Raw genomic sequence first — 57,671 nt, forward strand, 5'->3', positions numbered from 1 at the left:
ACTATGCCCCGGGCACGGTGCAGGTGGTCGAGCAGCATGACGGCAGCAAGATCGCGCTGCGCAAGATCGACGCCGATTACGATCCGCACGACCGGTTGGGCGCCCAGACGTTCCTGGCGCGGCACGCCGCCAAGGGGCAGATCGTCACCGGGCTGCTCTACGTCGATCCCGATGCCGAAGACCTGCACGAGCATCTCAACACCGTCGAGACCCCGCTCAACACGCTGGAATCGGACACGCTGTGTCCAGGCTCGGCGGTGCTCGACAAGCTCAACGCCAGCCTGCGGTGACGGCCGGCGGTTGAACGCATCGCATCTCGAGCGCGACTAAGCTGCAACGGCCCTGCTCCGTTGCGGCGGGGCCCTCCGTCGCTCATCCCGTTCGAGGCGGTCATGAAACTCGCTCTTGCCTGTGGTCTCGTGCTTTTCGCCCTGGCCGGCGTCGCCCATGCCGACGAGGCTGACACGGTCCGCGAGACCACCGCTGCCGAAGCCGATGCCTTCAATGCGCGCATCTATGCGGGCACGCCCGGCAAGACCGCCTATGCCTGCTTCGTCCGCCATTACGATGCCGAGCACCTGGCGCGACACCCCAAGCAACGGGTCGCCGCGATGAAGCTGCTGGTCTCGGCGGAGACCTTTGAAGCTGACATGCAGCTCCACAACTCTTTCCGGCTCGGCTTCCGTTATCGCGACCGCAAAGGTGATTTCGACTCCAGCGGCTCGTGCCGCCACACGGTCTTCACCAGGGAGGGCACCGAGGTTCGCCTCGGCTGCGGCGTCGACTGCGAGGGCGGCGGCATCGGCATTGCGCTGTCGAGGGACGACAAGTCGGTCATCGTACGGCTCCAAAGCATCAGGGTCTGGCTGCACAACAAGCCTGATGACGAGGCCGAAAGATCGCTGGTCGCGGGCAGCGACGACGGGATCTTCCGGCTCGACCGGACCGACAACAGCGAATGCGCTGCACTCGTGACCGATCGCAAGGAACTCGCCGCACTGCGCCACAAATGATATGCCTTCGGCAAGTTGGAGGAGATCATCATGAACCGCCGCAACATCCTGTGGAGCACCGTCTCGGCGCTCGGCGCAGCGTTGGCCGCCTCGCGCGCCAAGGCGGCGGCCGAGCCGACCAAGTCGGACAAGCTCAAGGTCGTCTACCATCTCAGCGACGCCGACAAAGTCAATTTCGTGCTCGGCAACATCCAGAATCACATCGACGGCGTCGGCGGTCCTGATCACGTCACGATCGCGCTGGTGATCCACGGACCGGCGCTGAAGGCGTTCCACTTGGGACAGGCCAACCCCGACATCAGCAAGCGCGTCGGCGAATTCTCCAAGGACGGCGTCGAGCTCGCCGCTTGCGGCAACACGATGAAGGCGCAGAACGTCACGCTGAAGGAGTTGCTGCCGGGCTTCGTCAGCGCGGAAAAGGGCGGCGTGGTTCGTTTGGCTGAGCTGCAGTCGCAAGGGTATTTGTATCTGCGGCCTTAGCGTCTGCACTTGAGGCACCACCGTCTCCTTCGTCATTGCGAGCGCAGCGAAGCGGTCCAGAATCCGTCCGTTGAAGGCGGTCCGGATTGCTTCGTCGCAAGGGCTGCTCGCAATGACAGCGGCGAAGGTGCGCCAGCGGTGACATCCTCCCCTTCCATCCTGGCGCTTGACTTATCTATAACTCCAGGGTTATGAGTTAATCCATAACTTCCTAGTTATGGATCTTCCATGTCCCCCGCCCCCGATCTTCTGTTCCGGACGCTGGCCGACCCCACAAGGCGGGCGATCTTCGAGCGGCTGTGCCGCGAGGGCGAGCAAACCGTCGGGGCACTGACGGCGCGCTCCGGCGTTTCCCAGCCGGCGGTCTCGAAACATCTCGGCGCGTTGAAGCAGGCGGGCCTGGTGCGCGACCGCCATGAGGGACGGCAGACCCATTACAGCGCGCAGCCCGGCGCACTCGATCCGCTGATCGACTGGACCAGCCAGATGACCTCCTTCTGGCAGAGGCGGCTCGACGCGCTCGACGATCTCCTGAAGAGGATGGACCAATGACCGAAGCTTCCGCGGAGACCCGCTCCGTCGTGATCGAGCGCGAATTTGCCGCCCCGGTCGAGCGGCTCTGGCGCGCGCTGACGCAGCCCCATCTGATCGAGGAATGGCTGATGAAGAACGACTTCAGGCCATCAGTCGGTCATCGTTTCAACCTTCGCGGTGAATGGGGCGGCGTGCTGGATTGCGAGGTGCTCACCATCGAGCCACAGAAGACGCTGGCGTACAGCTGGAATTTCTCGCATGCGGACGCCGCGTTCGACCTCAAGAGCGTCGTCACTTTCACGCTGACGCCGACCGGCGCGGGCACGCATCTGCGCGTCGAGCAGGCGGGCTTCAGCCCGACGCAGAAGCAGGCTTACGGCGGCGCGCATGCCGGCTGGAAGCAGTTTTTGGCCAGGCTGGACGATCTGCTGGCGCGAGCCGCGTGAGCACGCCCGTTTCGATCATTGCAAAGGAGACCCGTTGAACATGTGGATTCGACAAACCCATCGCTGGTTGTCCATGGCGTTTACCGTCGCGGTGATCGCCAACATCGTCGCCATGGTCATGCAGCTCGATGCCGCCTGGATCGGTTTCCTGGCACTCGTGCCGCTGATCCCGCTGCTCGCGACCGGGCTGTATCTGTTCGCGCTGCCTTATCTCGGCCGGCGCGGCGCGCGGGGCGAGGCAAGGTCATGAAGAAGGCGGTGGCGAAGACGAGCGCCGCGAAGGTGACGGATGGACCCTTGCCTGCAACGCTGATCGACGGCCGGATCAAGGAGCTCGGCGACTGGCGCGGCGAGATGCTGGCGCGGGTCCGCGGCCTGATCAAGCAGGCCGACCCTGGTGTCGTCGAGGAATGGAAATGGCGCGGCGTTCCCGTGTGGGAGCACGACGGCATCATCTGCACCGGCGAGACCTACAAGGAGGTGGTGAAGCTGACCTTCGCCAAGGGCGCCGCGCTGGACGACCCGGCCGGCCTGTTCAATTCCAGCCTCGACGGCAATGTGCGGCGCGCGATTGATATTCGCGAAGGCGAGAAGATCAACGAGAAGGCGTTGAAGGCGCTGATCCGGGCGGCGGTGGAGTTGAATGCGAGCAAGGTGAAGAAGAAGGCGGCGAAACAATAGTGGAACAGCGAACCGAGGCACATTCCCGGCGGAGGTCTGAGCAAGCGCCTCGTCCTTCGAGACGACCGCTTCGCGGTCTCCTCAGGATGAGGCTGATCAGCGTCTCAGTATGAAGCTGCAGCCACACACTCCGTCCTCATCCTGAGGGCCCGCCAGAGGCGGGCGTCTCGAAGGATGGGCCGCGTGGGCGAGCTAGTCATGCGTCGGCACCTCACGCCACCGCCGCCGGAATCGGGCGCGGGCTCACGACGTATTCGCGCAGCACCTTGTTGTTGGAATCGACCTCGATCAGCGCAACGTCGTAGGTCCAGAGATCGGCCAGATGCTGCAGCACGCGCTTGGCGTCGGTTTCGTTGAGCTGCGCGCCCTTGATGACGTGGTGGTGCAGGATCAGGCGACGGTCGCCGGAGAGATCGACGTCGACCACCTCGATGTTGGCGTCGATGTAGCCGACATCGTGCTGCCGCGCGAGTTCGCGCCGCACGCGGCGGAAGCCGCGCTCGTCGTGAATGGCATCGACACGGATGCCGGCACGCTCCTCGGGATCGTCGTGCAGATGGAACATGCGGAGCTGCCGCATCAATTTGGGGCTCAGGAACTGGCCGATAAAGCTTTCGTCGCGGTAGTTGGCCCAGACGTCGCGCAGCACACCCATCACGTCGTTTTTGCCGGCGATGTCGGGGAACCATTCGCGGTCCTCGTCTTCCGGACTGGTGACGATGCGTTCGATGTCCTGCATCATCGCGAAGCCGAGCGCATAGGGATTGAAGCCGGAGAAGCGCGGATCGTCGAACTCCGGCTGGAACACTACGTTGGTGTGCGACCCCAGGAATTCGAGGAAATTGCCGTCGCTGATGCGACCCTGCTGGTGCAGCTGGGTCATGATGCGATAGTGGACGTAGGTCGCCGTCCCCTCGTTCATCACCTTGGTCTGGCTCTGCGGGTAGAAATATTGCGCGATGTGGCGGACGATGCGCAGCAACTCGCGTTGCCAGGGCGCCAGCCGCGGCGCGCTCTTCTCCAGGAAGTAGAGCAGGTTTTCCTGCGGCAGGCCGAGCAGCTTGCGGCGCCGTTCGAGCGAGATCGCGGAGCGGGTCTTCGAGGCGCCCTTGGGCACGGTGCGCCAGAGGTCGTTGAAGACCTCCTCCTCGTGCTGACGGCGACGCCCTGCCCGCTTCTCCTCCTCGCGCAGATCGAGCTTTTTCTTGCCGGGATAGCGATCGATGCCGTGCGACATCAGCGCATGCGCGGCATCCAGCGTGCGCTCGACCTCGATGCGGCCGTAACGCTCCTCGCATTGCATGACGTAGTTCTTGGCGAAATCCAGATAGTCCAGAATGCCGTCGGCATCGGTCCACTGCTTGAACAGATAATTGTTCTTGAAGAAGTGGTTGTGGCCGAAGGCAGCGTGCGCGATCACCAGCGTCTGCATCGTCGCCGTGTTCTCCTCCATCAGATAGGAGATGCAGGGCGAGGAGTTGATCACGATCTCATAGGCGAGGCCCATCAGGCCCTTGCGATAGGACGCTTCATGGTACGCGAACTGCTTGCCAAAGGACCAGTGCTTGTAGAACAGCGGCATGCCGACGGAGGAGTAGGCATCCAGCATCTGTTCGGCGGTGATGACCTCGATCTGGTTCGGATAGACGTCGAGCCCGAGGTCCTTCAGCGCCACCACTTCGCAGGCATCGGTGATGCGCTGCAAGGTGTGGAAATCCCAATCGGCGCCTTCGAACAATCGTTCCGTCATGGAGCGGCTTTCTCCTGTACCGTTTCGCGGCGCTGGAACAGATCGTGGAACACCGGAAAGATCTCGCTGCGCTCGCTGACCTTGCGCATCGAGAGCGGTGCGCCCGAGTTGCGCAGGCGCTCATAGAGGGTCCAGAGCGAGGAGTCGGAGAGATCGAAGGCACTGCCACCGGATTCCCCGACCTCGAGATAGGCAAAGAACTGGCAGACCGGCAGGATCTTGTCGGTCAGCAACATGCTGGTGAGTTCGCCGTCGGAATAGGAATTGTCGCCGTCGGAGGCCTGCGCGGCGTAGATGTTCCAGTCCGACGGGTTGAAGCGCTCGCGCACGATCTCGTGCATCGCCTGCAGCGCGCTGGAGACCAGCGTGCCGCCGGAAGCCGGGCCATAGAAGAAGGTCTGCTCGTCCACTTCCTCGGCGCGGTCGGTGTGGCGGATGAAGACGATGTCGACGTGCTTGTAGCGGCGTTTCAGGAACACGTAGAGCAGCATGTAGAAGCGCTTGGCGAGATCCTTCATGTGCTCGGACATCGAGCCGGAGACGTCCATCAGGCAGAACATCACAGCCTGCGCCACCGGCTTCGGCACCGTCTCGAAGCGGCGATAGCGGATGTCGAGCGGATCGATGAAGGGAATGCGCTTGGTCTTCGCCTTCAGCTTTTCGAGCTGGGCGAGAAGCACCAGACGTTCATCCTCGTCCGTGCAGGCGCCGATCGCGGCTTCGAGCTCCTCGATCTCTTCCTTGCTGGGACGCTTGAGCGCGATGCGACGCGCCATCGCGCGCCGCACCGTCCGGCCCACCGAAATATTGGCGGGCGAGCCCGACGTGGTGTAGCCCGCGCGCTGGATGCCCTCGCTTTCGGTTTGCGCGATCTTGCGCTTGGCCAGATCCGGCAATTCGAGATCGTCGAGGAAGAGGTCGACGAACTCGTCGCGGGAGAGCACGAAGCGGAAGGCGTCCTCGCTGTCGCCTTCGCCCGGGCCGGAATCCTTGGCGCTGCCCTGGCCGGAGCGTTGCAGATAGTCGCCCTCGATGAACTTCTTGTTGCCGGGCAGCACCATGTCGCGCGTTCCGCCTTCGCGGCGGAAACGCGGCTCGTGCATGCCGTCGAGGGGGATCGTGACTTCCCCTCCCTCCAGGACGTCCTTGATGTCGCGTTCCTGCGAGGTCTTCTTGACGGCGCCCTGCACCAGGGATTTGGCCCGACGCAAGAACCGCTGGCGGTTCTCAAGACTCTTGCCGCCCGGATTCAGGCGCCTGTCAATAATGTGAATGGGCACTTGACCATCCGCCTCCCATTCGCCTCAACCGGCCTGCTTCACGCGCATGTACCATTCGACGAGCCGGCGAACCTGACGCTCGGTGTAGCCGCGCTCCACCATGCGTGCGACGAACTCGCCGTGCTTCTTCTCCGTCTCGCCGTCCTTCTTCGACCCGAAGGAGATGACCGGAAGCAGGTCCTCGACTTGCGAGAATATCCTCTTTTCGATCACGTCGCGAATCTTCTCGTAGGAGGTCCAGGTCGGATTTTTGCCACCGTTCTGGGCGCGCGACCGTAACGAGAATTTGACGACCTCGTTGCGGAAGTCCTTGGGGTTGGCGATGCCCGCCGGCTTCTCGATTTTCGTCAGCTCCTGGTTCAAAAGCTCGCGATCGAGCAGCTGGCCGGTGTCGGGATCCTTGAAGTCCTGGTCCTCGATCCATGCGTCGGCATAGTCGACGTAGCGGTCGAACAGATTCTGGCCGTAATCCGAGTAGGATTCCAGATAGGCCTTCTGGATCTCGTTGCCGATGAACTCGGCGTAACGCGGCGCCAGATCCGCCTTGATGAATTCGAGGTAGCGCTTCTCGACCTCCTCCGGCAGCTGCTCGCGCTTGATCGACTGCTCCAGCGCGTACATCAGATGCACGGCGTCGGCGGCAACCTCCTGCGGATCGTGGTTGAAGGTGGCGGCCAGGATCTTGAAGGCAAAGCGGGTGGAGACCCCGTCCATGCCCTCGTCGACGCCGGCGGCATCACGATACTCCTGGACGCTGCGCGCCTTCGGATCGGATTCCTTCAGGCTTTCGCCGTCGTAAACCCGCATCTTGGCGAACACCGTGGAATTCTCGTGCTTGCGCAGCCGCGACATCACCGAGAACCGCGCCAACGTCTCCAGCGTCGAGGGCGCGCAGGGCGCGGCCGCGAGCTCGGAGCCCTGGATCAGCTTCTCGTAGATCTTCTGCTCCTCCGTGATCCGCAGGCAGTAAGGCACCTTGATCACGCAGATGCGGTCGATGAAGGCTTCGTTGTTCTTGTTGGCCTTGAAGCTCGACCACTCCGCTTCGTTGGAGTGCGCGAGGATCACGCCGGTGAAGGGAATGGCTCCGATATTCTCGGTGCCGATGTAGTTGCCTTCCTGCGTCGCGGTCAGCAGCGGGTGCAGCATCTTGATCGGCGCCTTGAACATCTCGACGAACTCGAGCACGCCCTGGTTGGCGCGATTGAGGCCGCCGGAATAGCTGTAGGCGTCGGGATCGTTCTGCGCGTAGGTCTCGAGCTTGCGGATGTCGACCTTGCCGACCAGCGAGGAGATGTCCTGGTTGTTCTCGTCACCGGGCTCGGTCTTGGCGATCGCGATCTGGCGCAGCCGCGACGGCTGGATCTTGGCGACGCGAAACTGGGAAATGTCGCCGCCAAAGGCCTCCAGTCGCTTGTAGCACCACGGGCTCATCAGACCGGTGAGACGACGGCGCGGAATGCCGTATTTCTCTTCCAGCATCGGCCCCAACTGATCGGGATCGAACAGGCTGAGCGGGCTCTCGAACACCGGCGAGAGCTCGTCGCCGGCCTTGAGCACGTAGACCGGATGCACTTCCATCAGCGACTTCAGCCGCTCGGCCAGCGAGGACTTGCCGCCGCCGACCGGGCCGAGCAGATAGAGGATCTGCTTGCGCTCTTCGAGGCCCTGCGCCGCATGACGGAAGAAACCGACGATGCGCTCGATGGTCTCTTCCATGCCGTAGAAGCCGGCGAAGGCCGGATAGGTACGGATCGTGCGGTTCAAAAAAATACGGCCAAGGCGTGGGTCCTTGGCCGTGTCAATCGTCTGGGGCTCGCCGATCGCCGCTAGTAATCGTTCGGCCGCGTTCGCGTATTTCATGGGATCGCTTCGACACGATTCCAGGTATTCCGCCATCGACATGTCGTGCTGGCTTCTCGCCTCGAACGACCGAGCGAAAGCGTTGAATAGAGAATCGTTGTACATGATCCCTCTCCGCGTGAGTTCCGCTACAAGCTGAAACGAAAGCAGTTACCGGACCGTTCCTCAGGCCGTTTCGAATCAGCGTGAGCACATGACGATCATTGGACACCCGGGTGCCGACACGACGCAACGCACAACGTAGGCACTCGCTGAGTTACGAACAGGCACCTGCCCGAATTTTGTGCGAATCTCTGTCTATATTGGCTCATTTCCAGAAAATGTCACTCGGTCGCAACATCCGGGCCTTACCGGGGATGAGACCATCCGGCGTTGCAGCATAGCGATCTGCGAACGGCGATCTTATGACGCTTGTACGGCGAAGCCTTGAGCGCCACCCTGGGTGCCGCGTTCATCTTCCTGCTGCAATGCGGCGCGCGGAGTGCTGGCGGCGTGAAAGTCGCGGCAAGCGCGCAGCAATGTATCAAAATCGGTCGCCAGGCCCTCCGACGGGATCACGATGCGATCGTTTCGCGCGCAACGGGCCAAATCGGGGACGCCGCGGAGCTGCCGCCGCAAGGCCGGCGTCGGCGTCAGCACGATCATGTTGTGGCCGCGGCTTTCCTCGACCGAAATCTCCGCAATCGAATCCCACGGCAGAAATTGATTGCCGATGCGGAGATCGCGGATGCCGTAGGGGGTAACGACCACCACTGCTCCCCGTTCGGCGGGGAGCATCCAGATCAGCCAACAGGTGACCAGGCCGAACAGTGCGACGCCGGCGTAGCCAAGCGTCGTGTCGTATTCGCCGAAACCGTCCCACCAGTCGAAGGCGAGGCTCGCGCTGAGCAGGGTCATCGCAAAGCCCGCCGCGACCAGCAGCCGCAACTGCGCCACGCATCGACTGATTTCAAGATCGCGGGATGCGTCGATGCCCGCGGCCGATTGCTGGCTGTCGGCGGCGGCAAACGCCAGACCTTCAGGATGTGCGTGCATGCTTGTCCCCAGCATGGCCATTCGCGACCGAGCCACGATGAACCAGACGGACCGGAATCCGCTGGTGGCACTCCACGCAGCCACTAGCTGACGACGAAGCGGCCGACGTTACGCAACCAGACCTGGCCGCACCTTCGGCCAATGACTTTTTACGCAACAACCGCTACTGCCGCATGGATCGCCATGATCGCGGCGGAGTTACACTGGAGGGTATGACGCCTGTACCCTTGATTGGTTCCCTCAGTTGCGCATGTAAGCTAGAGGATAGCGCGTCAGGACCGGCGCGGAAACCCCTCGCCCGCAGGCTTGGAGATAAATAAGCATCATGAATCCCGTCAAAGAACTGGAAAAGCACGGACAAGCCGTCTGGCTGGACTTCCTGGCCCGTGGCTTCATCGCCAAGGGCGACCTGAAGCGGCTGATCGAGACCGACGGCGTCAAGGGGGTCACCTCCAACCCCTCGATCTTCGAGAAGGCGATCGGCAGCTCGGACGAATATGACGCCCCGATCGGCAAGGCGCTGAAGCGCGGCGACCGGACCGTGGCCGATTTGTTCGAGGCCGTCGCGGTCGAGGACATCCAGAACGCGGCCGACGTGCTGCGCCCGGTCTATGACCGCCTCAAGGGCGGCGACGGCTATGTCAGCCTGGAAGTCTCGCCCTATCTGGCGCTCGACACGCCCGGCACCGTCACCGAGGCGCGGCGGCTCTGGAAGAGCGTCGATCGCAAGAACCTGATGGTGAAGGTGCCGGCGACGCCCGAGGGCCTGCCGGCGATCGAAGAGCTGATCGGCGACGGCATCAGCATCAACATCACATTGCTGTTCTCCAAGGCGGTCTACCTCCAGGTGGCGGAAGCCTACATCGCCGGCCTCGAAAAATACGTCGCCGGCGGCAGCGATCCCTCGCATGTCGCGAGCGTGGCCAGCTTCTTCGTCAGCCGCATCGACTCCGTGGTCGACAAGCAGCTCGACGACAAGATCGCCCGCGCCAACGATCCGTCCGAGAAGGAGCGGCTGGCCGCGCTCAAGGGCAAGGTCGCGATCGCCAACGCCAAGGTTGCCTACCAGGACTACAAGCGCCTGTTCTCGGGGCCGCGCTGGGACAAGCTCGCCGCCAAGGGCGCCAAGCCGCAGCGAATGCTGTGGGCCTCGACCGGCACCAAGAACAAGGATTACAGCGACGTCCTTTATGTCGAAGAATTGATCGGTCCCGACACCGTCAACACCGTGCCGCCGGCGACGCTGGATGCGTTCCGCGACCACGGCAAGCCGCGCGACAGCCTGGAGGAGAACGTCGAGGACGCCTACCGCGTACTGGAAGAGCTGGAGCGTTCCGGCGTCTCGCTCGATGCCATCACCGAAGAGCTGGTCAAGGACGGCGTCAAGCAGTTTGCCGACGCCGCCGACAAGCTCTACGGCGCGGTTGCTCACAAGCGCGCGACTGTGCTCGGGGCTGCGATCGACCGCCAGCAGCTTTCGCTCGGCGACGGGCTCGGCAAGGCGGTTGCCAAGAGCACCGAGGAATGGCGTGCCTCCGCCAAGATCCGCAGGCTGTGGCAGCGCGACAAATCGGTCTGGACCGGCGCGGACGAGGACAAATGGCTCGGCTGGCTCGACAGCGCGGCGAAAGCCGACGTCGCCGACTACGAGGACTACGCAAACCGGGTGAAGGGCCAGAAGTTCTCCGATGCCGTCGTGCTCGGCATGGGCGGATCGAGCCTCGGGCCGGAGGTGCTGGCCGAGACTTTTGGGAAAAAGGTCGGCTTCCCGAAGCTGCATGTGCTCGACTCCACCGACCCGGCGCAGGTGCGGGCGATGGAGGCGAAGATCGACATCGCCAACACCGTGTTCATCGTCTCCAGCAAGTCCGGCGGCACCACCGAGCCGAATGCGATGAAGGACTATTTCCATGAGCGCGTTGCGCAAGCGCTCGGCCCGAAGGCGAAGACCGGCTTCCGCTTCATCGCGGTGACCGATCCCGGCTCATCGCTGGAGAAGGCCGCGAAGAAACTGAACTATGCCCGCATCTTTCATGGCGAGCCCTCGATCGGCGGACGCTATTCCGTGCTGTCGCCGTTCGGCCTCGTGCCGGCGGCAACCGCCGGCATCGACGTCAAGACCTTCGTCAAGCATGCGCTCTCCATGGCGCGCTCCTGCGGACCGGACGTGCCGCCCAGCGAAAACCCGGGCGTGCAGCTAGGCCTCGCCATTGGCCTTGCCGGCCTCGAAGGCCGCGACAAGGTGACGATCCTGACCTCGAAAAAGATCGCCGATTTCGGCGCCTGGGCCGAACAGCTCATTGCGGAATCGACCGGCAAGGAAGGCAAGGGCCTGATCCCGATCGAGGGCGAGTCGCTGGGCGATCCCTCCGTTTACGGCAACGACCGGTTCTTCATCGACATCCGCGTCGAGGGCGAAGCCGACGCCGCCCATGATTCCAAGCTCGCCGCAGTCGAAGCGGCCGGCCACCCCGTAGTGCGCATCGTGATGAAGTCGATCGACCATCTCGGCCAGGAGTTCTTCCGCTTCGAGATGGCGACGGCGGTGGCAGGCTCGATCCTCGGCATCAACCCGTTCGACCAGCCGGACGTGGAAGCCGCCAAGATCAAGACCCGCGAGCTCACCGCGTCGTTCGAGAAGACCGGCAAATTGCCGGAAGAGCAGCCGGTGGTCGTTACCGACGAGGCCGATCTCTACACCGACGAGGCCAACGCGACGGCGCTGCGCGCCGCCGGCGCCAATGGCGACCTCACCTCCTGGCTGAAGGCGCATCTATCGCGCTCCAGCCACGGCGACTACGTCGCCCTGCTCGGCTATATCGCGCGGGACAAGGCAACCATCGACGCACTCCAGGCCATGCGGCTCGAAGTGCGCGAGAAGCGGCAGGTCGCGACCTGTGCCGAGTTCGGCCCGCGCTTCCTGCACTCTACCGGCCAGGCCTACAAGGGCGGACCCGATAGCGGTGTGTTCCTTCAAATCACCGCTGACGATGCCAAGGATCTCGCCGTGCCCGGCCAGAAAGCCTCCTTCGGCGTGATCAAGGCGGCGCAGGCACGCGGCGATTTCGACGTGCTCACCGAACGCGGCCGGCGTGCACTGCGCGTGCACCTCAAGGGCGGTCTCAAAAAGGGGCTCGCGGCACTCAATGCGGCGCTCAACGACGCGCTGAACTAAGGGAATATTGCTGATGCAACTCGGTATGATCGGCCTCGGCCGAATGGGCGGCAACATCGTTCGCCGCCTGATGCGCCACGGACATTCGACCGTGGTCTATGACAAGGACGCCAAGGCCGTCGCTGGCCTTGCCGCAGACGGCGCGGTCGGCTCGGCGACGCTGGAAGACTTCATCTCGAAACTCGAGCGGCCGCGCACGGCCTGGGTGATGCTGCCGGCGGGGCACATCACCGAGACCACGATCAATACGATTGCGGGCGTGATGCAGGACGGCGACGTCATCATCGACGGCGGCAACACCTTCTGGCAGGACGACGTCCGCCGCGGTAAGGCGCTGAAAGAACGCGGCATCCACTATGTCGACGTCGGCACCTCCGGCGGCGTCTGGGGCCTCGACCGCGGCTATTGCATGATGATCGGCGGCGAGAAGCAGGTGGTCGACCGGCTCGACCCGATCTTCGCCGCGCTCGCGCCCGGCGCCGGCGACATTCCGCGCACCGAAGGACGCGAGGGCCGCGATCCCCGCATCGAGCAGGGTTACATCCATGCCGGTCCCGTCGGCGCCGGCCACTTCGTCAAGATGATCCATAACGGCATCGAATACGGCCTGATGCAGGCCTATGCCGAGGGCTTCGACATCCTCAAGAACGCCAACATCGAGGCCCTGCCAGCGGATCATCGCTACGATCTGGATCTTGCCGACATCGCCGAAGTGTGGCGGCGCGGCAGCGTGATCCCGTCCTGGCTGCTCGACCTGACATCGACGGCGCTCGCCGACAGCCCGCAGCTTGCGGAATATTCCGGCTTCGTCGAGGATTCCGGCGAGGGACGCTGGACCGTCAACGCCGCGATCGACGAGGCCGTGCCGGCCGAAGTTCTGACAGCCGCGCTGTACACACGTTTCCGTTCCCGCCGGGAACACACCTTCGCCGAAAAAATTCTCTCCGCAATGCGCGCGGGTTTTGGCGGCCACAAGGAGCCGAAGCAGCCGGGCGCCGCGAAGCCCAAACAGTAAGCGTCCCCAAGCGAAGGCCGACAATTCGTGACAAAAGACCCGCAAGCCAAGCGCAAGCCGGAAAATTGCGCCTTCGTCATCTTTGGCGTGACCGGCGACCTCACCCATCGCCTCGTGATGCCGTCGCTCTACAATCTCGCCGCCGAGAACCTGTTGCCGGAAAAATTCTGCGTCGTCGGCGTGGCCCGCAAGGGCCAATCGGATGACCAGCTGCGCGACAGCCTGATGAAAGGCCTACGCGAGTTTGCGACAAGGCCGGTCGACGACGACATCGCCAAACAGCTGCTGCAATGCGTCACCTTCGTCGAGGCCGATCCGAAGGACCCGCCCTCGTTCGACCGCTTGCGCGAGCATCTGGACTCGCTGGAGTGTTCGCAAGGCACCGGCGGCAACCGCCTGTTCTATCTCGCAACCCCGCCCGCCGCGTTTGCGCCGACCGCGCGCGAGCTCGGCCGCACCGGCATGATGAAGGAGAACGGCGCCTGGCGGCGGCTCGTGATCGAAAAGCCGTTCGGCACCGACCTCGCCTCGGCGCGCGCGCTGAATGCCGAGCTGCTGAAGATCATGGACGAGCACCAGATCTACCGGATCGATCATTATCTCGGCAAGGAGACGGTGCAGAACATCCTGGTGCTGCGCTTTGCCAACGGCATGTTCGAGCCGATCTGGAATCGCAACCACATCGACCACATCCAGATCACGGTGGAGGAGAAGCTCGGCGTCGGCCATCGCGGCGGCTTCTACGATTCCACCGGCGCGCTGCGCGACATGGTGCCGAACCATCTGTTCCAGCTGATGTCGCTGGTCGCGATGGAGCCGCCGGCGCGCTTCGACGCCCATTCCGTGCGCTCCGAGAAGGCCGACGTGCTCAACTCGATCCAGCAGCCGAGCCGGGAGGAAGCGCTGAAGAATTCGGTGCGCGCGCAATATCTCGCAGGCCGCATCGGTGACGACGAGATCACGGACTATCGCAAGACCGAGGATGTCAAGCCCGACAGCACCACCGAGACTTTCGTCGCGCTGAAGCTGATGATCGACAATTGGCGCTGGGCCGGCGTGCCCTTTTACCTGCGCACCGGCAAGGCACTCGGCCACAAGCGGACTGAAGTCGCGATCAAGTTCAAGCAGGCGCCACTGTCGATGTTTTCAGGCACCGACATCGACCGCCTCTCGCAAAACTTTCTGACCATCGGCATCGCCCCGACCGAGACCATCGAACTGCAATTCAACGCCAAGATTCCGGGACCGAGCATCACCATCGACGGCGTCGAGATGAAGTTCCGCTATGGCGATTATTTCCGGGCGGATCCCTCGACCGGCTACGAGACGCTGATCTACGACTGCATGATCGGCGACAACATCCTGTTCCAGCGCGCCGACGGCATCGAGGCCGGGTGGCAGGCGGTGCAACCGTTCCTGGACGCCTGGAAAAGCGCCGGCAACGACGGCATCGAGACCTATGAAGCCGGCAGCGACGGCCCGAAATGCGCCGACGAGCTGCTGCGGCGGGACGGGCGAAGCTGGCGGAAGTATTCGTGATGGCAACGGCCGAACAGCCGAAGCTGATCGTTGCGGCTGATGCCGAAGCGCTGGCGCAGGCGGCGGCCGAGCGCGTGATGGCGCGGATCGCGGCAAATGCGGGCCGCATCGCGATCTGCCTTACCGGCGGCTCCAGCCCGAAGAAGCTCTACCAATTGCTCGGCGGCGCGCCCTGGCGCGGCAAGATCCCATGGGACCGCGTGCACTGGTTCATCGGGGACGAACGTTTCGTGCCTGACAGCGATCCCCTCAACAACATGGCGGTCGCGCGCGCGACGTTTCTCGATGGCAATGCGCCCGCCGGCCATATCCACCCGATCCCGACCACGGCCGACAATCCGGACCGAAGCGCCGAGGCCTATGCCCTCGAGTTGCAGGCTTTCTACGGTTCTGAAAGCCTCGATCCAGCGCGGCCGCTGTTCGACCTGGTCCTGATGGGCGCCGGCCCCGACGGCCACACCGCCTCGCTCTTCCCGGGCTTCCCCGCAATCGAGGAGACCGAACGCTGGGTCGTGGGCGTGCCCAAGGCCAATGTCGCGCCCTTCGTACCGCGGGTCTCGCTCACCCTGCCCGCTTTGGCGTCCTGCCGCGAAATGCTGTTCGAGATCGCCGGACACGACAAGCAGGCGATCTTGACGCGCCTCTTCAATGGCGAGACTCTGCCCGCATTACGCGCGCGCTCGAATGGTGAGACCGTTTGGCTGGTCGACAGGGCCGCGCTTCCGGAGGGAATTCGTGGGCCGCGTTGAAGCACCTTGTGCATTGATCGTGATGGGCGTGTCGGGTTCGGGCAAGAGCACGGTCGCGGAAGCACTTGGCGAGCGGCTTGGCTGGCGCTTCGAGGACGGCGACAGCTTCCATCCTGCCAGCAATGTCGAGAAGATGCGGGCCGGCCATCCCCTCACCGACGAGGACCGCTGGCCCTGGCTCAACGCCATCGCCGACGAGATCGCGCGGGTTTGCAACGAAGGCGGGCACATCATCATCGCCTGCTCGGCGCTGAAGCACACCTATCGCGACGTCTTGCTGCGCGGACGTGACGACGTCCGGTTTGTCTTCCTGAAGGGCACCAAGGAGCTGATCGCCGAGCGGCTCGCGCACCGCAAGGGCCATTTCATGCCGCCCGGGCTTCTGACCAGCCAGTTCGACACGCTGGAGCCGCCGGAAGCGGGCGAGCACGTCATCACCGTCTCGATCGACGAAACCGTCGAAGCGATCGTGGACGGCGTGATACGGCAGTTGAAGCCAAGCGGGGCGAAGCGCCGAGACCTGGAAACCTGAAGGTTCTGTCATGACGCAAATCTCACTGGTCGTCTCCGACGTCGATGGCACGCTGCTGACCAAGGACAAGACGCTGACGGACCGGGCGCGAGGCGCGGTGCAGCGGCTGCACAAGGCCGGTATCGGCTTCACCATCACCTCCAGCCGTCCCGCGATCGGCATGCGCTTCCTGATCGAGCCGTTGGCGCTGTGGCTGCCCGTCGGCCCGTTCAACGGCTCCTCGATCGTCGATCCCGAGATGAACCCGGTCGAGCAGCACCTGATCCCCGCCGGCGCGGCCGAGCGGTCTCTGCAGATTCTCCGGGACTTCGGCGCCGACATCTGGCTGTTCACTTACGACAAATGGCTGATCGATAACCCCGGCGGCAAGTACGTTCCCCATGAGCAGCACACGATCCGGTCGGAGCCGACCATCGTGACGGACTTTTCTCCTTACCTGTCGAGCGCCTGCAAGATCGTCGGCGCCAGCGCCGATGCGGCAGGCCTGGAGGCTTGCGAGAAGGCGATGCAGGAGGCACTGGGCAGCGAGGCCACCGCGGTGCGCTCGCAGACCTATTATCTCGACATCACCCCGCCCGGCTTCAACAAGGGCACCTTCGTCGAGGCGATGGCCAAGCGCCTGGGCATTGCGACCGGCGCTGTCGCCACCATCGGCGACATGCAGAACGACCTCGCGATGTTCGCCGTCAGCGGCGTCTCGATCGCCATGGGCAATGCCACCGACAACGTCAAGGACCAGGCGACGCACGTCACGGCGAGCAACGAGCAGGATGGATTTGCCGAGGCGATGGAGATGATCTTGAAGCGGAATGGGGTGTGTAGCTAGTGTCAGCTGACCTTGAGTCCGTTATTCGAGCCGCGGCCTTGCTTTATCTCTCCCGCTGCGGGAGAGGTCGCCACGGAGCGGCGGGTGAGGGCTCTCTCCTCTGGGGGTTCTCGCCCAGCGAAAACACCCACCCCCGGCCCTCCCTCTCAAGTGCAGGGGAATCGCATATAAGAAACCGTGGCGGGACTCTCGCCCGTAGCCATCCTTCGAGACGCCCGCCTCTGGCGGTCCCTCAGGATGACGGCGGAGTATGCAGCGGCCATTTTCCGCGGACCAACTGTAACTCAGCCTCATCCTGAGGGACCGCGAAGCGGTCGTCTCGAAGGACGAGGCGCTTGCTCAGGCCCCATCCGAAAGTCATATGCGATTCCTTGCGCGAGCGGGGAAGGGAGTGAACCTCCACTCCTCACTTCGACCGCTGCATCGCCGGCTTCTCGCTCTTCTGTCTCGCCGCCGACAAATTTTGCGCCGTGTTGATCAGGGCAATGTGTGTCAGCGCCTGCGGGAAATTGCCGGTCTGGCGACGTTCGACAGTATCGTATTCCTCGGCCAGCAGCCCGACGTCGTTCGCGACGGCGGCGACGCGGTCGAGCAGAACCTGCGCCTTGTCGAGATCACCCGCCAGCACATGGGCGTCGGCGAGCCACAGCGTGCAAGCCAGGAACGCCCCTTCGAGCGGTGGCTGCCCTGCAGGCAGCTCGCGCGGATCATGGCGCAGCACGAAACCGTCCCGCGTCGAACGTTTCTCCATCGCGGTGATGGTGCCGCGGATGCGCGGATCGTCTGCAGGCAGGAAGCCGACCGCCGGCAGCAGCAGCACGCTGGCATCGAGCAGCTTGGAGCCGTAGGACTCGACGAAGGCATTCTCCTCCGTGTCAAATCCCCTGTTGCAGACGTCTCGATGAATGGCATCGCGCAGCGCGCGCCAATGCAGAAGCGGCGCCTTGAAACCGAACGTCTCGGCGCTCTTGATGCCGCGGTCGAAGGCGACCCAGGTCATCACCTTGGAGAAGACGTAGTGCCGGGGCTGGCCGCGCCGCTCCCAGATGCCGTGGTCTGGCTGGTCCCAGACTTCGGCGAGATGCTGGAGCACCGCGCATTCGAGCGCCCAGGTTTCTTCGTTCAGCTTCAGCTTGGCCATGCGCGACTGGTGGAAGGCGTCGATCAACTCGCCATAGACGTCGAGCTGAAGCTGCGCATGCGCGGCATTGCCGACGCGCACCGGCTGCGCGCCCTCATAGCCGTCAAGCCAGCCCGCCTCCCATTCCAAAAGGCGCCGCTGGCCCCAGATCCCGTACATGATCTGCATGTTCGACGGCGAACCGGCCGCTGCGCGCAAGAGCCAGTTATGCCAGGCCAAGGCTTCCTCGGTGTAGCCCGAGTTCATCAGCGCCAGCAGCGTGAAGGTGGCGTCGCGCAGCCAGCAGAAGCGATAATCCCAATTCCTGCTGCCGCCGAGTTTTTCCGGCAGTGAGGTGGTCGGCGCCGCAACGATCCCGCCGGTGGGGGCGAAGGTCAGCGCCTTCAGCGTGATCAGCGAGCGCATGACGAGGTCGCGATAGTCGCCGTCGCGCGTGCTACGGCTGCACCACTCCTGCCAGAATTTTTCGGTTTCCTGGAGCGCGATCTCCGGATCGATCGGCGCGGGCGGATCGAGATGCGAGGGACCGTAGGTCAGCACGAACGGCACGGTGTCGCCGGCCCTGACCTCGAAGTCGGACACCGTGGTCAGGTCCTCGCCGCGGGTTTTGACCGGCGTGCGCAGCACGGTCATGTCCTGGCCGGCGATCGCCAGCAAAGAATGGTCGATTCGCCGCACCCAGGGAATGTCCACGCCGAAGCCGAAGCGGATCACGAGCTCCATCCGCATCTTCACCGTGCCGGTGACGCCGCGCACCAGACGCACGATGTCCGACGCCTTGCCGCGCGGCGGCATGAAGTCGATCAGCGCGACGGTGCCGCTCTTCGTTTCAAACCGCGTTTCGAGGATGAGGGTATCGCCGAGATAGCGGCGCGAAATTGTCGTGACGTCGTCGCCAGGCGCGATCAGCCAGCGACCATTCTTGTGGGTGCCTAGGATGGCGGCAAAGCAGGCGTCGGAATCGAAGGCCGGCCAGCACAGCCAATCGATCGAGCCGTCGCGTCCGACCAGCGCCGCGGTCTCGCAATCGCCGATCAGCGCATAGTCTTCAATTTTTTGGGTCAATGTCTTTCGAGCCTGGAAGGTCCCCGCCCAATCAACTCCCGCCATTCAGCGAACGTTCCCGCGTCGCCGCTCGCAAGGCCGTGAGGTCGACCTTCGAGGCGATCTGGTCGAGCGCGACGGGAAGTCGCTGGCGCCAGTTCGGATGCTCATCGATCGTGCCGGGGATGTTGGGCTGGTCGAGCACGCCGAGCAGATCCTCCATCGACACCGCCAATAGCCGCGACGGCGTGCGCGACAGGAAGGCGAGCACCGAATAGAGGTCGTTGGCGGTAATGCCGTTCTGACCCAGGATCTCGTCGAGCATGCCGAGCGCATCCCAGCGGTCCTGCTCGTTCTCACCGGGATCGAGCCCGAGCGAGCGCTTCACCCTGAGATCGCTGAAGGAGCGCCAGCCCGCATAGGTGCAGAGATCGTGCGTGTTCAGCGTCACCAGCGCGTTCGGCCTGTAGAAGTCGGCGCTGCGGAAATGTCCGGCATCGTCACGCTCGAACATCATGACGAGATAGGACCAGATGCCGAAATCCTGCATGGTTTCGCGGAAACCTTCCGGCACGGTGCCGAGATCTTCGCCGATCACGATGCACTTATGCGCCGCGCTCTCGCGCGCGATGGCTCCGAGCAGCGCCTCGAACGGCATCTGCACATAGGCGCCGTTGTCGGGCTTGAAGCCGCGCGGCACCAGATAGAGCCGCTTCAGCCCGAGGACATGATCAATCCGGATGGCGCCGGCGTGGCGCATCGAGGCCGCCAGCATGTCGGCAAAGGGCACGAAGGACTGCGCTTCCAGGCCACCGGCATTGAAGCCGGCGAGACCCCAGTCCTGACCGGCTGTGTTGAGCACATCGGGCGGCGCGCCGACCGCGAGATGCCGCGAGATTGCGATCTGCTCGTTCCAGGCATCAAAGCCATTGGACTGCACGCCGACGGCGACGTCGAGATACAATCCGACCCGCATACCGAGCTGGCTGGCAAGCTCCTTGGCGGCGTGAAGCTGGCTATCTGCCGTCCATTGCACGAATTCGACGAACTCGACCTCACGCCTGTCGGGACCGTTGCGCAACTCCGCGCATTTGGCATCGTCCGGCTGCTGCCATTCCACCGGCCATTCCCACCACGGCGACGCGAAACGATGGCGCAGCGCCTCGAAGCAGGCAAAGCGGGACAGCAGCGGCGCGCGGTCGGCGCGGAATGCATCGAACTGATTGCGGCGGACGCCGCTCGCCTTCGTCACGAAAGCGTCAAAGGCGGCGCGCAAGGCCCGCCATTTCAGCGCCGCCATGTCGGCATAGGGGACCCGGTCGCCCTCGCGCAGCCTAGCGGCGGTCGCTGCTGCATCCGGCACGACGTCTGCCGAGAATTCGGGGATCGCCTCGACGTCGATATAGAGCGGGTTGAGAAACAGCCGGCTGTTCGGCGAATAGGGGCTGCAATCGGCCGGATGGTCGTCGAACAGGACGTGCAGCGGATTGAGCCCGACGCCGTCTGCCCCGAGCTGCTTGGCAAGCCGGACGAGACCGGCCAGATCGGTGAAATCTCCGATGCCCCAATTCCGATCGGAGCGAATGCTGTAGAGCTGCACGGCAAGCAGCCAGCCACGATCGAAATCACCCCCGAAGGCCCGCTCGGGCGCCACGATCATCGGGACTTCTTCCGAAGCACCTTCGGCGTCGGTCAACGTCAGCCGGTGATAGCCGAGCGGCAGGTCACTAGGCCATGCGATCACGGGCTCGCGCGTCTCGCCTTGCGCGATGACCTTCGCGTTGCCGGTGATTGTCCATTTGAGGGGCACCCGGCCGGTGGCCGCCAGTTCGGTGCGCGAATGCCTCAAGGCGCGCAGCACCACCGGTCCCTCGACAAAGCGGTAAACCCGCTTCTCCGGCAGGGCATCGAGGATGGATTTGAGCGCCACGGGGTCGGTGACCCGCAGCTTGCCGAGGGCGTCGACAAATTCGGATTGAACGCCCTTGATCCGGGCTTGAGCTAAAAGATCCATTCGGCACGCAGCTTGCAGGCCATTCTCTGGCCGGTGGCATTGATTTTAACGAGGTCGCGGAAGAGGTTAGTCAGGGGTAACTCGCAAGCCGCACCTGCCGTTCCCTCGGGAACCAATGACACACAAGCGGCTTTCTATAGTGGTATCAAGTGTAGGTTCCCGGCAAGGGAAACGGGCTCCTGCTTTCTTGTCAATGGCATCACCGTGAACAAGACAATTCAAACTGTCGAGAGCGCCGCTGCCGGCAGCGCTTTCCTCATCGAAGACATCTACCCCCTGATCGATAGCGGCCGCTTCGCCGTGAAACGGATCGCGGGCGAACGGGTCGAGGTCTGGGCCGACATCTATCGCGACGGCGACGCCGTGGTCGGAGCCGCGTTGATCTGGCGACAGGAGCAGAACCGGGAATGGCAGAGCGAGCCGATGATCCATCACGGCAATGACCGCTGGTCCGCCGCATTCACGCCGGTCGAGCCCGGCCAGTATGTCTACGCGATCGAGGCCTGGACCGACGAGTTCGCCACCTGGTCGCATGGTGTCGCGCGCAAGCAGCGCATGGGTGCTGATGTCAGCCTGGATGCGATCGAGGGTGCGGGGCTCCTGACCAAGGCGCATGGCGCGCCACAGGACGCCGCGACGTTCATCGTCAAACAATGCGAGGATTATCTTCAGACCGGCGATGTCGCCCCGCTGCTTGCGGCCGAACTCGGCAATGCCATGGCGGAGAGCCAATCCCGGCCTGACCTGACCCGCTCGCAACTTTTTCCGCTGACCGTCGACCGCGACAAAGCGCGCTTCGGCGCCTGGTATCAGATGATGCCGCGCAGCCAGAGCCAAGTCGCAGGTCAGCACGGCACGTTGCGCGACTGCATCGCCCGCGTACCTGACATCGCCGCGATGGGTTTCGACGTGCTCTATTTCACGCCGATCCACCCGATCGGCCGCACGCGGCGCAAAGGCCTCAACAATGCGCCGGTGGCGACCGAAGGCGGACCCGGCTCGCCCTATGCGATCGGCTCCCCAGAAGGCGGCCACGATGCGCTGCATCCCGAACTGGGCACCATCGAGGATTTCCGTGCGCTGGTCGCAACCTGCCTCGAATATGGCCTCGAGCTCGCGCTCGACTTCGCCGTGCAGTGCTCGCCGGACCATCCCTGGCTGACGCAGCATCCGGAATGGTTCAAATGGCGGCCGGACCGCTCGGTGCGGACGGCCGATGGCCTTTATTCGGACATCGTGATCCCCGATTTCGCATCGGTCGACCGGGCTGGACTGTGGAATGCATTTCGCGACGCCATGCTGTTCTGGATCGACCATGGTGTCACCATCTTCGCCATCGACAATCACGACACCGCGCCCTTCCCGTTCTGGGACTGGCTGATCCGCGACATCCGCCGACGGCATCCCGAGGTGATCCTGTTCTCGAAGACGTTTGCCCGGCCGAAACTGATGAAGGGCCTCGCCAAGCTCGGCTTTGCGCAGTCCTTCTCCTATTTCCCGTGGCGCACGACAAAATGGGAGCTGGAGCAATATCTCGGCGAGCTGACGCGCTATCCCGAGCGCGACTTCTATCGCCCGAACCTGTTCGTCAACACGCCCGACCTGCTGCCCTATCATCTCCAGAGCGGCGAAGCCTGGGCGTTCAAGTCGCGCGTTGCGCTGGCGGCGACGTTGTCGGGCAGTTACGGCATCTACAGCGGGTTCGAGCTGCTGGAACACGAAGCGATCCCTGGGCGCGAGGAGTATCTGGATTCAGAGAAATACCAGATCCGGCAACGCGACTGGGACCGGTCCGGCAACATCAAGTCCTACATCGCTGTGCTCAACCGCATCCGCAACGACAATGCCGCGCTCCAGCAAACGGCGAACTTGCGCTTTATCGGCATTGAAGACAGCGAGACGATCGCCTTCGTCAAGGAGGCGACCGATCTCGCCAACACCGTCGTGATCGTGATCGCTCTGTCGCGCCATGTGCGTGAATTCTGGCTGCCGCTCGGCGACGTCACCGTTGACGCGGGCGGTCAGCGGCACCATGTCACGACACTCGAAAACCTTCTCACCGGCGAACAGTCCCGCATCGAATGGGGCGGGATCAGGTTGCGTATCGATCCCGACCGCGATCCCGCGCTCCTGTTCCGCTGCCTGGCGTAAGGGTCCACGCCATGAATGTTCTGTCTTCCGTCGACACCAAGAAAGCCGAGGCTGCCGAGATCGTGGATGAGCTCTGGTACAAGGACGCCATCATCTACCAGCTCCACGTCAAGGCCTTCGCCGACAGCAACAATGACGGCATCGGCGATTTCGCCGGCCTGACCGAGAAGCTGCCCTATCTGCAGGAGCTCGGCGTCACCGCGCTGTGGCTGCTGCCGTTCTACCCCTCGCCCGGCCGCGACGACGGCTACGACATCGGCGACTACGGCTCGGTCAATCCCGATTTCGGGACGATGAAGGATTTCAAGCGCTTCATCCAGGAAGCGCAGAAGCGCGGCCTGCGCGTCATCACCGAGCTGGTCGTCAACCACACCTCGGACCAGCACAACTGGTTCAAGCGCGCGCGCCGCAGCCCCGCAGGCTCGAGCGCCCGCAACTGGTATGTCTGGAGCGACACCGACCAGAAATATCAGGGCACCCGTATCATCTTCACCGACACGGAGAAGTCGAACTGGACCTGGGATCACGAGGCCGGCGCGTTCTATTGGCACCGCTTCTTCTCGCACCAGCCGGACCTCAATTTCGACAATCCCCGCGTGGTCAGCGCGCTGATCCAGGTGATGAAGCGCTGGCTGGACGCCGGCGTCGACGGCTTCCGGCTGGACGCCATTCCCTATCTGTGCGAGCGCGAGGGCACCTCGAACGAGAATCTGCCCGAGACGCATGCCATCATCAAGCGCCTGCGCCAGGAGCTGGATTCCTACTCCAAGGGCAAGCTGCTGCTGGCCGAGGCCAACCAATGGCCGGAGGACGTGCAGGAATATTTCGGCCGTGGCGACGAATGCCACATGGCCTACCACTTCCCGCTGATGCCGCGCATCTACATGGCGATCGCGCAGGAGGACCGCTTCCCGATCACCGACATTCTGCGCCAGACGCCCGACATTCCCTCGAGCTGCCAATGGGCGCTGTTCCTGCGCAACCATGACGAGCTGACGCTGGAAATGGTCACCGACGTCGAGCGCGATTATCTCTGGACCACCTACGCCAACGACCCCCGCGCCCGCATCAATGTCGGCATCCGCCGGCGCCTCGCGCCACTGATGGACAATGACCGGCGCAAGATCGAGCTGATGAACTCGCTGTTGCTGTCCTTCCCGGGCACCCCGATCATCTATTACGGCGACGAGATCGGGATGGGCGACAACATCTATCTCGGCGACCGCAACGGCGTACGCACGCCGATGCAATGGAGCCCGGACCGCAACGGCGGCTTTTCGCGTTGCGACCCGGCGCGACTCTACGCACCGCTGATCATGGACCCGGTCTACGGCTATGAATCGGTGAACGTCGAGGCGCAGTCACGCAGCCTGTCGTCGCTGCTCAGCGCCACCAAGCGGCTGATCTCTGTGCGCAAGTCGACGCTCGCTTTCGGCCGCGGCACCATGACCTTCATCCGCCCGGCCAACCGCGCCGTGCTCGCCTATGTCCGGCAGTATCGCGACGAAGTGATCCTCTGCGTCGCCAATTTGTCGCGCGCAGCGCAGGCGACCGAGCTCGACCTGTCGCCCTGGAAGGACCGCATCCCCCAGGAGATGCTCGGCCGCACCCGCTTCCCCGCGATCGGCGAGCTGCCCTACATGATCACGCTGGGGCCCTACGGCTTCTACTGGTTCCAGCTTCAGGAGCGCGACAAGTCCGAGCCGGTGACGCCGCGCGCGGTGCCGGAGTTCGAGACGCTGGTGGTGCCGGTGAATTCCAACTGGGTGTCGCTCGCCCGCGAGCGCGGCGTGTTCGAGCGCGAGGTGCTGCCGGGATTCTTGTCGCGGACGCGGTGGTATCCCGAGCACGATCCCAAGCACATCAAGACCACACTGACCTCGGCGGTGCCGTTCTGCGACATCGGCGACAACAGGCCCTGGATCGCATTCTTCGAGTCGGCAGAGCAGGACGCCGCGTCACGCTACGTGCTGCCGATGCAGATCGAGTGGGTCCGCTTCGACCGCGAGCGCTTCAACCCGAGGGCTCTCGCCGCCGTGCGCCAGGGCGCGCGCGAGGGCACGCTGCTCGACGTTGCCACCGACCAGATCTTCATCGGCCTGTTCCTGCGCAATCTGTCGCAGAATCTGGTGGTGGAAGAGAACAATCTGCGGCTCGAATTCAAGGCGACCAGCCGCTTCACCGATTACACCATCAAGGAGCCCGAACGCATCCGCGCGATCGAGCAGGCGAACAGCACCGCGCTGGTCGACAACCAGTACGTCGCCAAGATCTACCGCCAGCTCGAAAGCGGCATCAACCCCGAGATCGAGATCGGCCAATATCTCACGGAGATCGCGCGCTTTGCCAATACGCCAGCACTGCTCGGCAGCGTCGAGCTGGTCGAGGGCGACCAGCGCAGCGCGCTCGGCGTGTTGCATGCCTATGTCGAGAACCAGGGCGACGGCTGGATCGTGACCACCGGCTATCTCGATCGCTATATCGACGAGCAGCGCGTGCTGTCGGCGGGCGAAGCCCCCCGCGAGACCCAGGAACAAGCGCCGTATTTACACTTCATCGCGCAGATCGGCAGGCGGCTCGCGGAGCTGCACGTTGCCCTCGCCGCGGCAAAGACCGACGATCTGGCCCCGGAGCCGATCGGCTCCGCGCACGTCAAGCGACTTGTGTCCGAGCTCAAGGCGCGGGCCGAGCGGGTTTTCGAACGGCTGGCCGACAGCCGCGACGGCCTGCGGGAGGCGCACCGGCCGTTGATCGACCGGCTCGCCGCCGTGCGCGCGTCCCTGCCTGATCACCTGAATGCGCTATTGCCTTCCGGGATCGGCGGGCTGAACATCCGTCATCATGGCGACTTCCGCCTCGGGCAGACCCTGATCGTGAAGGACGATATCTTCATCATCGACTTCGACGGCGATCCGCGCCTGCCGCTGGCCGACAAGCGGCGCAAGCTGCCTGCCGCGCGCGACGTCGCCGGCTTGATCCGCTCGATCGACCTTTCGGTCAGCGCGGCACTGAGCCGCGCACTCACCGGTGCCTCCGACGAGCAGGGCCGGATCACCGCCGCGCTCGACGAATGGCGCGAGCGGGCCGCCGCAACCTTCCTGTCCGCCTATCGCGAAGCCATGACCGACCGACGTCTGTGGCCGGAAGATCGGAAATCCGCGGAAGGCCTGTTAAGGTTTTTCCTGCTTGATCAAGCGTTCAATGAAGTAGAGTACGAGCTGTCCAACCGGCCTGAGGGGCTCCATGCGCCGCTGACCGGACTGCTTCGCATTCTGTCCAGCGCCGGGAGCGAAGCCCATGCCTAAACTACCTGCCGAGGCCTATGCGATCATCGAGGGCCGCCACTCCGACCCCTTCCACTATCTCGGGCTGCATCCCGAGGGCGATAAGAGCGTGGTGCGTGCCTTTCTCCCCGAGGCCTCGAATGTCGAGGCGCTCGGCGAGCATGGCGAAGTCGCGCCGCTCGACCGCGTGCATGATGCCGGGCTTTTCATCGGGGCCCTGCCCAACGGCTCGAAGCACTATCAGTTGCGTGCGAAATTCGCGGGCAATGTCGTCGAGTTCGAGGACGCCTACCGGTTTCCGCCGATCCTGACCGATTTCGACCTGTATCTGCTCGGCGAGGGCACCGATCAGCGCCTCTACGACAAGCTCGGGGCGCATCCGATGCGGCTCGAAGGCGTCGACGGTATCGGCTTCGTGGTGCTGGCGCCGAACGCACGGCGCGTGTCCGTGGTCGGAGATTTCAATTTCTGGGACGGGCGGCGCCATCCGATGCGGGTGCGCGGCGCCGGGTATTGGGAATTGTTCATTCCGCATGCCAAGGCGGGCGACCACTACAAGTTCGAGATCATCGGGCCGCATGGTCACCTGCTGCCGCTGAAATCCGATCCGCTGGCATTTGCGAGCGAGGTCCGTCCGAAGACGGCCTCCATCGTGTTCGACGAAGCGCATTTGCCACGGCCGCGCCCGGCGCCGGACGGCATCAACGCGCTGTCGGCGCCGATGTCGATCTACGAGATCCATCTCGGCTCGTGGCGGCGCAAGAACGGCGATGAATGGCTGACCTATCGCGAGCTTGCCGAACAGTTGCCGGCCTATGCGCGCGACATGGGCTTCACCCATCTCGAATTCCTGCCCGTGAGCGAGCATCCCTTCGACGGATCCTGGGGCTATCAGCCGACCGGCCTCTATGCCCCGACAAGCCGTTTCGGGACTCCTGAAGATTTCGCCGCTCTCGTCGATGCCTGCCACCGCGAAGGCGTCGGCGTGCTGCTCGACTGGGTGCCCGGTCACTTCCCCGACGATCCGCACGGGCTCGGCAGCTTCGACGGCACCGCCGTCTACGAGCACGCCAACCCGCTGCAGGGCCGCCACCTCGACTGGGGCACCTTGATCTACAATTACGGCCGCACCGAAGTGACGAACTTCCTGGTGTCGAATGCGCTATTCTGGCTGGAGCGCTATGCAATCGACGGCCTGCGCGTCGATGCGGTCGCCTCCATGCTCTATCTCGACTACAGCCGGCCGCCCGGCGCCTGGATCCCGAACCAGTATGGCGGCCGCGAAAACATCGAGGCGATCAACTTCCTGCGCCGCTTCAACACCGAGGTCTTCGCGCGCTTCCCGCAGGCGACCACGGCGGCCGAGGAGTCCACCGCCTGGCCGCAGGTCTCGCGCCCGGTCGAATTCGGCGGGCTCGGCTTCGGCTACAAGTGGAACATGGGCTGGATGCACGACACGCTGAACTACATCAGCAAGGATCCGATCCATCGCAAGCACCACCACGGCGACATCCTGTTCGGCCTGCACTACGCCTTCTCGGAAAATTTCATCCTGCCGCTCTCGCATGACGAGGTCGTGCACGGCAAGCGCTCGCTCCTCGGCCGCATGCCCGGCGACGAGTGGCAGCGCTTTGCGAATTTGCGCGCCTATTACAGCTTCATGTTCGGCCATCCCGGCAAGAAGCTTTTGTTCATGGGCGCGGAAATCGCCCAGAGCCGCGAATGGAATCACGACCAGTCGCTCGACTGGCACCTGCTCGAATACAAATATCATCAGGGCATCCAGTCGCTGATCCGGGACCTCAACCGGCTCTACCGCGCGGTGCCGGCGCTGCACCAGATGGACTGCGATCAGGCCGGCTTCGAATGGCTGATCACGGATGACGCCAACCGCAACGTGTTCGGCTGGCTGCGCAAGGGATTTGACGAGCAGGCGCGGTGTCTCGTCATCGTCAACTTTTCGCCGAACGTCTATCAGAACTACCGGGTTCGCGTGCCATTCGGCGACAAGTGGAAAGAGGTGCTCAACTCGGACTCCGCCCATTATGGCGGCAGCAATGTCGGCAATATCGGCGAAGTCCATGCCGAGGGCGGCGAGCTACGCCTCACCATTCCGCCGCTTGCCGCAATCTTCCTCGTTCCGGAAAGCTGACACATGCGCCTGACTGCTGGATCGCCTGCACGCCTCGGCGCAAGCTGGGACGGACGCGGCACCAATTTCGCGCTGTTCTCGGCCAACGCTCAGAAGGTCGAGCTGTGCCTGTTCGACAGCCAGGGCCGCCGCGAACTCGAGCGCATCGAGCTGCCTGAAAAAACCGAGGATGTCTGGCACGGCTATCTCAACGACGTCTCGCCGGGCCAACTTTACGGCTACCGCGTGCACGGCCCCTACGAGCCCGAGCACGGCCACCGCTTCAACGCCAACAAGCTGCTGCTCGATCCCTATGCCAAGCGGCTCGCCGGACGGCTGGTGTGGAGCGATGCGCATTTCGCCTATCGCACCGGCTCGCCCCGCGAGGATCTGTCGTTCGACCGGCGCGACAACGCGCGCGGCATGCCCAAGGCCGTCGTCGTCGACGAGACCTTCAACTGGGGCCGCCGCGAAATTCGTCCCCACATCCCATGGGAAGACACCGTCATCTACGAGGCTCACGTCAAGGGTTTGACGCAGAAGCGAGACGACGTGCCGCCGAACCTGCGCGGTACCTATGGCGGGCTGTCCTCGCCGGCGATGATCGAGCATTTGAAGAAGCTCGGCGTCACCACGGTCGAGCTGCTGCCGGTGCACAGCTTCGTCGACGACCGCATCCTGGTGGAGAAGAAGCTCGCCAATTACTGGGGCTACAACACGCTTTCCTTCTTCGCGCCCGAGCTGCGCTACGCCCAGGACAATGCCCTCGACTCCTTCCGGACCACGGTGGCGCGCCTGCATGATGCCGGCATCGAGGTGATGCTCGACGTCGTCTACAACCACACCGCCGAAGGCAACCATCTTGGCCCGACGCTGTGCTATCGCGGCATCGACAACGCCTCCTATTACTGGCTCAATCGCGAGAATCCGCGCTATTACGACGACTTCACCGGCTGCGGCTCGTCGGTCAACCTCACCCATCCGCGCGTGCTGCAGATGGTGATGGATTCCTTGCGCTACTGGGTCGAGGTCTGCCACGTCGACGGCTTCCGCTTCGACCTCGCCACCACGCTCGCGCGCGGACCGAACGGCTATGATCGCGGCAGCTCGTTCCTGACCGCGATCCGCCAGGATCCGGTGCTCGCAACCGTCAAGCTGGTTGCCGAACCGTGGGATCTCGGCCTCGGCGGCTACCAGGTCGGCGCATTTCCCTCGCAATGGTCGGAGTGGAACGATCGCTATCGCAGCGCCATGCGTCGCTACTGGAGCGGCGAAGGCAGCCTGATCGGCGACATCTCCAGCCGGATGACGGCGTCCTCCGACCTGTTCAACCACGACGGACGGCGGCCGCGCGCCAGCATCAACCACATCACCGTCCACGACGGTTTCACGCTCGCCGACCTCTTCAGCTACAACGAGAAGCACAACACCGCCAACGGCGAGGACAACCGCGACGGCTCCAACGACAACCACAGCAACAATTGCGGAGTCGAGGGCCCGACCGACGATCCTGATATCCTCAGCCTGCGCCGCCAGCTTCGCAAGAACGTGCTGGCCTGTCTGATGCTGGCGCAGGGCGTTCCGCTGATCCTCGCCGGCGACGAGGTCGGCAACTCGCAGTCCGGCAACAACAACGCCTATTGCCAGGACAACGAGATCGGGTGGGTCGGCTGGGACAATCTCGGCAAGGAGGGCGACGACATGGTCGATTTCGTCGGCCAGCTCGCCGACATCCGCCGCCGGTTCTCGCAGCTTCGCAGCCATCGCTGGCTCGATGGACGGCCCAAGGACGGGATCTCCTACGGCGCGCTCTGGCTGACCCCCGCCGGGGACGAGATGACGGAGAACGACTGGAAGTTTCCGGAAGGCCGGTTTCTCTCCTATGTCATGGGTCCGATGGAACCGGGCAGCGCTGCGATCTTTATCGTCTTGAACGCCGCCCCCGAAGAAATCGCATTCAAATTGCCCAAAATGACCGAATACAAAGGCTGGCAGCAGATCCTGAATACGACGGATGCCAAGCTGAACACGATCGACTTCCCACCCGGCAGCGACAGCAAGGCGCCGCCGCGCTCCGTGCTCGCCTTCGCGGGGGCGCTATGAGGCCGTCCTTCGGGGCGAAGCCGACGAAAGACGGCGTGTCGTTCCGCTTGTGGGCACCTGCCGCGCGCCGCGTCGACCTCCTGCTCGACCGGAGACACGCGATGCAGCGCCGGCAGGATGGCTGGTACGTGGCCGAGATTTCCGGCCTCGCCACTGGCAGCGCCTACAAATTCAGGATCGACGACGAGATCGACGTGCCGGATCCCGCTTCGGCTTTCCAGCCCGAAGACGTGTTCGGCCCGAGCCAGGTGATCGATCACGACGCCTTTGCATGGCGTGCCCGCGATTGGCGCGGCCGTCCCTGGGAAGAGACGGTACTGATCGAGACCCACGTCGGGACCTTCACTTCCGAAGGGACATACCGCGCCATGATCGACAAGCTCGATCATCTCGTCGCAACCGGCATCACCGCGCTGGAATTGATGCCGCTGGCCGATTTCGCCGGGCGCCGCGGTTGGGGCTATGACGGCGTGCTGTGGTACGCGCCCGACAGCGCCTATGGCCGGCCCGAAGACCTGAAGACGCTGATCGACGAGGCGCATCTGCGCGGACTGATGGTCTTCCTCGACGTCGTCTACAATCATTTCGGTCCCGAGGGGAATTATCTCGGCCGCTATGCGCCGGCCTTCTTCACTGATGCTCACACGCCCTGGGGCAGCGCGATCGACTATCGTGTGCCGCAGGTGCGTGCCTTCGCGGTCGAGAACGCGCTGTCCTGGCTCACCGACTATCGTTTCGATGGGCTCCGGCTTGATGCCGCCAACCACATCGTGGCGATCCCCGGCGAGATATCGATGCTGCAAGATCTCAGCGTTGCCGCCGGCGAGCTCGCAAAGGCGATGGGGCGGCACATCCATCTCGTGCTGGAGAACGGCGACAATCGCGCCAGCCTGCTCGATGCGGCGGAGGAGCCGCCAAACGGCAAGTATCGCGCGCAGTGGAACGACGATTATCACCATGCCTGGCACGTCATGCTGACAGGAGAGCATGCCGGCTATTACGGCGACTACCAGACGCCGCGCATGGACCTTGCGCGCGCGCTCGCTTCCGGCTTCGTCTACCAGGGGGAGTTCTCGGAATTCTGGGGCAAGAAGCCTCGTGGCGAGCCGAGCGGAAAATTGCCGCCCGCGACCTTCGTCAACTTCCTGCAGAACCACGACCAGATCGGCAACCGCCCACTCGGCGACCGGCTCGAGAGCCTGGCTTCGCCCAGGCAGATTGAAGCGGCTCTTGCGGTGACCCTGCTCGCGCCGATGGTGCCGATGCTGTTTCAAGGCGAGGAATGGGGCTCGACGGTGCCATTCCCGTTCTTCTGCGATTTCCAGGGCGGTCTTGCCGACGCCGTTCGCAAGGGGCGCAAGCAGGAATATGCCTGGGCCTACGAGACATACGGCGACGAGGTGCCGGACCCGCTCGATCCGGCCACGCTGCAATCGGCGTTGCTCGACTGGACCGACCGCTCGCCGCAGCAGGATGCGCGGCTCGCGCTGGTGCGGCAGTTGCTCGCGCTCCGCCGCAAGGAGATTGTGCCGCGGCTCCGCGGCGGGAGCTTCGGCGACGCCGACGCCACCGACAATGGCCTGCTCACCGCGCATTGGCGCATGGGTGATGGCACGGTGCTGCGTTTGACCGCCAACCTCTCGGATCAAGAAATCATTGCCAATGTCAGCGCGGGTACGCCGATCTGGGGCGGCGAAACCAACGGCCGGCTTCCGCCCTGGTCGGTGGTCTGGCGTCTCGGAGATTAGCATGCCTTCGGCCATCCCCCTCGCCACCTACCGGCTTCAACTCACCGCGGAGTTCGACTTCGACAAGGCCGCCGCGGTGGTGCCTTACCTGAAGGCGCTCGGGATCACCCATCTCTACGCCTCGCCGGTGATGAAGGCGCGCAAGGGCTCGACCCACGGCTACGACACCGTCGATCACGGCCAGTTCAATCCGGAGCTCGGCGGCGAAGCCGGCTTCGCCCGGCTGAGCGAAGCGCTGACCAAACACGACATCGGCCTGATCATCGACTTCGTACCCAATCATGTCGGCGTGCATTTCGCCGACAATCCGTGGTGGCTGGACGTGCTGGAATGGGGCCAGGCGTCCCCGCACGCGGTCTCCTTCGACATCGACTGGGACCTCTTGCCCTATCGCGCCCGCGGCGGCGTGCTGCTGCCGATCCTGGGTGCATCCTATGGCGAGGCGCTCGAGCACGGCGACATCGAGATCCGCTACGATGCCGACGAGGCCAGCTTCTCCGCCTGGTATTTCGAGCATCGCCTGCCGATCGCGCCGGAGCGTTATGGCGAGATGCTGCGCATGATCGTGAAGGAGGCCGACGCCGGCGAGACGGACGCGGGCAGACGTCTGCTCTCGCTTGCGGCGCGCTATACCGGATTGCGCCGTCCCAACCGCAAGGAAGCCCCCGCGTTCAAGGCCGAGCTCAGGGAGATCCCGGGTGCGGCCGAAATCATCGCACGCGGTCTTGCCGCCTATCGTGCTGCCGAGGATCGTCCGGCGCAGACGTTGGCGCTGCATCATCTGCTCGAACGCCAGCATTACAAGCTCGGCCACTGGCGGCTCGCCTCCAGCGATATCAACTACCGCCGCTTCTTCGACGTCAACGGGCTCGCCGGCCTGCGCGTCGAGGACGCGAGCACCTTCGCCGCTACGCACCGGCTGGTGAAGCAGCTCATCGCCGACGGCAAGCTGCAGGGCATCCGTCTCGACCACATCGACGGCCTGCGCGACCCAGCGCAATATTGCCAGCGGCTGCGCCGGCTGGTTCGTGACGCGCAAGGGAATACCAAGCCGTTCTACACCGTGATCGAGAAGATCCTGTGCGAGCACGAACGCCTGCCGCACTTCGCCGGCGTTCAGGGCACCACCGGCTACGAGTGGATGAACGTCATCACCCAGGTACTGGTCGACGCCAAGGGGCTGGAGCCGCTGGACGAAACCTGGCGGCAGATCAGCAACCAGTCGCCGCGACTCGCCCCTTACGTCAAGGACGCCAAGCGCCGCGTGCTGGAGACGCTGCTCACCAGCGAATTCACCGTGCTGACCCGCCTGCTCGCGCGCATCGCCAACGGGCATTACTCGACCCGCGATTTCTCCGCCGACAGCCTGCGGCAGGCGCTCGAGCTCTATGTGCTGCATTTCCCGGTGTATCGCACCTATCTGACCAACAGCGGCCCAACGGCGCCCGATCGCAAGCTGATCGACGACACCATCGCGCGCGCCCGTGCGGAATGGTTCGCCGCGGACGAAGGCATTTTCGACTTCCTGCGCGATGCCCTGACCATGGACCTGCTCAAGCCCGGCCGCCCGCCGCACAGCGCGCCGCGCGTGCGCCGCTTCGCGCTGAAGGTGCAGCAATTCACCGGGCCGATGATGGCGAAGTCGCTGGAGGACACCGCGTTCTATCAATTCCACCGGCTGCTCGCACTGAACGAGGTCGGCGGCGACCCCGCAAGCTCCGGCCTCACGATTTCCGCCTTCCACGAGACCATGCAGGCCCGCGCAAGGGAATGGCCGCTGGGAATGACGGCGACCGCCACCCATGACACCAAGCGCGGCGAGGACGCCCGCGCGCGTATCGCAGCGCTCAGCGAGATCCCCGGCGAGTGGACCAGCGCGGTTTCGCGCTGGAAGGTGCTGAACGCGCCGCACCTCACGCTCCACGGCAACTACCGCGCGCCGTCGGCGACGTTCGAATACATGCTCTACCAGACTCTGCTCGGGGCCTGGCCGCTGCAGGGACCGCTCGATGCCGGCTTCGTCGAGCGCATCCAGGCCTATGCGCTGAAGGCCGCGCGCGAGGGCAAGGAAGAGACGAGCTGGCTCAACCCGCATGAAGCCTATGAGAACGGCGTCAACAGCTTCATCGAGAAGATCCTCGATCCCGCACTATCCAGCGAATTCCTGGAGTCACTGCAAACGCTGGCGCGCCGCGTGGCGCTGCTGGGTGCGCTGAACGGTTTGAGCCAGCTCACCCTCAAGGCGACGCTGCCCGGCGTGCCCGATTTCTATCAGGGTACCGAGTTCTGGGACCTCTCGCTGGTCGACCCCGACAACCGTCGCCCGGTCGACTTTGGCGCGCGGCACGCGGCGCTGAACGCGCTGGACGATCCGGACTGGACCAGCCTGATGAAGAGCTGGCCGGACGGCTTGGTCAAGCTGGCCTGGACGCGGCGTCTGCTCAAGCTGCGCAATGAACTCGGCGATGTCTTCGCTCAGGGCGATTACCAGCCGCTGGCGGTACGCGGCGCACATGCCGACCATGTCATCGCCTTCGCCCGCCGCCATGGCCGCGCTGCGGCGATCGTCGTGGTCGGGCGCCAGTTCGCGCCGTTCACCCAGGCCGGCCGGGAATGGCCCGCGCCGGATGGATTTAACGCAACCGTCGATATCACAGGTTATGCCGTGACGGACCATGAGAGCGACGAACTGCACGTCACGCAGGCCTTCCGTGATTTTCCCGCTGCCGTCATCGAGGCCCGCACGGCGGGCGCCGTCAGGCCCTCGCGGCCACGCGCGCGCGGCTGAAGCTACTTTCCCTCGTCTTTGGTCAGCAGCAACTGCCCGCGCTTCCTGATCGTGGCCTGCGCAATCTCGGCAAAACGCTGCAAAAGCCAGGGCAGCACCACCTGCACATTGACATGATCGTCGGCGACATCGACTTGTCCGGTCGCGATCTGCCCGAGTGCGCGAATGCGAAAATTCATGCTGTCGCCGCTCCAGCGCTCCTCCTCAACCTGCATGACGGGAATGCTGGCGGCCGCCCGGCCAAGCCCGGTCTTGAGTCGGCGCACCGCCTCTTCGCGGCCGAGACGATGCGGAATGGAAACGACAAGCGGTGCTGACATGGTTCTGCCCCGTGGTGATTGATCCTCACATAGTGATGTCGACTGCGAGGATAAAGGTTCCATGCAAGTCGAATCCCTGGTCCGTGTTTCAAGGCGGGAACTTTAAAACCTGCGGCAAGTTGCCTCCACACAACGGGACAGGTTGCAAGGACCCTTTTGAGGAAGGGCTGGAGGAGTTTCGCATGTCTATCGGTACGATCATTCTGATCATTCTCGTCATCGCCTTGCTTGGCGGCTTCAGCGGCATCGGCGGCGGTCCGTTCTACGGCACCGGCTATTACGGCGGCGGCGGCCTCGGGCTCGTCATCGTCATCCTGCTGATCCTGCTGCTGCTGGGACGGATCTAGCAACAAGAGATGACGTCGTAGGGTGGGTTAGCCGCAAGGCGTAACCCACCTTTTTCGTTTCCGGCAGAAGCAGACGTGGTGGGTTACGCCTACGGCTAACCCACCCTACTTTGTTTTCCCCGCCAACCTCTTGATCGACGCCTTGATCGAAGCGGCCGCATCGTCATAGCCCTGCCACGCCTTCGACCGCGGCAGCAGGCCCGGCACGGTTCGCAGGGTGTAGCGCTTCGGATCGAGATCGCTCTTCACCTGCGCCCATGTGACGGGCATTGAAACCGTGGCACCGGCCCGCGCCCGCGGCGACAGCGGAGCCACCGCCGTCGACATCCGGTCATTACGGAGATAGTCGAGGAAGATCTTTCCCGTGCGCATCTTCTTCGACATGTTGAGCAGGTAGCGCTCTGGATCGTCGTCCGCCATCCACTGGCAGACGCCCTGCGCGAAGGCCTTGGCTTCCTTCCAGCTCACCTTGTCTCGCGCGCCGTGAAGCAGCGGCACCACCACATGCAGGCCCTTGCCGCCCGTGGTCTTGCAGAAGCTCTCCATCCCGACGTCGGCGAGCCGCTGCCGCATCTCCTTGGCCGCCGCGACGACCTCGGCGAATTCCACGTCCGGGGCAGGATCGAGATCGAACACCAGCCGGCCCGGCGTATCGTAGGCGTCTGGCGCGCAGTTCCACGGATGCAGCTCGACGCCCCCGATCTGGGCCACCGCAGCAAGGCCCTCGACGCGATCGATCTGCAGATACGGCTTGCGATCGCCGGAGACCTTGGCCAGTTCGAGCAAATTCGAGGTGCCTTGCATGGCGTGACGCTGGAAGAACGTTTCGCCGCCGATGCCATCGGGCGCACGCACGATCGAGCACGGACGCCCCTTCAGATGTTCGATCATCCAGCTCCCGACCGCCTCGAAGTAGCGGGCGAGATCGAGCTTGGTCACGCCCTCGCCGTCGCCGCCGTCCGGCCACAGCTCCTTGTCCGGCTTGGAGATGACGACGCCCATCACCTCGGCCGTGCCGGAGTCCTTCGATCGTTTCGCCGCCTTCGCTGCGCGCTTGCCGGCCTTGGGTTTGGCGAGCTCGGTGTCGACAGGCGTCTCCGCCTCGACTTCCTCGGCAGGCTTGTCCTGCCGCAAGCCCTTGAACGCGGCCTGGCGGATATTGCCGTCGGCGGTGAAGCCGGCGAACTCGATTTCGGCGACGAGCTCCGGCTTCAGCCAGTGCACCTCGCGGCCTTTCTTCGGCGCGTTCTTGCCGCCGAAGGGACTTTCCTTGGCCGCCATCGCCTTCAGCGACGGCATGATGCGCTTGACGTTGTCCGCGCCGAAGCCGGTGCCGACCATGCCGACGAAGGCGAGATGACCGCCGCGCTGCACGCCGGCCATCAGCGAGCGGAATTTGCCGTTGGTCGTCTTGTAGCCGCCGATCACGACCTCATGGCCGGCGCGGCACTTTGCCTTGGTCCAGCTTTCTGTGCGGCCGGAGCGATAGGGCGCGTCCAGCTTCTTCGACACCACGCCTTCGAGCTCAAGCTTGCAGGCCGATTGCAGCACCGCATCGCCGCCGCTCTCGAAATGTTCGACATAGCGGATCTGGGTCGATTTGCGCCTGCGCTTCTCCAGCAGCTTCTTGAGCTGCGCCTTGCGCTCGCCGAGCGGCAGCCGGCGGTAGTCCTGCCCCTCGGCGAACAGAAGGTCGAACGCAAAGAAGATCAGGTCGTCAGTCTTGCCATCGGACAACGCAGCTTGAAGCGAAGAGAAGTTCGGCGCGCCATTGTGGTCGAGCGCGACGATCTCGCCGTCGATCACCGCGTCCGGCAGCGCGGCTGCCTCCTCCGCGATGGAGCCGAACTTTCCGGTCCAGTCGAGGCCCTTGCGCGTCTTCAGCGTCGCCTTGCCATCCTCGACCCGGAGCTGCACACGATAGCCGTCGAACTTGATCTCGTGGCACCAGCCCTCGCCGGCCGGCGGCCGCTCGACCAGCGTACAGAGCTGCGGCGGGACGAAGTCCGGCATCTCCGAGACTTTTTTGGCATTCGTCGCGGTCGTGGCCTTCTTCGCCGACTTGCTCTTGACGATCTTGCCGCCCTTCAATGCCGTGCGGGGCGCCGGCTTGACCGTTTGTCCTTTGGCTTCCTCGGACCGGTTGGATTGCCAGACCGCATCGGCCTTGGTCTTGGCGCCCTTGGCCAGCATGAACGGCTTTGGCGCGCGGCCTTTGCCTTCGGCGATCTGCTCCATCGCCCGGCCGGAGGCGACGGATTTATCGTCATCGAGAATGTCGTTCTTGGCACCTTCTCGGACGAATTCGTCGCGGTGCTTGATCAGCAGCCAGTTGGCGCGCTTGCCGCCGGTGCGGTCGTTGCGCATGCGGACCAGCACCCAGCTGCCGTGCAGCTTGTCGCCATGCAGGGTGAACTTCAAATCGCCCTTTTTGAAGCCGCGTTCGGGATCCTCCGACTCCCAGGTGCCGCGATCCCACAGCATCACCGTGCCGCCGCCGTACTGCCCTTCCGGAATCGTGCCTTCGAAATCGCCATAGTCGAGCGGATGGTCTTCTACCTCGACCGCCAGCCGCTTGTCGTGTGGATCGAGCGAGGGACCCTTGGTCACCGCCCAGGACTTGAAGACACCGTCGAATTCGAGCCTGAGATCGTAATGCAGCCGGGTGGCGTCGTGCTTCTGGATCACGAAGCGCCGCTGCTTCGATGCCGCGACCTCCGTCTTGCCCGAAGGCTCCGGCGTCTTCTCGAAGTCACGCTTCTTTCGGTAGGTCGAGAGTTTCTGCAGCACGGCCAGTCCCGCTTTTCTTTCGGCGATTCAAGCCTATCACGGCCCATATCCCATCCGGAACCAAAACCCCACGGGGTGGTTGGGGTTCCAAATCGCCTTGAACACCGGAGAATGGAATGGCACCGCGCGCCTACTGGAAGGGAACGTTGAGGCTGTCGCTGGTCAGTTGCCCCGTCGTGCTTTATCCGGCGACAACGGCGGCCGAGAAGACGCGGTTTCACATGATCAACCGCGAGACCGGCAATCGGCTCAAGCAGCAGATGATCGATTCGGAGACCGGCGACGTCGTCGAGAGCGACCAGAAGGGGCGCGGCTACGAGTTGCGCAAGGGCAAATATGTCGAGATCGAGCCGGAGGAGCTCGAGGCGGTGCAGATCGAGAGCAACCACACCATCGACATCGAGAGCTTCGTGCCGAGCGAGGAGATCGACGAGCGCTATCTCAACCACCCCTATTACATCGCGCCCGACGGCAAGGCGGCGGTCGATGCGTTCGCGGTGATCCGCGACGCCATGAAAGACCAGGATCGTGTGGCACTCGCCAAGATCGTGCTCACCAACCGCGAGCACGTCATCGCGATCAAGCCGCTCGGCAAGGGCCTGCTGGGCACCACGCTGCGCTTCCCTTACGAGCTGCGCGACGAGGACGAGTTCTTCGACGACATCAAGAGCCCGAAGATCACCAAGGACATGGTCGAGCTCGCCGGCCACATCCTCCAGACCAAGGCCGGCCATTTCGACCCCGGCAAGTTCAAGGACGAATATGAGACCGCGCTGAAGGCGCTGGTGAAGCGCAAGGCCAGCGGCAAGACGATCGAGCTGCCGGAGCCAGGAGAGCGGCCGAGCAACGTCGTCAACCTGATGGATGCGCTGAAGCAGAGCCTGAAGGGACGCGGCGGCAAGAAGACGGCGGCGAAGCCGCATGCACGCCGTGGGACGGGACGGCGGCAGGCCGCCAAGAAGGCTCATCGGTCCACGGCGCGACACCGCAAGGCGGGATAGCTGTTCGCCGAGCGCGGGATATCGTAGGGTAGGCAAAGCGAAGCGTGCCCACGGCCTGTATCGGAATCGAGGGAGTGGTGGGCACGGCGCTCTGCGCCTTTGCCCACCCTACAGCTCTGTCGAAGCCGGAGCTCAATCCCCCGCCTTCAACCGGTATCCGATCCCCGTCTCGGTCAGCACAAATTGCGGCCGTTCCGGATCGGCTTCGATCTTCTGGCGAAGCTGGCGGACATAGACGCGCAGATATTGCGCATCGGTCAATTCGTCCCACAGCTCCTTCAGCAGGAAGCGGTGCGTCAGCACCTTGCCGGCGTGCTGCACCAGTACGCGCAAGAGATCATATTCCTTCGGCGACAGTTTGACATCGCGCTCGCCGACCTTGACGATGCGGCGGACGAGATCGACCGAGAGATCGCCGGTGCGGAACACCGGCCGCTCGCCCTGGATCTGGAGCTGGTGCCGCAGCGCGGCGCGCAGCCGCGCCAGCAGCTCTTCCATGCCGAACGGCTTGGTCAGATAATCGTCGGCGCCGAGATCGAGCGCCTGCACCTTGCCTGCTTCGTCACCGCGGCTCGACAGCACGACGATCGGCACGGCTTCGTTGCGGGCGCGGATCGTGCGTAGCAGCTCGTGTCCCTGCACGTCGGGCAGACCGAGATCGAGGATGATCAGCGCCGGCTCCTCGACCAGCTTCTCCAGTGCCATCTTGCCGTTCGACGCTTCCAGGATTTCATAGCCTTGCGTCGTCAGCCCCATCCGCAGCAATTTCCGGATCGGCGGCTCGTCGTCAATGACCAGGACCTTGATCGGGGCAGCACTCATGCGGCGGTATCCAATGCGCGGCTCCCTGCCGGGATGGGAAGACGGATGGTCAGGACAGCGCCACTGCGGTCGCTGCGGTTGGCGGCCGAGATCGTGCCTCGCATCGCCTCGACGAAGCCGCGGGAGATGGCGAGCCCGAGCCCCGTACCGGGACGGACGTGATCCCCCTTCTGTGCGCGGTAAAATTTGTCGAACACGCTCTCGAGCTCATCGGGCGGGATGCCGCCGCCTTCGTCGGCGACATCCAGCACGACCTGATCGCGCTCGCGCCTGCTCTTGATCGAGACCGTGGTGTCCGGCGGTGAGTATTTTGCCGCATTGTCCAGCAAGTTGAACAGTACCTGCTCGAACAGGACGGCATCGAGCTGAAGCATCGGTAAATCGGCCGCCAGCAGCAGCTCCACCTTGTGGGCGGTCAGGATCTTGCTGGCGCGCCGCAGCGCGCTGCCCACGATCTCGCCGAGATCGTGCAGCGCCGTGTTGGGCACGATCGCTCCGGATTCGAGCTTGGTCATGTCGAGCAGATTGGCGATGAAGCGGTTGAGCCGCTCGGACTCGTCGATCACGGTGGCGAGCAGATCTCGCTTCTCGCTGTCGGAAAGCGCGCCGGCGAGATCGCGCATGGTGGAAGCCGCCCCCAGTACCGAGGCGAGCGGCGTCTTCAAATCGTGCGAGATCGAGGTCAGCAGCGCGGAGCGCAGCCGCTCGGACTCGACGGTGCGCTTGACGCGGTCCATGTCCTCGACCAGCAGCACGCGCTCGATCGCCAGTGCGCCTTGGTCGACCAGCGCATCCAGCAGCCGACGCTGGTCCGGCGTCAGCAGCGGCCCGGTGCGATCGTTGTCGATGCCGATCACGCCGATCGGGCCGCGCCCGGTCCGCATCGGCAGGAACAGCCGTTTTGCACCCGGCAGCGTGTCCGAGCCGCGGCCGGCCGGGCGGTCGTTGCTCCAGGCCCAGTTGGCCGCGGCGAGGTCAGCCTGGTCGAGCTCGTCTTCGGGCGGGTAACCGGATTTGACCGTGAGGAGGCCTTCTTCCGGCAGCAGCAGCACCACCCGGACTTTCAGCATCAAGGCGATCTGGTAGGCGCTCGCCCACAGCACGTCGTCGAGTGTCGCGGTGCCGGCAAGCTTGCGGCTGAAAGCATAGAGCTGCTCGCTCATCCTGATCCGGCCGATGGCGGCGTCGGCCTGGGTGCGCACGCGCGCGGCGACATTGGAGACGATCATCGCCACCATCGTGAACAGCACGAAGGCGGCAACGTTGGTCGGGTCGGTGATCGTGAAGGTGTAGATCGGCGGGATGAAGAAGAAATTGTAGCAGAGTGACGCCGCCACCGTCGCCAGCAGGGACGGCCACAGACCATATCGCACGGCAACTGCCACGACCGCCGTCAGCAGAACGAGATCGACGTTCTCGATGCCGAAATAGGGCTGTATCAGCTCGGCGGCACCAAGTCCGATCAGCACGATCCCGAGCGCCTTGAGATGGGGCAACGGATTGAACGGCTCGGATCGCGCAGCGGTCTGGATCGCCGTCTTGGGAACGTCCCCGGCCGGAAGTTCCTCGCCGGGAATGACGTGAACGCTGATATTGCCGGCACGGCGAACCAGATCATGCACGACGGAGCCGCGCGTCATCTCGAACCAGCGCGAGCGCGTCGATTTACCGATCACGATCTGGGTGACGTTGTTGCCTTGCGCGAAATTGATGACGTCGTCGGCGATGCGGCGGCCAACCGCGGGAATGGTCAGCGCCTCGCCGCCGAGCGATTCCGCGAGCCGCAGCGTATCGGCCAGCCGGTCGCGCTGTTCGTCGGACAATTGCAGGGATCGCCGCGTCTCGATCGAAACCGCGGTGAACGGCGCGTGCAGCCGGTCTGCCAGCCGCTTGGTGTAGCGCACCAGGCTGGCCGCGCGCGGATCCTCGCTGACGCAGACGAGGATGCGTTCGCCGGCAGCCCAGGGCCCGGCAATGGCATTCGCCTGCATGTGAGTGAGCAGCTGTTCGTCGACCCGCTCGGCGGTGCGCCGGAGCGCAAGCTCGCGCAGCGCGGTCAGGTTGCCCGGCGAGAAATAGTGCTCAAGCGCCCGCTCGGCCTGCCTCGACACATAGACCTTACCCTCCTTCAGGCGCTGAATGAGATCGTCGGGCGTCAGGTCGATCAGCTCGATCGCGTCGGCGCGGTCGAACACGGAGTCGGGCACGGTCTCGCGCACCCGGACATGGGTGATCTGGGCGACGACGTCGTTCAGGCTCTCGATGTGCTGGATGTTGACGGCGGTGTAGACGTCGATGCCGTGGGACAGCAATTCCTCGACGTCGAGATAACGCTTGGGATGGCGGCTGCCGGCCGCGTTGGTGTGGGCGAGCTCGTCGACCAGTGCAATTTGCGGCCGGCGCGCGATCACCGCGTCGAGGTCCATCTCCTCGACGATCTGCCCGCGGTAGTCCAGCCGCTTGCGAGGGATCACCTCGAGGCCGCGCACCAGCGCCTCGGTCTCGGCACGTCCATGGGTCTCGACGAAGCCGACCACGACGTCGATGCCCGACTTGCGCCGGGCGTGGGCGCTTTGCAGCATCTCATAGGTCTTGCCGACGCCGGGGGCGGCGCCGACGAAGATCTTCAGCTTGCCGCTCGCACCTTCCTCCCGGCGCGCTGCTTCCAGCAGCGCCTCCGGCGACGGACGTTGTTCGGGATCGCGGCGCTGTTGAACCATCAGGCCAATATAATCATCCGGGCATTCCCAGCCTAGACCGCTACTTCGCCGACGCACCGTCCAGCGCGAGATTCAGCGCCAGAACGTTAACCCTGGGTTCGCCGAGCAGGCCGAGCATGCGGCCCTGAACGTTGGAAGCCACAAGCTGCCTTACGGCCTCTTCCGGCAGATTCCGCGCCTTCGCCACCCGCGGCACCTGGAATTGCGCCGCTTCGGGCGAGATGTCGGGATCAAGGCCGCTGGCCGAGGTGGTCACCAGATCGACCGGGACCGCGGCGCTCGGGTTCTCGGCCTTCAGCTTCTCCACATCTTCCTTGAGCCGGTCGGCCAGCGCCTTGCTGGTCGGGCCGAGATTGGAGCCGCCGGAATTGGCGGCGTTGTAGGGCGCCGGCACCGTCTTGGTCGAATCACTCGGGTCCGGCGCAACCGTCGCCGAGGGACGGCCGTGGAAATATTTGTCGTCCTTGAACTCCTGCCCGATCAGGGCGGAGCCGATCACCTTGCCGTCCTTCTCGATCAGGCTGCCTTGCGCCTGCGCCGGAAAGAGCGCACCGGCGATGGCCGTCATGGCCAGCGGATAGGCAAGGCCGGTGATGGCGGCGAGCACCAGCAGGAGGACGATGGCGGGGCGGATTTCTCTGAGCATGTTGGGTCTCCGATTTATTCGTCATTGCGAGGAGCGAAGCGAGGAAGCAATCCAGTCTGTCAGCCGTGGAGACATTTTGGATTGCTTCGCTTCGCTCGCAATGACGGGGTCAAGCCAGGTGCAAGGCGGTCACGACGAGGTCGATCGCCTTGATGCCGATGAAGGGAATGACGATGCCGCCGAGGCCGTAGATCAAGAGGTTGCGGCGAAGGAGCGCGCCGGCACCGACGGCGCGATAGGCAACGCCCTTCAGCGCGAGCGGGATCAGCCCGATGATGATCAACGCGTTGAAGATGATCGCCGAAAGGATGGCGCTCTGCGGGCTCGACAGGTTCATCACGTTGAGCACGCCAAGCTGCGGGTAGAACGCCAGGAACATCGCCGGGATGATCGCAAAGTATTTTGCGACGTCGTTGGCGATCGAGAACGTGGTCAGCGCACCGCGCGTCATCAGCAGTTGCTTGCCGATCTCGACCACCTCGATCAATTTGGTCGGATTAGAATCGAGGTCGACCATGTTGCCGGCCTCACGGGCGGCCTGCGTGCCCGTGTTCATGGCGACACCGACGTCGGCCTGCGCCAGCGCCGGGGCGTCGTTGGTGCCGTCGCCGCACATGGCGACCAGCTTGCCCTTGGCCTGCTCGTCGCGGATCAGCTTGAGCTTGTCCTCCGGCGTTGCCTGCGCCAGGAAATCGTCGACGCCGGCCTCCGCTGCGATCGCAGCCGCGGTCATCGGGTTGTCGCCGGTGATCATGATGGTGCGGATGCCCATGCGGCGCAGTTCAGCGAATCGCTCGCGGATGCCGCCCTTGACGATGTCCTTGAGCTGGATGACGCCGAGCAGCTTGCCGTCCCTGGCGACCGCCAGCGGCGTGCCGCCGGCTTTGGCGATCTCGTCGGCAATGGTCTGGACCTCGCGTCCGAGATCCGACAGTGCCGCCGGCTGGATCGCCCGCGCCGCAGTGCCCGAAGCAACCGCCAGGGGCGCACCGCCGCCGATGTAATTGAGCATCGCATCGACCGCCCCCTTGCGCACCGACGAACCGCCGGCATCGACGCCGCTCATGCGGGTCTGCGCCGTGAACGGGATGAAGGTCGCACCGAGCTCGGCCATGTCGCGGCCGCGGATGCCGTATTTCTCCTTTGCCAGCACCACGATGGAACGGCCCTCCGGCGTCTCGTCGGCGAGCGAGGCGAGCTGGGCTGCGTCGGCGAGTTCCTGCTCGGTCACGCCGCGAACGGGGCGGAACGCCGTTGCCTGCCGGTTGCCGAGCGTGATGGTGCCGGTCTTGTCGAGCAGCAGCGTGTCGACATCGCCGGCCGCCTCGACCGCACGGCCGGACATCGCCAGCACGTTGAAGCGGACCAGACGATCCATGCCGGCGATACCGATCGCGGACAGCAGCGCGCCGATCGTGGTCGGGATCAGCGTCACGAACAACGCGACCAGCACGATCACCGAGATCGAGCCGCCGGCATAGGCCGCGTAGCTCGGAATGGTGACGGTGGCGAATACGAAGATGATGGTGAGACCGGCGAGCAGGATGTTGAGCGCGATCTCGTTCGGCGTCTTCTGCCGCTCGGCGCCTTCGACAAGCTTGATCATGCGGTCGATGAAGGTCGAGCCCTGGGCTGCCGTGATGCGGACGCGGATCCAGTCGGACAGCACTTGCGTACCGCCGGTCACCGCGGAACGATCGCCGCCGGACTCGCGGATGACGGGCGCGGACTCGCCGGTGATGGCGGCCTCGTTGACGGAGGCGACGCCCTCGATGACCTCGCCATCGGAGGGAATGGTGTCGCCGGCCTCGACCAGCACGATGTCGCCGACCTTCAGGTTGGTGCCCGGCACCAGCTCGAAGGCATGGCCTGCGCCGGTCAGCAACTTCGCCTGGCTCTCGGTGCGGGTCTTGCGCAACGATTCGGCCTGCGCCTTGCCGCGTCCTTCTGCCACCGCTTCGGCAAAATTGGCGAACAACACGGTGAACCAGAGCCAGACGATGATCTGGAAGGTGAAGCCGAGGCCAGTGCCGCCGGTGACGACGTCGCGCAGGAAGATCAATGTGGTCAGCGCGGCCACGACCTCGACCACGAACATCACGGGATTCTTCATCATCAGCCGCGGATCGAGCTTGACGAAGGAGGCGCGGATCGCGGGCATCACGATCCTGGGATCGAGCATTGCCGAGACGGCAGCACGTTTTTGCAGTTTCATCGTATCCATGGAGGTCACTCCAGACTCTCAGAAGAGGTTGCCGGCGTTCATCGCCAGATGTTCGACGATCGGGCCGAGCGCGAGCGCCGGAAAGAAGGTCAGGCCGCCCATGATCAGGATGACGCCGACAACGAGGCCGACGAACAGGCCGCCAGTGGTCGGGAACGTGCCCGTGGACGGCGGGATCGACTTCTTCTCCGCGAGCGAACCCGCGATCGCCATGGCCGGGACGATCATGAAGAAGCGGCCGACGAACATCGCGCTTGCGAGCGTCAGGTTGTAGAAGAAGGTGTTGCCGGTGAGACCTGCAAAGGCCGAGCCGTTGTTGCCGGTCGCCGAGGTGAAGGCATAGAGCACCTCGGTGAAGCCGTGCGGTCCGGCATTCGCCATCGAGGCGACGGCCGCCGGATAGACCACGCCGACGGCGGTCCAGCCGAGGATCATCAGCGGCAGCACCAGGATGGCAAGCATTGCCATCTTGACCTCACGCGCCTCGATCTTCTTGCCGACATATTCCGGCGTGCGGCCGACCATCAGTCCGGCGACGAAGATCGCGAGGATGACGAACAGCAGCATGCCGTACATGCCGGCGCCGACGCCGCCAACGATGATCTCGCCGAGCTCGATGTTGATCAGCGGGATCATGCCGCCGAGCGCGGTGAAGCTGTCATGCATGGCGTTGACGGCACCACACGAGGCCGCCGTCGTGATCACGGCGAACAGCGAGGACGCGACGATGCCGAAGCGGACCTCCTTGCCCTCCATGTTGCCGCCGGTCAGGCCAAGCGCATGGAGCATCGAGGTTCCGTTCGCTTCCGCCCAATAGGTGATGGCGACGCCTGCGACGAACAGCACGCCCATCACGGCCAGGATCGCCCAGCCCTGGCGCTGGTTGCCGACCATGCGGCCGAACACGTTGGTCAGCGCGGCGCCGAGCGTGAAGATCGAAAGCATCTGCACGAAGTTCGACAGCGCGGTCGGGTTCTCGAAGGGGTGCGCCGCGTTGGCGTTGAAGAAGCCGCCGCCATTGGTGCCGAGCATCTTGATCGCAACCTGGGAGGCGACAGGCCCGACCGCGATGGTCTGCTTGGCGCCTTCGAGCGTGGTCGCCTCGATATACGGGCCGAGCGTTTGCGGCATGCCCTGCCAAACCAGGAACAGCGTGTAGACCACGCAGATCGGCAGCAGCACGTAGAGCGTGCAGCGGGTGACGTCGACCCAGAAATTGCCGACCGTTCGCATCGAGGCGCGCGAGAAGCCGCGGATCAGGGCCATCGCCAGCGCGATGCCGGTTGCCGCCGACAGAAAGTTCTGGTGCGTCAGGCCGAGCATTTGCACGAGATAGGACAGTGTGCTCTCGCCGCCGTAGTTCTGCCAGTTGGTGTTGGTGATGAAGGAGACCGCGGTGTTGAAGGAGAGATCCTCGGCGACCGCGCCCTGGCCTGCCGGATTGAACGGCAGCACGGCCTGGAGGCGCATCACGCCGTAGATGACGAGGAAGCCGCCGACATGGAACAGCAGCATGGCGACCGTATAGGTCACCCAATGCTGCTCGCGCTTCTCGTCGACGCCGGAGAACCAGTAGATGCCGGCCTCGATCGGGCGCAGCACCGGCGACAGGAACGTCCGCTCGCCGCCGAACACCCGCGTCATGTACCAGCCGAGCGGCTTCGCAAGCGCGACGATGATCGCGCAGAAGAGAATGATCTGGAGCCAACCGATCATAGTCATGGCATTAACCCTTCAGACTTTGTGTCCGCCGCAACAGCGGCAGGAGCAACGCAAGCAGGCAGGCGACGAGCGCAGCGTCGGCCAGCAGCAATTCGAGAAGCAGCAGCACGGGTCAGAACCGCTCGGGCCGCAGCAGCGCATAAGTGAGGTAAATCAGGAGGCCAAGCGACACGGCACCGGCGAGCGAATAATCGAAGATCATGATCCGCTCCGTCACAACCGTTCGCAGGCATAAGTGTAGCCGATCGCAAGGGCGAAGAAGGCGAAGCCCAGCGCCAGCATCAGAATGTCCATCATGGAAATGCTCCTTGTTGCACTCCGCCGAGGAGGCAACTGTGTCTTTGTTTCCCGGCGGACCGCTTGCGATGGATCAAGCGCAGCGCGGCTCCTGGCCGGAACTCTCACCGCGTTCAAGTGCCACCCCGGGCATAGGTTTTCGAGATGAGGGCTATGGTGGAGTTATAGGAATCTCATAAAGGCGGAGCTGGTGGCGCCGGCCGACCGCCGCGCGCGACGCGAGGCGGTCCATTTCGCCCCCTCCCCGCCCGGTCCGCACACTTATGAAATCCCTATACTTTCCATCCCGTTCTCATCTCGTTTTCAAATGCCCTTTCAGCCATTTTGGGGAGGCCGGCCGACTGACCGACGCCAATTCCGGGAGGCCTGACATGACCGCCGCTCTCCGACGCTATGATCCATCCTCACTCAGCGACCGTCTGCGCGATGCGCATGCGATGTCGCGCCCCCTGATGCACGAGATCATCAATACTGCCTGCCGGCGCTTCCCCTCACTCGGACAGAGCGAGCGCACCGCGCGAGTGATGCGCCTGGTCGATGTGGAGGCCTGGGCCGATGCCGCGCTGGCGCTGATGGAGCTCGAGTTGCCGCTGTGGCAGGTCCGTCGCATCGCCTATGACGAGGGTGAGTGGCATTGCGCACTCTCGCGCGAGCGCGAGTTGCCGGATTGGCTCGACGCCGCGGTGGAGGCACGCCACGCCGACCTGGCGCTCGCACTGCTGTCGGCCTTCCTCGAGGTCCAGGCATTGGCCGTTGAGACAGCGCGGCCTAGCGTTCCCACCGTGCGGCCCGCTCCGGACCCGTTCTACGAGCCCATCGGCTGCGAGAACTTCAGCTAAGCCAGCGGGAGGTTAGCACCTTGCCGCAATCTTCGGACATATCGCCGGTCCTGAGCCCGTCGCGGGTGATCGCACGCTTTGCCGTCCGCGTCGTGCTCCTCTCCGGGTTTGCCGCGTTCGGCAGCATCGGCTTCGGACGAAGCCTCAAAGCCCTGCTCTGGATGTCGATCATCCTGTGTGCGGGTGTCGCCCTGCTGCGGCGCGAGCCGCTGTTCGGCGCCGTCCTCAACCATTGGGACGAATGCTCCGCGTTCGGCGCGCTGTTCGCGCTCGTTCATGTCGTCGATGATCTGACCTGAACGCCGGCTTTTATGGCGCGCTTATGAGATCGCCGCGCAGCCTCACTCGAAATCATATCCGCTTGAAACGATATTGATTGGACGGTTGCGGGACACGCGCCCGCCACCTCCGTCAATCGGAAGGAACACGTCCGTGAAACTCGTCGAACCTCCCTCGTGCAGCTCGCCCTCGACCATCGTCTTCATCGGCCGCAACCACAGCGGACAGTGGATCGCGCAGGAACAGAACGGTCTCTATGGCGGCCTGTTCGTCAGCCGCGCCCAGGCCATCAAATACGCACTGTTCGAGAACGGTCGGCATCCCGAAACCATCGTCGAGCTGCCGCGCGAGATCGAGCTCGACATGGGCAAGAGCCCGAGCGGCAATAGCGCACGCCGCGCCGCCTGAGCGGGCGCAGACAAGCGAAAAGCCATGTTCACTCCCCCCTCAGCGTGGTTCACCGGCTTCATCCCGGACATGCCGACGCCGTTCGATGCGGCTGACGCGATCGACCTCAGGGCGTTCGCAGCTCTCTGCGAGCGCCAGGTCGCGGCCGGCGTCCCTGCGCTCGTGGTCTGCGAGACCGCCGGCGAGGCGCCGACGCTCTCGCCGGCCGAGCAGGAACTCGTCATCCGCACCGCGGTCGACGTCGCCCGCGGCCGCGTGCGGATCATCGCGGGTACGATGTCGAATGCGACCAGCCATGCCATCGAACTCGCGCGGCGGGCGGAAGCCGCCGGCGCGGATGCCGTGATGGCGGCGGTCCCCGCCTACAACAAGCCGATGCAGGAGGGTATGCTCGCGCATTTTCGGGCGATCGCCGGCTCGATCGGCTTGCCCGTGATCCTGCACGACGCGCCCTCCCGCACGCTTCGCCCGCTCGCGGACGAGACGCTCCTGCGTCTCGTCGAGTCCCGCCAGTTCGTGGGCCTGCGCGATGGGAGCGGCGACATCACCCGTCCGATGCGCCTGTCCCGGCACTTGTCTGCGGGCTTTCGCCTGCTGTCCGGCGACGACACAACCGCCTTCGGCTTCATCGCAAGCGGCGGCGACGGCGCGATCTCGGAGATCAGCAATATCGCCCCGGATCTCTGCCGCACGATCTTCTCGCAGGTCAGGCAGGGCCGCCTGCAATCGGCGCGCTACCTGCACAAGCGGCTCGTCCCCCTGATCACCTGCCTGTCGAAGGAGAGCCCGGCGGCGCTCAAATGCGGGCTGAGTGTGCTTGGCCTGATGCCGCCAGCAACAAGGCTGCCGATCGTGCCGCTGGACGCGGCTGCGCAGCGGGAGGTGGTACGTGCATTCGCCGCGATCGCCGACGAGGAGCTGATCGATAGCGTCGGGGCCTGACGGGTCGCGGGGCATCCGGCCATCTCATGCTGCAATCCGTCAAACAACCTCACAGGCTGCTCCGCACCTGGCAATTGGCGCTGCTGCGCTTTGCAGTGACGCTGGATGAGTCCGACAGGCTCAATGTCGCGGCGCTCGCGGCGGAGCTCGATCGTCCCGGCGGCCAGCGTGACCCCGACGACTCACTCCACTTCTTCCGGCGGACCAGTTCGCAACTGTGCGCCGCCATCAGGGGGCAGCACCAAAACGCGGATGCGATCCTGGATAGTTTCTGCGAGCAGATCGACGAACCACGGCTGCGGCTGGCCTTTGCCGCAGCGATCGGGAAAACGCATGCGGATCCTGAGCCGTCTCAGGCCGCCCGCCCGAAGCGGAACTCCGACCTATTCAGGGGACTGCCATCGCGTCGGCCGGCGTCCTTATGACATTCCTATAAGGGCACCCCGGCGCTCATCTCGCAATCCTACGCAGCGATGGACAACATACGAGACAGATCGGAGCGGCCGTCCCGCCGCCCGAGGGACAAGGACTTCCAAGATGTCGATCCTGACTCACGGCTTTGACCGGCCTTTCGGAGAGACCAAACACCCGGTGCGCATCTCGGAGGCGCGCAAGGCTCAGCTCAAGCGCGTCGCACTCGGCGCGCTGACCATGCTCTCGATGGGCAGCGTGCTCACCGCGCTGATCGCGCTCAAGACCGCGATCCATGTCTGGCATCTCCACGCCTGACCGTCATGGGAGACCATCATGACCTTGCAGATGTGTGAAGAGGCCGCCATGGCCGCGATCGCCCTCCAGGCTATCCTTCGCCTGCCGGAGGCCCGACAGGCAGTGGCATTCAAACCACTCGACCCGGATGTCGTCAGCGCCGCCATTCCCGCTTTTTTCATCGGGCGCAACGCCGCCGGTCTCTGGATCGCGCGCGAAGCCAATGGGCGCGTCGGCGGCCTGTTCCTGTTCAAGAGCTCGGCGATCGATTTCGCCAACCGGCAGAGCGCGCCGGAGCGATGCGCGCTGGTGTTTCCAACCGAGACCTTCGAGCTCGACATCGAGAACCGCGGCAATCCGCTGATCGTGGTCACCGTGCACGTGCTGGACGGGGTCAAGCGTCTCCTGAGCCGCAAGGCTGCGAGGTAGCGCGACATGGTCGAGCTCAAGATCATCATGCTGGTCGCGCTGATGGCCGCGCTCCTGTTCGGCATGCGCCTCACCGCAGCGCCGGCAGCGGACAACTAGCATGCAGCTCCTCAAGGGAAATCTGGAGCAGGCGGTCACCACGACCATCCTGACCATGACGCTCAGCCTCATCTGGGGCGCGATCCTGACGCTCGTGATCACGCTGCTCGCGCGCGGGCTCGGGGTTTAGCACTCCACGCCATCGAGCGCGGCTGACCATGGCTGCCCACGCCGGGAAGAAATCAGCTGCGCTCCGGTCGCGACGCGGGGCCAGGGCCGACGTATCCCTCGGAAAAAGCCCGGCCGATCTGGCGCAGTTTCACGGAACCGTGTAGATCGGTTTCATGAGCACAAGCAGCGTCAACGTCGTCGCCCATCCCCTGGTCCAGCACAAGCTCTCGCTGATGCGGGAGAAGGATCGCTCGACCAAGAGCTTTCGCGAAATCCTGAACGAGATCGGGATGCTGCTGGCTTACGAGGTGACGCGCGATTTGCCTCTGGAGCTGGTCGACATCGAGACGCCGATCGCGCCGATGCGAGCGCCCAAGATCGCCGGCAAGAAGCTCACGTTGGCGCCGATCCTGCGCGCCGGCGTCGGCTTTCTCGACGGCATGCTGGCGCTGATGCCCTCGGCGCGCATCGCCCATATCGGGCTCTACCGCGACCCCGAAACATTGCAGGCCGTGGAATATTACTTCAAGGCGCCGCAGGACCTGTCCGACCGCACCGTGATCCTGATGGACCCGATGCTGGCGACCGGCAATTCGGCCTGCGCCGGCGCCTCCCTGCTCAAGGCCCGCGGCGCCCGCGACATTCGCTTCGTGTGCCTGCTGGCCGCGCCCGAGGGCATCGCGCAGTTCGAGAGCGAGCATCCGGACGTGCCGATCTGGACCGCCGCGATCGACGAGCGGCTCAACGACCACGGCTACATCGTGCCGGGTCTGGGCGATGCCGGCGACCGGATGTTCGGCACCAAGTAGACAGGTTTGCGCGATCGGGTTACTCCCCTTGCCATGAGTGCCAACGCGTTGTCGCTGCAATCGCTGATCCGGACCGAAGCCGCCGCCGATCCCGCTTTCGTATCCGACGGCACGCCGATCTCGCGCGCGAAGTTCGCCGAGAAAATCGAGCAGACCGCGGCCTGGCTTGCGGCACAGGGCATCGGCAGGGGCGACGTGGTCGCAGTCTGGCTGGTCAACCGGATCGAATGGCTCGCGCTGCTGTTCGCCGCCGCCCGTTGTGGTGCGATCATCGCGGCCGTCAATACGCGCTACCGCAGCGCGGAAGTCGCGCATTTGCTCAAGCTGTCCGGCGCCAGGCTGATGGTGGTCGAGGCCGCATTCCGCTCGGCGGATTTTGCCGCGATCCTCGCCGACATCGCCAAGGACGAGGTGCCGGCGCTGCAGCGACTCGCGGTGGTCGGGGCGGATGCGATCCCGGCGCACTGGCCCTGCGTTCGCTTCGACGCGTTCGACACGCCCTATCCACCGGCGCCAACTCAAGATGACGTCGATCTTCCGGTGCTGCTCTACACGACCTCAGGCACCACCAAGGGGCCGAAACTGGTTGCGCATTCGCAGCGGACGCTGGCCACGCATGCCAGCTCCGTCGCCCGCGCGCTGAAGCTTGATCCGCAGCGTCATGCGCTGCTGGCCATGCTGCCGTTCTGCGGCACTTTCGGCATGACGAGCCTGCTCGGCTTCGTCGCGGCGGGCGCGACCGTTCACGTGCTCGACGCCTTCGAGGCGGCACCGGCCCTGGAGGTCCTCAGCACGCGAGGGATCACGCACGTCTTCGGCTCGGACGAGATGTTCCGTCGCATCCTCGCCCTCACCGATGCACCACGCCCCTTCCCTCATCTGGAAGTCTGCGGCTTCGCCGCGTTCCAGCCCGGCTGGCGCGAGCTGGCCACGGAGGCCGAGGCGCGCGGCCTGCCGCTGTTTGGCCTCTACGGATCGAGCGAGGTGCAGGCCCTGTTCTCGATCGCCCGCGCCAGCGACTCCTTCGCAGATCGGATCGAGGGCGGTGGCTGGCCGATGTCCTCGGAGGCGACGGTCCGCGTGCGCGACACCGAGACAGGCGAGCTTGCGGCGCCGGGCGTCTCCGGCGAGATCGAGATCAGCGCGCCGTCCCACTTCCTCGGTTACTTCAATAATCCCGACGCGACGCGCGATGCGTTCACAGCGGACGGCTTCTTCCGCACCGGCGACATCGGCCGGCTGCGCGGCGACGGTTCCTTCGTCTACGAGACCCGCGCCGGCGATGCCATGCGGCTCGGCGGCTTCCTCGTCGCGCCCGGCGAGATCGAGGACGAGCTCAAATCGTGCATCGGCGTGGCCGACGCCCAGGTGGTTGCAGTCGATCTCAAGGGCCAGGCGCGCTGCGTCGCCTTCGTGATCCCGGCGAAGGAGCCGCCGATGCAGGAGACGCTGATTGCGCGCCTGCGCGAGCGGCTCGCCGGCTACAAGGTCCCGGCCAGGATCTATGTCGTGGAGGCCTTCCCCGTCACCGACAGCGCGAACGGCGTCAAGATCCAGCGCGCCCGGCTTCGCGAGATGGCGATGGAGCGAATCGCCGCCGAAGGTTTGGCCCAGCGCTGAAGATCACGTCCCGCGAAGCTGCGCCGACAGCGCGTCGCGGTGCTCGGGCGCCGCGATCGCGATCATGCGGCGTGCCCGCTCGGCGAGGCCGCAGCCGCGCAACTCCGCGATGCCCCATTCGGTGACGATGGCATCGACGTCGGCGCGCGGCGTCGTCACGGTCTCGACATGGGCGACGATCCGGCTGGTTCCGTCGGACGCCGTCGCCGGCAGCGCGATGACGGCTCTTCCTCCGGGAGAGGCATTGGCGCCGCGGACGAAGTCGAGCTGGCCGCCGATCGCGCCGATCGCGACGCCGTTCAGGGTTTCGGAATTGACGCTGCCGTCGAGCCCGACCTGGAGCGCCGAGTTGATCGCGACCAGCCGGTTGATCCGCGCCAGCACGCTCTGGCCGTGCGTGTAGGACGTCGGCCGCACCGCGACCGCCTCGTTCTCGTGCACGAAGCGGTAGAGCCGCTGCGTGCCGATCACCTGGTTGGTGACCGTGATCCCGGGATCGATCCCCTTCTCCGCATTCGTCACCGCGCCGCACGCGATCAGATCGACGACGGCGTCGTTGATCAGGCCGGAATGAATGCCGAGATGGCGCAGGTGGGATAGCGACGAGAGAATTGCATCGGGAATCCGCCCGACGCCGAACTGAAGCGTGCTGCCGTCGACGATCAGGCTTGCCGCATGCGCCGCAATGCGCCGGGAGACGTCGTCGGGCGGCGTCGAAGCCAGTTCGACCGGTGACCGGCGCGCGGCTACGCGCATGTGGATCGGCACGCCCTCGGGCCATTCCGCGCCGAACGTAAACGGCGCATCGGGATTGATCTCGGCGATGACGAGGCGCCCAGCCCGGGCGGCGTCGATGACGTAGTCGTTGGAGAGGCTCGCGCTCAAGCGGCCGTCCCTGGCTTGCGCAAGTTGCACCAGGACGACATCGGCCTTGTGGCGGCGGACGGCGAAGTCGGCACAGAAGGCGCTGTAGTTGCTCGGGATCACGTCCAACCGCCCGGACCGGGCGAGCCGCCGCGCATTGCCGATCACGCCATAGCTCTGGAACGAGACGTTGGTTGCGCACGACGCGGGAAACGTTTCCGAGAACACCGGCCCGATCATCATGCGAAACGGCGGAAGCCGGGCCGCCTGCGCCATCAACGCTTCGGTCAGCGTGACAGGCTCCGCCGTCGCCTGCCCGCACACGACGAGATCGCCCTCGCGGATCAAGCCGTAGAAATCGATCGGCGGCGAATTCACGGACATTGCGGGCGCGAACTCAATACGACTTGGCGAGGCCCAGCACCTTTTCCGCGATGAAGCTGAGCGCGAGCTGCGGGCTGACCGGCGCGATCCGCGGGATCAGCACTTCGCGCAGATAGCGCTCGACGTGGAATTCCTTGGCATAGCCGAAGCCGCCATGGGTCATCACCGCCTGCTCGCAGGCATGGTACCCGGCCTCACCGGCGAAATACTTTGCCGCATTCGCGCCCGCGCCGCAGGGCAAGCCCTTGTCGTATTGCCAGGCCGCCTGCATCACCATCAGCCAGGCCGCCTCGAGCTCGACCCAGTTCACCGCGAGCGGATGCTGGATGCCTTGATTCTTGCCGATCGGACGGTTGAACACCACGCGCGTCTTGGCGTATTCGGTCGCGCGCGATAGTGCGAGCTTGCCGAGGCCGACCGCCTCCGCCGCGATCAGGATGCGCTCGGGGTTCATGCCTTCGAGAATGTACTGAAAACCCTTGCCCTCTTCGCCGATACGGTCCTCCATCGGGATCTCGAAATCCTCGAAGAACAGCTCGTTGGAATCGACGATCTTGCGGCCCATCTTCTCGATCTCGTGGACCTTGATCCTGTTGCGATCGAAGTCCGTATAGAACAGGCTGAGGCCGTGAGTCGGCGAGCGCACCTCCTCCAGCGGCGTGGTGCGCGCCAGCAGCAGGATCTTGTGCGCGACTTGCGCGGTCGAAATCCATACCTTCTGGCCGTTGACGATGTAGCGGTCGTTCTTGGCGACGGCGCGGGTCTTCAGCTGGGTGGTGTTGAGGCCGGTATTGGGCTCGGTGACGGCGAAGCACGCCTTCTCGCGGCCCTCGATCATCGGCGGCAGCATGCGCCTGCGCTGCTCCTCGGTGCCGAACACGACGACGGGATTGAGCCCGAACACGTTGATGTGCACCGCGGAGGCGCCGGACATGCCGGCGCCGGATTCGGAGATGGTGCGCATCATGATCGCGGCTTCGGTGATGCCGAGCCCCGAGCCGCCATATTCCTCCGGCACGCAGATGCCGAGCCAGCCGGCGTCGGCAAGCGCCTTGTGAAAATCGTGCGGGAAGCCGCCGTCGTGGTCCTTCTTCAGCCAATAGGCATCCGGAAAGCCTTCGCAGATCTTGGCGATGGCGTCGCGAATGGCTTCCTGCTGATCGGTGAGCGCGAAGTCCATGGTCTTGATCTCCTTCTTGGGAGCCGCGAGCTCCGATGCTAGCGCCCCATCTGCGAGGGCAGCCAGAGGATGATGGACGGAAACGCCACCAAAATCGCGATCGCGATAAGGTGCGCGATGAAATGCGGGAAGGTGCCGTGGAACACCTCCGCCACCGGCCGCTTGGCATAGCGGGCGACGATGAAGCAATTCAGCCCCACCGGCGGCGTGATCATGCCGACCTCGGCGGTGACGATCTTGATGACGCCGAACCAGATCGGGTCGAAGCCGAGCGTCTTGATCAGCGGCAGCACGATCGGCACGGTCAAGACCAGGATCGCGATCTGGTCCATGAACGAGCCGAGCACGATGTAGCCGCACAGGATCAGCGTGATGATCACCCAGCGCGAGGTCTGCAATGATCCGATCCAGGCGACGAGATCCTGCGTCACATGGGTGAGCGTGAAGAAATAGCCGAAGATCGAGGCGCCGACGAGGATCGTCACGATCATGCAGGTGCCGTGGCTGGCGCTCAGCAGCGCCTTGTAGAGCGTGCCGGGCGTCACCTTGCCCTTGGCGATGGCGAGCACCAGCGCTCCCGCGGCCCCGAGGGCCGAAGCCTCCGTCGGGGTTGCGATGCCAAGATAGATGGTGCCGGTGACGAGCGAGAACAGCAGCACCATCGGGCCGACCTGCCACAGCAATGCAAACCGCTCCCGCCACGACACCGGCTCCACGCGCGGGGCTCGCGAAGGATCCTGCCAGACCAGGAAGCCGATCGTCGCCATGATCGTTGCCGTCACGAGCAT

General features: G+C 64.5%; 48 protein-coding genes (2 of these 48 only partly in view). 31 read left to right on the forward strand and 17 right to left on the reverse strand.

All coding sequences use genetic code 11. The annotated features are described in order from the left end of the window. The 7 genes from CIT40_RS27335 to CIT40_RS27365 all read left to right on the forward strand — a co-directional run. Positions 1-290 carry the 3' portion of a 2-oxoacid:ferredoxin oxidoreductase subunit beta gene (locus tag CIT40_RS27335; RefSeq protein ID WP_094893751.1) on the forward strand. It extends 766 nt beyond the left edge of the window, so the window shows 290 of its 1,056 coding nt (coding positions 767-1,056); its start codon lies off the left edge, out of view; the stop codon is at positions 288-290. 102 nt (positions 291-392) lie between these two features. Then, positions 393-1,013: a hypothetical protein gene (locus CIT40_RS27340; protein WP_094893750.1), complete on the forward strand. Its 621-nt coding sequence runs from the start codon at positions 393-395 to the stop codon at positions 1,011-1,013. Positions 1,014-1,043: 30 nt separating this feature from the next. After that, the gene (locus CIT40_RS27345) at positions 1,044-1,493 is read left to right on the forward strand and encodes a DsrE family protein (protein WP_094893777.1); all 450 of its coding nucleotides are present in this window, start codon (positions 1,044-1,046) and stop codon (positions 1,491-1,493) included. A gap of 228 nt (positions 1,494-1,721) precedes the next feature. Then, entirely contained in the window at positions 1,722-2,045 is a 324-nt protein-coding gene (locus CIT40_RS27350; protein WP_094893749.1) for an ArsR/SmtB family transcription factor, read from the forward strand. Continuing rightward, positions 2,042-2,473 (forward strand): SRPBCC family protein, encoded by a 432-nt coding sequence (locus tag CIT40_RS27355; protein ID WP_094893748.1) that lies wholly within the window; start codon positions 2,042-2,044, stop codon positions 2,471-2,473. The genes CIT40_RS27350 and CIT40_RS27355 overlap by 4 nt, the downstream gene beginning before the upstream one ends. Before the next feature lie 40 nt (positions 2,474-2,513). Continuing rightward, positions 2,514-2,723: a hypothetical protein gene (locus CIT40_RS27360; protein WP_094893747.1), complete on the forward strand. Its 210-nt coding sequence runs from the start codon at positions 2,514-2,516 to the stop codon at positions 2,721-2,723. After that, the gene (locus tag CIT40_RS27365; RefSeq protein WP_094893746.1) at positions 2,720-3,154 is read left to right on the forward strand and encodes a DUF1801 domain-containing protein; all 435 of its coding nucleotides are present in this window, start codon (positions 2,720-2,722) and stop codon (positions 3,152-3,154) included. The genes CIT40_RS27360 and CIT40_RS27365 overlap by 4 nt, the downstream gene beginning before the upstream one ends. A gap of 211 nt (positions 3,155-3,365) precedes the next feature. On the opposite strand, the gene CIT40_RS27370 is transcribed toward CIT40_RS27365, so the two are convergent. From CIT40_RS27370 to CIT40_RS27385, 4 genes are all read right to left on the reverse strand, one after another. Further along, positions 3,366-4,904: a SpoVR family protein gene (locus CIT40_RS27370; protein ID WP_094893745.1), complete on the reverse strand. Its 1,539-nt coding sequence runs from the start codon at positions 4,902-4,904 to the stop codon at positions 3,366-3,368. Further along, positions 4,901-6,178 carry a YeaH/YhbH family protein gene (locus CIT40_RS27375; RefSeq protein ID WP_193550935.1) on the reverse strand — a complete coding sequence of 426 codons (1,278 nt, stop codon included), beginning with the start codon at positions 6,176-6,178 and terminating at the stop codon, positions 4,901-4,903. The genes CIT40_RS27370 and CIT40_RS27375 overlap by 4 nt, the downstream gene beginning before the upstream one ends. A 30-nt stretch (positions 6,179-6,208) precedes the next feature. Further along, positions 6,209-8,152: a PrkA family serine protein kinase gene (locus tag CIT40_RS27380; protein WP_094893743.1), complete on the reverse strand. Its 1,944-nt coding sequence runs from the start codon at positions 8,150-8,152 to the stop codon at positions 6,209-6,211. A 297-nt stretch (positions 8,153-8,449) separates the two neighbouring features. Continuing rightward, positions 8,450-9,103 carry an STM3941 family protein gene (locus CIT40_RS27385; RefSeq protein ID WP_094893742.1) on the reverse strand — a complete coding sequence of 218 codons (654 nt, stop codon included), beginning with the start codon at positions 9,101-9,103 and terminating at the stop codon, positions 8,450-8,452. 304 nt (positions 9,104-9,407) lie between these two features. Here CIT40_RS27385 and CIT40_RS27390 point away from each other — a divergent pair, with 304 nt between their 5' ends. The 6 genes from CIT40_RS27390 to CIT40_RS27415 are packed head-to-tail and all read left to right on the forward strand — an operon-like array spanning position 9,408 to position 16,918. Continuing rightward, positions 9,408-12,257: a bifunctional transaldolase/phosoglucose isomerase gene (locus CIT40_RS27390; RefSeq protein ID WP_094893741.1), complete on the forward strand. Its 2,850-nt coding sequence runs from the start codon at positions 9,408-9,410 to the stop codon at positions 12,255-12,257. 13 nt (positions 12,258-12,270) lie between these two features. Further along, positions 12,271-13,272 (forward strand): phosphogluconate dehydrogenase (NAD(+)-dependent, decarboxylating), encoded by a 1,002-nt coding sequence (gene gnd, locus CIT40_RS27395; RefSeq protein WP_094893740.1) that lies wholly within the window; start codon positions 12,271-12,273, stop codon positions 13,270-13,272. Between the two features lie 27 nt (positions 13,273-13,299). After that, on the forward strand, positions 13,300-14,811 hold the full coding sequence (zwf, locus tag CIT40_RS27400; RefSeq protein WP_094893739.1) for a glucose-6-phosphate dehydrogenase: 1,512 nt from the start codon (positions 13,300-13,302) through the stop codon (positions 14,809-14,811). Then, the gene (gene pgl / locus CIT40_RS27405) at positions 14,811-15,560 is read left to right on the forward strand and encodes a 6-phosphogluconolactonase (protein ID WP_162307701.1); all 750 of its coding nucleotides are present in this window, start codon (positions 14,811-14,813) and stop codon (positions 15,558-15,560) included. Before zwf ends, pgl begins: the two co-directional genes overlap by 1 nt. Then, a complete protein-coding gene (locus tag CIT40_RS27410) occupies positions 15,547-16,092 on the forward strand; it encodes a gluconokinase (protein WP_094893737.1) in 546 nt (181 codons plus the stop codon). The genes pgl and CIT40_RS27410 overlap by 14 nt, the downstream gene beginning before the upstream one ends. 10 nt (positions 16,093-16,102) lie before the next feature. Beyond that, complete coding sequence (locus tag CIT40_RS27415; RefSeq protein WP_094893736.1) at positions 16,103-16,918, forward strand: HAD family hydrolase; 816 nt, start codon at positions 16,103-16,105, stop codon at positions 16,916-16,918. Between the two features lie 406 nt (positions 16,919-17,324). Here the strand turns inward: CIT40_RS27415 and CIT40_RS27420 are convergent, their stop codons facing one another. Next, positions 17,325-19,124, reverse strand: a complete 1,800-nt coding sequence (locus CIT40_RS27420; RefSeq protein ID WP_094893735.1) for a glycoside hydrolase family 15 protein — start codon at positions 19,122-19,124, stop codon at positions 17,325-17,327. A 31-nt stretch (positions 19,125-19,155) separates the two neighbouring features. Then, the gene (malQ, locus tag CIT40_RS27425) at positions 19,156-21,117 is read right to left on the reverse strand and encodes a 4-alpha-glucanotransferase (RefSeq protein WP_094893734.1); all 1,962 of its coding nucleotides are present in this window, start codon (positions 21,115-21,117) and stop codon (positions 19,156-19,158) included. Positions 21,118-21,321: 204 nt separating this feature from the next. Between malQ and CIT40_RS27430 the strand changes: the two genes are divergently transcribed. From CIT40_RS27430 to treY, 6 genes are read left to right on the forward strand one after another with little or no spacing between them, the layout of a single operon-like run. Further along, a complete protein-coding gene (locus CIT40_RS27430) occupies positions 21,322-23,268 on the forward strand; it encodes a maltotransferase domain-containing protein (RefSeq protein ID WP_094893733.1) in 1,947 nt (648 codons plus the stop codon). A gap of 11 nt (positions 23,269-23,279) precedes the next feature. Further along, positions 23,280-26,573: a maltose alpha-D-glucosyltransferase gene (gene treS, locus CIT40_RS27435; RefSeq protein WP_094893732.1), complete on the forward strand. Its 3,294-nt coding sequence runs from the start codon at positions 23,280-23,282 to the stop codon at positions 26,571-26,573. After that, a complete protein-coding gene (gene glgB, locus CIT40_RS27440; protein ID WP_094893731.1) occupies positions 26,566-28,704 on the forward strand; it encodes a 1,4-alpha-glucan branching protein GlgB in 2,139 nt (712 codons plus the stop codon). The genes treS and glgB overlap by 8 nt, the downstream gene beginning before the upstream one ends. A gap of 3 nt (positions 28,705-28,707) precedes the next feature. After that, on the forward strand, positions 28,708-30,786 hold the full coding sequence (gene glgX / locus CIT40_RS27445; RefSeq protein ID WP_094893730.1) for a glycogen debranching protein GlgX: 2,079 nt from the start codon (positions 28,708-28,710) through the stop codon (positions 30,784-30,786). Then, positions 30,783-32,534 (forward strand): malto-oligosyltrehalose trehalohydrolase, encoded by a 1,752-nt coding sequence (treZ, locus tag CIT40_RS27450; protein ID WP_094893729.1) that lies wholly within the window; start codon positions 30,783-30,785, stop codon positions 32,532-32,534. Before glgX ends, treZ begins: the two co-directional genes overlap by 4 nt. 1 nt (position 32,535) lies before the next feature. Next, the gene (treY, locus tag CIT40_RS27455; protein ID WP_094893728.1) at positions 32,536-35,322 is read left to right on the forward strand and encodes a malto-oligosyltrehalose synthase; all 2,787 of its coding nucleotides are present in this window, start codon (positions 32,536-32,538) and stop codon (positions 35,320-35,322) included. Between the two features lie 2 nt (positions 35,323-35,324). On the opposite strand, the gene CIT40_RS27460 is transcribed toward treY, so the two are convergent. Continuing rightward, positions 35,325-35,642, reverse strand: a complete 318-nt coding sequence (locus CIT40_RS27460; protein ID WP_094893727.1) for a polyhydroxyalkanoic acid system family protein — start codon at positions 35,640-35,642, stop codon at positions 35,325-35,327. Between the two features lie 182 nt (positions 35,643-35,824). On the opposite strand from CIT40_RS27460, the gene CIT40_RS27465 reads away from it, so the two are divergent. Continuing rightward, on the forward strand, positions 35,825-35,989 hold the full coding sequence (locus tag CIT40_RS27465) for a DUF3309 family protein (RefSeq protein ID WP_007595743.1): 165 nt from the start codon (positions 35,825-35,827) through the stop codon (positions 35,987-35,989). A gap of 105 nt (positions 35,990-36,094) precedes the next feature. Here the strand turns inward: CIT40_RS27465 and ligD are convergent, their stop codons facing one another. Further along, positions 36,095-38,779: a DNA ligase D gene (ligD, locus tag CIT40_RS27470; protein ID WP_094893726.1), complete on the reverse strand. Its 2,685-nt coding sequence runs from the start codon at positions 38,777-38,779 to the stop codon at positions 36,095-36,097. A gap of 116 nt (positions 38,780-38,895) precedes the next feature. Between ligD and ku the strand changes: the two genes are divergently transcribed. Further along, positions 38,896-39,780 carry a non-homologous end joining protein Ku gene (ku, locus tag CIT40_RS27475; protein WP_094893725.1) on the forward strand — a complete coding sequence of 295 codons (885 nt, stop codon included), beginning with the start codon at positions 38,896-38,898 and terminating at the stop codon, positions 39,778-39,780. Positions 39,781-39,912: 132 nt separating this feature from the next. Here the strand turns inward: ku and CIT40_RS27480 are convergent, their stop codons facing one another. The 6 genes from CIT40_RS27480 to CIT40_RS27505 all read right to left on the reverse strand — a co-directional run bounded on the left by CIT40_RS27480 (position 39,913) and on the right by CIT40_RS27505 (position 48,116). Then, entirely contained in the window at positions 39,913-40,602 is a 690-nt protein-coding gene (locus CIT40_RS27480) for a response regulator (protein WP_094893724.1), read from the reverse strand. Next, positions 40,599-43,322 carry a sensor histidine kinase gene (locus tag CIT40_RS27485; protein WP_094893723.1) on the reverse strand — a complete coding sequence of 908 codons (2,724 nt, stop codon included), beginning with the start codon at positions 43,320-43,322 and terminating at the stop codon, positions 40,599-40,601. Before CIT40_RS27485 ends, CIT40_RS27480 begins: the two co-directional genes overlap by 4 nt. A 40-nt stretch (positions 43,323-43,362) precedes the next feature. Beyond that, a complete protein-coding gene (locus tag CIT40_RS27490) occupies positions 43,363-43,968 on the reverse strand; it encodes a K(+)-transporting ATPase subunit C (protein WP_094893722.1) in 606 nt (201 codons plus the stop codon). Positions 43,969-44,077: 109 nt separating this feature from the next. After that, positions 44,078-46,192 carry a potassium-transporting ATPase subunit KdpB gene (gene kdpB / locus CIT40_RS27495; protein ID WP_094893776.1) on the reverse strand — a complete coding sequence of 705 codons (2,115 nt, stop codon included), beginning with the start codon at positions 46,190-46,192 and terminating at the stop codon, positions 44,078-44,080. A gap of 18 nt (positions 46,193-46,210) precedes the next feature. Then, positions 46,211-47,914 carry a potassium-transporting ATPase subunit KdpA gene (kdpA, locus tag CIT40_RS27500; protein ID WP_094893721.1) on the reverse strand — a complete coding sequence of 568 codons (1,704 nt, stop codon included), beginning with the start codon at positions 47,912-47,914 and terminating at the stop codon, positions 46,211-46,213. 112 nt (positions 47,915-48,026) lie between these two features. Then, complete coding sequence (locus CIT40_RS27505) at positions 48,027-48,116, reverse strand: K(+)-transporting ATPase subunit F (protein WP_042340291.1); 90 nt, start codon at positions 48,114-48,116, stop codon at positions 48,027-48,029. A gap of 466 nt (positions 48,117-48,582) precedes the next feature. Between CIT40_RS27505 and CIT40_RS27510 the strand changes: the two genes are divergently transcribed. The 10 genes from CIT40_RS27510 (at position 48,583) to CIT40_RS27555 (ending at position 54,455) form a co-directional block, all read left to right on the forward strand. Next, positions 48,583-49,050, forward strand: a complete 468-nt coding sequence (locus CIT40_RS27510; RefSeq protein ID WP_162307702.1) for a hypothetical protein — start codon at positions 48,583-48,585, stop codon at positions 49,048-49,050. Between the two features lie 20 nt (positions 49,051-49,070). Further along, positions 49,071-49,349 carry a hypothetical protein gene (locus CIT40_RS27515; RefSeq protein WP_162307703.1) on the forward strand — a complete coding sequence of 93 codons (279 nt, stop codon included), beginning with the start codon at positions 49,071-49,073 and terminating at the stop codon, positions 49,347-49,349. 133 nt (positions 49,350-49,482) lie between these two features. After that, complete coding sequence (locus CIT40_RS27520) at positions 49,483-49,737, forward strand: hypothetical protein (protein ID WP_162307704.1); 255 nt, start codon at positions 49,483-49,485, stop codon at positions 49,735-49,737. Positions 49,738-49,761: 24 nt separating this feature from the next. Then, complete coding sequence (gene dapA, locus CIT40_RS27525) at positions 49,762-50,679, forward strand: 4-hydroxy-tetrahydrodipicolinate synthase (RefSeq protein ID WP_094893719.1); 918 nt, start codon at positions 49,762-49,764, stop codon at positions 50,677-50,679. A 26-nt stretch (positions 50,680-50,705) separates the two neighbouring features. Further along, positions 50,706-51,104 (forward strand): hypothetical protein, encoded by a 399-nt coding sequence (locus tag CIT40_RS27530; protein WP_094893718.1) that lies wholly within the window; start codon positions 50,706-50,708, stop codon positions 51,102-51,104. Between the two features lie 112 nt (positions 51,105-51,216). Continuing rightward, positions 51,217-51,408, forward strand: coding sequence for a hypothetical protein (locus CIT40_RS27535; RefSeq protein WP_094893717.1), 192 nt, complete (start codon positions 51,217-51,219; stop codon positions 51,406-51,408). Between the two features lie 18 nt (positions 51,409-51,426). After that, entirely contained in the window at positions 51,427-51,816 is a 390-nt protein-coding gene (locus CIT40_RS27540) for a hypothetical protein (protein WP_094893716.1), read from the forward strand. A gap of 100 nt (positions 51,817-51,916) precedes the next feature. Further along, positions 51,917-52,045: a hypothetical protein gene (locus CIT40_RS27545; protein WP_256565537.1), complete on the forward strand. Its 129-nt coding sequence runs from the start codon at positions 51,917-51,919 to the stop codon at positions 52,043-52,045. Positions 52,046-52,199: 154 nt separating this feature from the next. Continuing rightward, positions 52,200-52,835: a uracil phosphoribosyltransferase gene (gene upp / locus CIT40_RS27550; protein ID WP_094893715.1), complete on the forward strand. Its 636-nt coding sequence runs from the start codon at positions 52,200-52,202 to the stop codon at positions 52,833-52,835. A 33-nt stretch (positions 52,836-52,868) separates the two neighbouring features. Beyond that, complete coding sequence (locus CIT40_RS27555) at positions 52,869-54,455, forward strand: AMP-binding protein (RefSeq protein WP_094893714.1); 1,587 nt, start codon at positions 52,869-52,871, stop codon at positions 54,453-54,455. A 3-nt stretch (positions 54,456-54,458) separates the two neighbouring features. On the opposite strand, the gene CIT40_RS27560 is transcribed toward CIT40_RS27555, so the two are convergent. The 3 genes in view from CIT40_RS27560 to CIT40_RS27570 are tightly spaced (at most 38 nt apart) and all read right to left on the reverse strand, a layout consistent with a single transcriptional unit that may run on beyond the window. Next, positions 54,459-55,703 carry an acetyl-CoA hydrolase/transferase family protein gene (locus CIT40_RS27560; protein WP_094893713.1) on the reverse strand — a complete coding sequence of 415 codons (1,245 nt, stop codon included), beginning with the start codon at positions 55,701-55,703 and terminating at the stop codon, positions 54,459-54,461. A gap of 13 nt (positions 55,704-55,716) precedes the next feature. Continuing rightward, the gene (locus CIT40_RS27565; protein ID WP_094893712.1) at positions 55,717-56,883 is read right to left on the reverse strand and encodes an acyl-CoA dehydrogenase family protein; all 1,167 of its coding nucleotides are present in this window, start codon (positions 56,881-56,883) and stop codon (positions 55,717-55,719) included. Between the two features lie 38 nt (positions 56,884-56,921). Then, positions 56,922-57,671 carry the 3' portion of a TRAP transporter large permease gene (locus tag CIT40_RS27570; protein WP_094893711.1) on the reverse strand. The gene runs 540 nt beyond the window's last position, so only the last 750 of its 1,290 coding nucleotides appear in the window; its start codon lies off the right edge, out of view; its stop codon occupies positions 56,922-56,924.

It is taken from the genome of Bradyrhizobium amphicarpaeae (genome assembly GCF_002266435.3).
Lineage (GTDB): Bacteria > Pseudomonadota > Alphaproteobacteria > Rhizobiales > Xanthobacteraceae > Bradyrhizobium > Bradyrhizobium amphicarpaeae.

Bases quoted from the DNA above. Each gene is read 5' to 3' on its own strand.
- CIT40_RS27545 (WP_256565537.1), top strand. From the start codon at position 51,917: ATGCAGCTCCTCAAGGGAAATCTGGAGCAGGCGGTCACCACGACCATC.
- CIT40_RS27555 (WP_094893714.1), top strand. From the start codon at position 52,869: ATGAGTGCCAACGCGTTGTCGCTGCAATCGCTGATCCGGACCGAAGCC.
- CIT40_RS27345 (WP_094893777.1), top strand. From the start codon at position 1,044: ATGAACCGCCGCAACATCCTGTGGAGCACCGTCTCGGCGCTCGGCGCA.
- CIT40_RS27490 (WP_094893722.1), bottom strand. From the start codon at position 43,968: ATGCTCAGAGAAATCCGCCCCGCCATCGTCCTCCTGCTGGTGCTCGCC.
- treY (WP_094893728.1), top strand. From the start codon at position 32,536: ATGCCTTCGGCCATCCCCCTCGCCACCTACCGGCTTCAACTCACCGCG.
- CIT40_RS27385 (WP_094893742.1), bottom strand. From the start codon at position 9,103: ATGGCCATGCTGGGGACAAGCATGCACGCACATCCTGAAGGTCTGGCG.
- CIT40_RS27505 (WP_042340291.1), bottom strand. From the start codon at position 48,116: ATGATCTTCGATTATTCGCTCGCCGGTGCCGTGTCGCTTGGCCTCCTG.
- CIT40_RS27460 (WP_094893727.1), bottom strand. From the start codon at position 35,642: ATGTCAGCACCGCTTGTCGTTTCCATTCCGCATCGTCTCGGCCGCGAA.
- CIT40_RS27485 (WP_094893723.1), bottom strand. From the start codon at position 43,322: ATGGTTCAACAGCGCCGCGATCCCGAACAACGTCCGTCGCCGGAGGCG.
- CIT40_RS27560 (WP_094893713.1), bottom strand. From the start codon at position 55,703: ATGTCCGTGAATTCGCCGCCGATCGATTTCTACGGCTTGATCCGCGAG.
- malQ (WP_094893734.1), bottom strand. From the start codon at position 21,117: ATGGATCTTTTAGCTCAAGCCCGGATCAAGGGCGTTCAATCCGAATTT.
- upp (WP_094893715.1), top strand. From the start codon at position 52,200: ATGAGCACAAGCAGCGTCAACGTCGTCGCCCATCCCCTGGTCCAGCAC.
- CIT40_RS27465 (WP_007595743.1), top strand. From the start codon at position 35,825: ATGTCTATCGGTACGATCATTCTGATCATTCTCGTCATCGCCTTGCTT.
- glgX (WP_094893730.1), top strand. From the start codon at position 28,708: ATGCGCCTGACTGCTGGATCGCCTGCACGCCTCGGCGCAAGCTGGGAC.
- ku (WP_094893725.1), top strand. From the start codon at position 38,896: ATGGCACCGCGCGCCTACTGGAAGGGAACGTTGAGGCTGTCGCTGGTC.
- CIT40_RS27390 (WP_094893741.1), top strand. From the start codon at position 9,408: ATGAATCCCGTCAAAGAACTGGAAAAGCACGGACAAGCCGTCTGGCTG.
- CIT40_RS27350 (WP_094893749.1), top strand. From the start codon at position 1,722: ATGTCCCCCGCCCCCGATCTTCTGTTCCGGACGCTGGCCGACCCCACA.
- CIT40_RS27340 (WP_094893750.1), top strand. From the start codon at position 393: ATGAAACTCGCTCTTGCCTGTGGTCTCGTGCTTTTCGCCCTGGCCGGC.
- CIT40_RS27510 (WP_162307702.1), top strand. From the start codon at position 48,583: ATGACCGCCGCTCTCCGACGCTATGATCCATCCTCACTCAGCGACCGT.
- kdpA (WP_094893721.1), bottom strand. From the start codon at position 47,914: ATGACTATGATCGGTTGGCTCCAGATCATTCTCTTCTGCGCGATCATC.
- CIT40_RS27380 (WP_094893743.1), bottom strand. From the start codon at position 8,152: ATGTACAACGATTCTCTATTCAACGCTTTCGCTCGGTCGTTCGAGGCG.
- CIT40_RS27480 (WP_094893724.1), bottom strand. From the start codon at position 40,602: ATGAGTGCTGCCCCGATCAAGGTCCTGGTCATTGACGACGAGCCGCCG.
- dapA (WP_094893719.1), top strand. From the start codon at position 49,762: ATGTTCACTCCCCCCTCAGCGTGGTTCACCGGCTTCATCCCGGACATG.
- CIT40_RS27355 (WP_094893748.1), top strand. From the start codon at position 2,042: ATGACCGAAGCTTCCGCGGAGACCCGCTCCGTCGTGATCGAGCGCGAA.
- kdpB (WP_094893776.1), bottom strand. From the start codon at position 46,192: ATGGATACGATGAAACTGCAAAAACGTGCTGCCGTCTCGGCAATGCTC.
- CIT40_RS27540 (WP_094893716.1), top strand. From the start codon at position 51,427: ATGACCTTGCAGATGTGTGAAGAGGCCGCCATGGCCGCGATCGCCCTC.
- glgB (WP_094893731.1), top strand. From the start codon at position 26,566: ATGCCTAAACTACCTGCCGAGGCCTATGCGATCATCGAGGGCCGCCAC.
- treS (WP_094893732.1), top strand. From the start codon at position 23,280: ATGAATGTTCTGTCTTCCGTCGACACCAAGAAAGCCGAGGCTGCCGAG.
- CIT40_RS27535 (WP_094893717.1), top strand. From the start codon at position 51,217: ATGTCGATCCTGACTCACGGCTTTGACCGGCCTTTCGGAGAGACCAAA.
- CIT40_RS27565 (WP_094893712.1), bottom strand. From the start codon at position 56,883: ATGGACTTCGCGCTCACCGATCAGCAGGAAGCCATTCGCGACGCCATC.
- CIT40_RS27415 (WP_094893736.1), top strand. From the start codon at position 16,103: ATGACGCAAATCTCACTGGTCGTCTCCGACGTCGATGGCACGCTGCTG.
- CIT40_RS27370 (WP_094893745.1), bottom strand. From the start codon at position 4,904: ATGACGGAACGATTGTTCGAAGGCGCCGATTGGGATTTCCACACCTTG.
- CIT40_RS27530 (WP_094893718.1), top strand. From the start codon at position 50,706: ATGCTGCAATCCGTCAAACAACCTCACAGGCTGCTCCGCACCTGGCAA.
- treZ (WP_094893729.1), top strand. From the start codon at position 30,783: ATGAGGCCGTCCTTCGGGGCGAAGCCGACGAAAGACGGCGTGTCGTTC.
- gnd (WP_094893740.1), top strand. From the start codon at position 12,271: ATGCAACTCGGTATGATCGGCCTCGGCCGAATGGGCGGCAACATCGTT.
- CIT40_RS27360 (WP_094893747.1), top strand. From the start codon at position 2,514: ATGTGGATTCGACAAACCCATCGCTGGTTGTCCATGGCGTTTACCGTC.
- CIT40_RS27365 (WP_094893746.1), top strand. From the start codon at position 2,720: ATGAAGAAGGCGGTGGCGAAGACGAGCGCCGCGAAGGTGACGGATGGA.
- pgl (WP_162307701.1), top strand. From the start codon at position 14,811: ATGGCAACGGCCGAACAGCCGAAGCTGATCGTTGCGGCTGATGCCGAA.